Origin of the sequence: Microbacterium paulum, assembly GCF_015707995.1 — a bacterium.
Lineage (GTDB): Bacteria > Actinomycetota > Actinomycetes > Actinomycetales > Microbacteriaceae > Microbacterium > Microbacterium paulum.
On sequence record NZ_JAAGRY010000018.1, the window covers coordinates 1 to 50,322 of the forward strand.

At 68.6% G+C, this 50,322-nt stretch carries 47 protein-coding genes, 3 tRNA genes and 3 pseudogenes; 41 read left to right on the forward strand and 12 right to left on the reverse strand.

What is annotated here, in order from left to right; translation table 11 throughout:
* The first annotated feature begins 65 nt into the window (after positions 1 to 65).
* Positions 66 to 1,574, forward strand: coding sequence for an amidohydrolase (locus G3N18_RS06050; RefSeq protein ID WP_196383426.1), 1,509 nt, complete (start codon positions 66 to 68; stop codon positions 1,572 to 1,574).
* An 82-nt stretch (positions 1,575 to 1,656) separates the two neighbouring features.
* Here the strand turns inward: G3N18_RS06050 and G3N18_RS06055 are convergent, their stop codons facing one another.
* The gene (locus G3N18_RS06055) at positions 1,657 to 2,142 is read right to left on the reverse strand and encodes a Dps family protein (protein WP_196383427.1); all 486 of its coding nucleotides are present in this window, start codon (positions 2,140 to 2,142) and stop codon (positions 1,657 to 1,659) included.
* Between the two features lie 145 nt (positions 2,143 to 2,287).
* Between G3N18_RS06055 and G3N18_RS06060 the strand changes: the two genes are divergently transcribed.
* Entirely contained in the window at positions 2,288 to 2,827 is a 540-nt protein-coding gene (locus G3N18_RS06060; protein ID WP_196383428.1) for a gamma carbonic anhydrase family protein, read from the forward strand.
* Positions 2,828 to 2,859: 32 nt separating this feature from the next.
* On the opposite strand, the gene G3N18_RS06065 is transcribed toward G3N18_RS06060, so the two are convergent.
* Positions 2,860 to 2,933: transfer RNA gene (locus tag G3N18_RS06065), tRNA-Gly, on the reverse strand.
* A gap of 117 nt (positions 2,934 to 3,050) precedes the next feature.
* On the opposite strand from G3N18_RS06065, the gene G3N18_RS06070 reads away from it, so the two are divergent.
* The 5 genes from G3N18_RS06070 (at position 3,051) to clpX (ending at position 7,522) form a co-directional block, all read left to right on the forward strand.
* A tRNA-Pro gene (locus G3N18_RS06070) sits at positions 3,051 to 3,127 on the forward strand.
* 73 nt (positions 3,128 to 3,200) lie between these two features.
* On the forward strand, positions 3,201 to 4,664 hold the full coding sequence (gene tig, locus G3N18_RS06075) for a trigger factor (RefSeq protein WP_196383429.1): 1,464 nt from the start codon (positions 3,201 to 3,203) through the stop codon (positions 4,662 to 4,664).
* A gap of 163 nt (positions 4,665 to 4,827) precedes the next feature.
* The gene (locus G3N18_RS06080; RefSeq protein WP_196383430.1) at positions 4,828 to 5,424 is read left to right on the forward strand and encodes an ATP-dependent Clp protease proteolytic subunit; all 597 of its coding nucleotides are present in this window, start codon (positions 4,828 to 4,830) and stop codon (positions 5,422 to 5,424) included.
* 18 nt (positions 5,425 to 5,442) lie between these two features.
* Positions 5,443 to 6,090 (forward strand): ATP-dependent Clp protease proteolytic subunit, encoded by a 648-nt coding sequence (locus G3N18_RS06085; protein ID WP_196383431.1) that lies wholly within the window; start codon positions 5,443 to 5,445, stop codon positions 6,088 to 6,090.
* A gap of 163 nt (positions 6,091 to 6,253) precedes the next feature.
* Positions 6,254 to 7,522, forward strand: a complete 1,269-nt coding sequence (clpX, locus tag G3N18_RS06090) for an ATP-dependent Clp protease ATP-binding subunit ClpX (RefSeq protein WP_196383432.1) — start codon at positions 6,254 to 6,256, stop codon at positions 7,520 to 7,522.
* A gap of 114 nt (positions 7,523 to 7,636) precedes the next feature.
* Here the strand turns inward: clpX and G3N18_RS06095 are convergent, their stop codons facing one another.
* Positions 7,637 to 9,685: a M3 family metallopeptidase gene (locus G3N18_RS06095; protein ID WP_196383433.1), complete on the reverse strand. Its 2,049-nt coding sequence runs from the start codon at positions 9,683 to 9,685 to the stop codon at positions 7,637 to 7,639.
* An 85-nt stretch (positions 9,686 to 9,770) separates the two neighbouring features.
* Between G3N18_RS06095 and G3N18_RS06100 the strand changes: the two genes are divergently transcribed.
* Together G3N18_RS06100 and G3N18_RS06105 are read left to right on the forward strand one after the other, a co-directional pair.
* The gene (locus tag G3N18_RS06100) at positions 9,771 to 10,388 is read left to right on the forward strand and encodes an ArsR/SmtB family transcription factor (RefSeq protein WP_196383434.1); all 618 of its coding nucleotides are present in this window, start codon (positions 9,771 to 9,773) and stop codon (positions 10,386 to 10,388) included.
* Positions 10,388 to 10,615: a hypothetical protein gene (locus G3N18_RS06105; protein WP_196383435.1), complete on the forward strand. Its 228-nt coding sequence runs from the start codon at positions 10,388 to 10,390 to the stop codon at positions 10,613 to 10,615. The genes G3N18_RS06100 and G3N18_RS06105 overlap by 1 nt, the downstream gene beginning before the upstream one ends.
* A gap of 7 nt (positions 10,616 to 10,622) precedes the next feature.
* Here the strand turns inward: G3N18_RS06105 and G3N18_RS06110 are convergent, their stop codons facing one another.
* The 4 genes from G3N18_RS06110 to G3N18_RS06125 form a co-directional block, all read right to left on the reverse strand.
* Complete coding sequence (locus tag G3N18_RS06110; RefSeq protein WP_141379987.1) at positions 10,623 to 10,871, reverse strand: hypothetical protein; 249 nt, start codon at positions 10,869 to 10,871, stop codon at positions 10,623 to 10,625.
* 1 nt (position 10,872) lies between these two features.
* Complete coding sequence (gene valS / locus G3N18_RS06115) at positions 10,873 to 13,470, reverse strand: valine--tRNA ligase (protein WP_196383436.1); 2,598 nt, start codon at positions 13,468 to 13,470, stop codon at positions 10,873 to 10,875.
* 389 nt (positions 13,471 to 13,859) lie between these two features.
* On the reverse strand, positions 13,860 to 14,420 hold the full coding sequence (locus G3N18_RS06120) for a GNAT family N-acetyltransferase (protein ID WP_196383437.1): 561 nt from the start codon (positions 14,418 to 14,420) through the stop codon (positions 13,860 to 13,862).
* Complete coding sequence (locus tag G3N18_RS06125) at positions 14,417 to 15,040, reverse strand: hypothetical protein (protein ID WP_338038320.1); 624 nt, start codon at positions 15,038 to 15,040, stop codon at positions 14,417 to 14,419. The genes G3N18_RS06120 and G3N18_RS06125 overlap by 4 nt, the downstream gene beginning before the upstream one ends.
* Before the next feature lie 302 nt (positions 15,041 to 15,342).
* On the opposite strand from G3N18_RS06125, the gene ileS reads away from it, so the two are divergent.
* From ileS to ndk, 4 genes are read left to right on the forward strand one after another with little or no spacing between them, the layout of a single operon-like run.
* Positions 15,343 to 18,768, forward strand: coding sequence for an isoleucine--tRNA ligase (ileS, locus tag G3N18_RS06130; protein WP_196383439.1), 3,426 nt, complete (start codon positions 15,343 to 15,345; stop codon positions 18,766 to 18,768).
* A complete protein-coding gene (locus G3N18_RS06135; protein ID WP_196383440.1) occupies positions 18,765 to 20,117 on the forward strand; it encodes a glutamate ligase domain-containing protein in 1,353 nt (450 codons plus the stop codon). Before ileS ends, G3N18_RS06135 begins: the two co-directional genes overlap by 4 nt.
* A complete protein-coding gene (locus tag G3N18_RS06140; RefSeq protein WP_196383441.1) occupies positions 20,105 to 20,533 on the forward strand; it encodes a DUF4233 domain-containing protein in 429 nt (142 codons plus the stop codon). Before G3N18_RS06135 ends, G3N18_RS06140 begins: the two co-directional genes overlap by 13 nt.
* Position 20,534: 1 nt before the next feature.
* Positions 20,535 to 20,948 carry a nucleoside-diphosphate kinase gene (gene ndk / locus G3N18_RS06145; protein WP_196383442.1) on the forward strand — a complete coding sequence of 138 codons (414 nt, stop codon included), beginning with the start codon at positions 20,535 to 20,537 and terminating at the stop codon, positions 20,946 to 20,948.
* 3 nt (positions 20,949 to 20,951) lie between these two features.
* Here the strand turns inward: ndk and G3N18_RS06150 are convergent, their stop codons facing one another.
* Complete coding sequence (locus G3N18_RS06150; protein WP_196383443.1) at positions 20,952 to 21,557, reverse strand: vitamin K epoxide reductase family protein; 606 nt, start codon at positions 21,555 to 21,557, stop codon at positions 20,952 to 20,954.
* A gap of 294 nt (positions 21,558 to 21,851) precedes the next feature.
* On the opposite strand from G3N18_RS06150, the gene G3N18_RS06155 reads away from it, so the two are divergent.
* Complete coding sequence (locus tag G3N18_RS06155) at positions 21,852 to 24,239, forward strand: Rne/Rng family ribonuclease (protein WP_196383444.1); 2,388 nt, start codon at positions 21,852 to 21,854, stop codon at positions 24,237 to 24,239.
* A gap of 24 nt (positions 24,240 to 24,263) precedes the next feature.
* Here the strand turns inward: G3N18_RS06155 and G3N18_RS06160 are convergent, their stop codons facing one another.
* Complete coding sequence (locus G3N18_RS06160; protein WP_196383445.1) at positions 24,264 to 24,539, reverse strand: DUF4031 domain-containing protein; 276 nt, start codon at positions 24,537 to 24,539, stop codon at positions 24,264 to 24,266.
* Between the two features lie 251 nt (positions 24,540 to 24,790).
* Here G3N18_RS06160 and rplU point away from each other — a divergent pair, with 251 nt between their 5' ends.
* The 25 genes and pseudogenes from rplU (at position 24,791) to G3N18_RS06280 (ending at position 45,183) form a co-directional block, all read left to right on the forward strand.
* The gene (rplU, locus tag G3N18_RS06165; RefSeq protein WP_170214204.1) at positions 24,791 to 25,099 is read left to right on the forward strand and encodes a 50S ribosomal protein L21; all 309 of its coding nucleotides are present in this window, start codon (positions 24,791 to 24,793) and stop codon (positions 25,097 to 25,099) included.
* An 18-nt stretch (positions 25,100 to 25,117) separates the two neighbouring features.
* Positions 25,118 to 25,375 carry a 50S ribosomal protein L27 gene (gene rpmA, locus G3N18_RS06170; protein ID WP_141379975.1) on the forward strand — a complete coding sequence of 86 codons (258 nt, stop codon included), beginning with the start codon at positions 25,118 to 25,120 and terminating at the stop codon, positions 25,373 to 25,375.
* A 93-nt stretch (positions 25,376 to 25,468) separates the two neighbouring features.
* On the forward strand, positions 25,469 to 26,983 hold the full coding sequence (obgE, locus tag G3N18_RS06175) for a GTPase ObgE (protein WP_196383446.1): 1,515 nt from the start codon (positions 25,469 to 25,471) through the stop codon (positions 26,981 to 26,983).
* Complete coding sequence (gene proB, locus G3N18_RS06180; protein WP_196383447.1) at positions 26,980 to 27,801, forward strand: glutamate 5-kinase; 822 nt, start codon at positions 26,980 to 26,982, stop codon at positions 27,799 to 27,801. Before obgE ends, proB begins: the two co-directional genes overlap by 4 nt.
* A 31-nt stretch (positions 27,802 to 27,832) precedes the next feature.
* Positions 27,833 to 29,092: a glutamate-5-semialdehyde dehydrogenase gene (locus G3N18_RS06185; protein ID WP_196383448.1), complete on the forward strand. Its 1,260-nt coding sequence runs from the start codon at positions 27,833 to 27,835 to the stop codon at positions 29,090 to 29,092.
* Positions 29,093 to 29,132: 40 nt separating this feature from the next.
* Positions 29,133 to 29,360 carry a hypothetical protein gene (locus G3N18_RS06190; protein WP_196383449.1) on the forward strand — a complete coding sequence of 76 codons (228 nt, stop codon included), beginning with the start codon at positions 29,133 to 29,135 and terminating at the stop codon, positions 29,358 to 29,360.
* A 10-nt stretch (positions 29,361 to 29,370) separates the two neighbouring features.
* A complete protein-coding gene (nadD, locus tag G3N18_RS06195) occupies positions 29,371 to 29,997 on the forward strand; it encodes a nicotinate-nucleotide adenylyltransferase (protein ID WP_196383450.1) in 627 nt (208 codons plus the stop codon).
* On the forward strand, positions 29,994 to 31,226 hold the full coding sequence (locus G3N18_RS06200) for a hypothetical protein (protein WP_196383451.1): 1,233 nt from the start codon (positions 29,994 to 29,996) through the stop codon (positions 31,224 to 31,226). The genes nadD and G3N18_RS06200 overlap by 4 nt, the downstream gene beginning before the upstream one ends.
* Positions 31,223 to 31,609, forward strand: coding sequence for a ribosome silencing factor (gene rsfS / locus G3N18_RS06205; RefSeq protein WP_196383452.1), 387 nt, complete (start codon positions 31,223 to 31,225; stop codon positions 31,607 to 31,609). The genes G3N18_RS06200 and rsfS overlap by 4 nt, the downstream gene beginning before the upstream one ends.
* A 77-nt stretch (positions 31,610 to 31,686) precedes the next feature.
* Positions 31,687 to 31,762: transfer RNA gene (locus G3N18_RS06210), tRNA-Ala, on the forward strand.
* A gap of 133 nt (positions 31,763 to 31,895) precedes the next feature.
* A complete protein-coding gene (locus G3N18_RS06215) occupies positions 31,896 to 32,096 on the forward strand; it encodes a helix-turn-helix domain-containing protein (RefSeq protein ID WP_206693015.1) in 201 nt (66 codons plus the stop codon).
* Between the two features lie 71 nt (positions 32,097 to 32,167).
* Positions 32,168 to 32,581: pseudogene (locus G3N18_RS16575) on the forward strand (tyrosine-type recombinase/integrase); the annotation flags it as partial.
* Positions 32,582 to 33,206: 625 nt separating this feature from the next.
* Positions 33,207 to 33,497, forward strand: coding sequence for a DDE-type integrase/transposase/recombinase (locus tag G3N18_RS06225; protein WP_338038326.1), 291 nt, complete (start codon positions 33,207 to 33,209; stop codon positions 33,495 to 33,497).
* 15 nt (positions 33,498 to 33,512) lie between these two features.
* Positions 33,513 to 33,737: pseudogene (locus G3N18_RS16580) on the forward strand (hypothetical protein); the annotation flags it as partial.
* A 586-nt stretch (positions 33,738 to 34,323) separates the two neighbouring features.
* Entirely contained in the window at positions 34,324 to 36,189 is a 1,866-nt protein-coding gene (gene dnaK / locus G3N18_RS06230) for a molecular chaperone DnaK (protein WP_196383456.1), read from the forward strand.
* A gap of 18 nt (positions 36,190 to 36,207) precedes the next feature.
* On the forward strand, positions 36,208 to 36,747 hold the full coding sequence (locus tag G3N18_RS06235) for a nucleotide exchange factor GrpE (RefSeq protein ID WP_196383457.1): 540 nt from the start codon (positions 36,208 to 36,210) through the stop codon (positions 36,745 to 36,747).
* A gap of 3 nt (positions 36,748 to 36,750) precedes the next feature.
* On the forward strand, positions 36,751 to 37,638 hold the full coding sequence (locus G3N18_RS06240; RefSeq protein WP_196383458.1) for a DnaJ C-terminal domain-containing protein: 888 nt from the start codon (positions 36,751 to 36,753) through the stop codon (positions 37,636 to 37,638).
* Positions 37,635 to 37,946: a chaperone modulator CbpM gene (locus G3N18_RS06245; protein WP_196383459.1), complete on the forward strand. Its 312-nt coding sequence runs from the start codon at positions 37,635 to 37,637 to the stop codon at positions 37,944 to 37,946. Before G3N18_RS06240 ends, G3N18_RS06245 begins: the two co-directional genes overlap by 4 nt.
* Positions 37,937 to 40,564 (forward strand): ATP-dependent chaperone ClpB, encoded by a 2,628-nt coding sequence (gene clpB, locus G3N18_RS06250; protein ID WP_196383460.1) that lies wholly within the window; start codon positions 37,937 to 37,939, stop codon positions 40,562 to 40,564. Before G3N18_RS06245 ends, clpB begins: the two co-directional genes overlap by 10 nt.
* Complete coding sequence (gene trxA / locus G3N18_RS06255) at positions 40,561 to 41,013, forward strand: thioredoxin (RefSeq protein ID WP_196383461.1); 453 nt, start codon at positions 40,561 to 40,563, stop codon at positions 41,011 to 41,013. The genes clpB and trxA overlap by 4 nt, the downstream gene beginning before the upstream one ends.
* The gene (locus G3N18_RS16585) at positions 41,010 to 41,270 is read left to right on the forward strand and encodes a UBP-type zinc finger domain-containing protein (protein WP_196383462.1); all 261 of its coding nucleotides are present in this window, start codon (positions 41,010 to 41,012) and stop codon (positions 41,268 to 41,270) included. Before trxA ends, G3N18_RS16585 begins: the two co-directional genes overlap by 4 nt.
* The gene (locus tag G3N18_RS06265; protein WP_196383463.1) at positions 41,267 to 42,979 is read left to right on the forward strand and encodes an FAD-dependent oxidoreductase; all 1,713 of its coding nucleotides are present in this window, start codon (positions 41,267 to 41,269) and stop codon (positions 42,977 to 42,979) included. The genes G3N18_RS16585 and G3N18_RS06265 overlap by 4 nt, the downstream gene beginning before the upstream one ends.
* On the forward strand, positions 42,976 to 43,878 hold the full coding sequence (locus G3N18_RS06270) for an alpha/beta fold hydrolase (protein WP_206693016.1): 903 nt from the start codon (positions 42,976 to 42,978) through the stop codon (positions 43,876 to 43,878). Before G3N18_RS06265 ends, G3N18_RS06270 begins: the two co-directional genes overlap by 4 nt.
* 146 nt (positions 43,879 to 44,024) lie before the next feature.
* Positions 44,025 to 44,474 (forward strand): Hsp20/alpha crystallin family protein, encoded by a 450-nt coding sequence (locus G3N18_RS06275; RefSeq protein ID WP_196383464.1) that lies wholly within the window; start codon positions 44,025 to 44,027, stop codon positions 44,472 to 44,474.
* A gap of 181 nt (positions 44,475 to 44,655) precedes the next feature.
* A complete protein-coding gene (locus G3N18_RS06280) occupies positions 44,656 to 45,183 on the forward strand; it encodes a YflT domain-containing protein (RefSeq protein ID WP_196383465.1) in 528 nt (175 codons plus the stop codon).
* Positions 45,184 to 45,449: 266 nt separating this feature from the next.
* On the opposite strand, the pseudogene G3N18_RS06285 reads toward G3N18_RS06280, so the two are convergent.
* From G3N18_RS06285 to G3N18_RS06295, 3 genes and pseudogenes are all read right to left on the reverse strand, one after another.
* Positions 45,450 to 46,127 (reverse strand): annotated as a pseudogene (locus tag G3N18_RS06285) (IS3 family transposase); the annotation flags it as partial.
* Position 46,128: 1 nt separating this feature from the next.
* Complete coding sequence (locus G3N18_RS06290; RefSeq protein ID WP_196383467.1) at positions 46,129 to 47,199, reverse strand: IS256 family transposase; 1,071 nt, start codon at positions 47,197 to 47,199, stop codon at positions 46,129 to 46,131.
* 453 nt (positions 47,200 to 47,652) lie between these two features.
* The gene (locus tag G3N18_RS06295; protein WP_027020518.1) at positions 47,653 to 47,964 is read right to left on the reverse strand and encodes a putative quinol monooxygenase; all 312 of its coding nucleotides are present in this window, start codon (positions 47,962 to 47,964) and stop codon (positions 47,653 to 47,655) included.
* Positions 47,965 to 48,072: 108 nt separating this feature from the next.
* On the opposite strand from G3N18_RS06295, the gene G3N18_RS06300 reads away from it, so the two are divergent.
* Both G3N18_RS06300 and G3N18_RS16590 read left to right on the forward strand, forming a co-directional pair.
* Positions 48,073 to 49,014, forward strand: a complete 942-nt coding sequence (locus G3N18_RS06300) for a GlxA family transcriptional regulator (RefSeq protein WP_196383468.1) — start codon at positions 48,073 to 48,075, stop codon at positions 49,012 to 49,014.
* A gap of 469 nt (positions 49,015 to 49,483) precedes the next feature.
* The gene (locus G3N18_RS16590) at positions 49,484 to 50,278 is read left to right on the forward strand and encodes an IS3 family transposase (protein WP_196383469.1); all 795 of its coding nucleotides are present in this window, start codon (positions 49,484 to 49,486) and stop codon (positions 50,276 to 50,278) included.
* Positions 50,279 to 50,322 lie beyond the last annotated feature (44 nt).

A 50,322-nucleotide genomic window follows, 5' to 3' on the forward strand; every position in this document is an offset into this window, starting at 1 on the left:
GCGGCGCCTCTGCGCTCGACCGCGGCGGGGGCCGGCGCGACACCGCACGGCGAGCGAGGCGAGCGATGATCCGACGCGACGCGCACCGCGGGGAAAGGCCGTCGGTCATCGCAGGTGCGCGGCTGACCGGAGTGGACAGGCTCGACCCGTTCGGCGACGACCTGGTCGACGTGCACCTCGCGGGCGGTCGCATCGTCGACCTCGCCCCCGCCGGCGCCCTGCCGCACCGCGGGCCGGTCGTCGACGCGCAGGGCGGTTGGGTCATCCCCGGGCTCTGGGACCACCACGTGCACACCGTGCAATGGGCCCTCGTCGCACAGCGCCAGCCGTTGCACGAGGCCCGCTCTGCCGCCGAGGCCGCCGCGATCATGGGCGCCGCGCGCGTGCTGGGCGACGGCCGCAGAGTCGGCACGGGCTTCCGTGACGCGCTGTGGGCGGACGCCCCGACCCTCGCCCTGCTCGACGAGCGCACCGGCGACGTGCCCACCTATCTCATCAACGCCGACGTGCACAGCGTGTGGTTGAACTCGGCCGCCTTCGCCCGCGAGGGGTATCCGATCGACGCCAGCGGCCTCGTGCGCGAAGAGCCCGCCTTCGAGATCTCGCGTCGGCTGAACGCGGCCGACCCGATCCTGGGCGACCGTCTCGTCTCCGACGCGCTCGACGCGGCCGCGGCCCGCGGGATCGTCGGGGTCGTCGATCTCGACATGGCGTGGAACGCGGATGCCTGGGCGCGCCGCCTCGCGGCGGGGTTCGACACCACCCGCATCCGCTTCGGCGTCTACCCCGCGCAGCTCGACCGCGCCCTCGCCGAAGGGCTCGCGACCGGCGATGCGCTCGACCCCGATGGCCTCGTGCGGGTGGGATCGCTCAAAGTGATCACCGACGGCTCGCTCGGCACCCGCACCGCGGCGTGCTCGCACGCCTATCCCGGCGACCCGCACAACCACGGGGTGCTGACGGTGGCGCCCGACGCGCTCGTCGACATGATGACCCGTGCGACCGGGGGAGGCCTCTCGTGTGCCGTGCACGCGATCGGCGACCTCGCCAACTCGCACGCCCTCGACGCGTTCGCCCTCACCGGGGCGACCGGCACGATCGAGCACGCGCAACTCGTCGCGCACGCCGATATCCCCCGCTTCGCACGGCTCGGCGTGAGCGCGAGCGTGCAGCCCGAGCACGCGATCGACGACCGCGACATGACAGACAGCATCTGGGCGGGGCAGACCGCCCTCGCCTATCCGCTCCGCGCCCTCGCCGAGGCGGGTGCGAACCTGCTCTTCGGTTCGGATGCCCCCGTCGCCCCCCTCGACCCGTGGGCGGCGCTCGCCGCGGCCGTGCACCGTACGCGAGACGGCCGCGAGCCGTGGCATCCGGCTCAGGCCGTCGATGCCGCGACGGCGCTCGCCGCATCGACCGCGGCAGGTTCGCTCGCGCGCGCAACCCTCATGCCCGGCGACACCGCCGACCTCGTGGTCGTCGACCGCGATCCGCTCACCGCCGACGAACCGGCCCTGCGCGCCACCGAAGTGCAGGCGACTCTCTTGGCCGGGCGCCTCACGCACGCGCGCTGATCCCGCATCGCGCCGGAACGACGGATGCCCCGGGCGTGAGCCCGGGGCATCCGTTCCGTCAGCGACGAGACGTCGCTCGCGTTCAGGCGGCGAGATGCGCCGAGAGGAACCAGCGGTCCTTCTCGAGGCCGCGCTTGATCTCGATCGCCACGTCCTGGCTCGACAGGTCGGTCTCGTCGAGGCCGTCGATCGCGGCCTGCACGTCGGCGATGATCGTGTCCATGTCGGTGACGATCGCCACGATCTCGTCCTGCCACTGGGCGAAGCCGGCCGGCACCGCGGTGGGCGCGATCTTCTCGGCGATCGCCGTGGTGCGCGCGTCGATCGGCAGGCCGAGGGCGACGATGCGCTCGGCGGCGAGGTCGGCGAAGGCCTGCGCGTTCGCGACGACCTGGTCGAGCAGCTCGTGCACCGAGATGAAGTTCGCGCCGCGCACGTTCCAGTGCGCCTGCTTGCCGTTGGTGGCCAGGGCCTGCAGGCCCAGCACCACCGGGGTGAGGAACTGCGCCGTGCTCGACGCCGCCTCGGGTCCGGTCGCGGTCATCGAAATGGTCTGCGTCTTGCTCATGATTCAGGCCTCCAGTCGTCGGGGGTTCCCCCACATCACGTGTAACGCTACTCAGCGCGGAGCATTCCGCAAGCAAGACAAGGCTCGGCTTACGGTGCGTCGGCTCGCTCCGGAACAGGCTGCCGGCGGGGCTATCGTCGAAGCCATGACGATCGCCGATGACGCCTCGATCCTGTCCCTTCCCACCGGCACGCCGCGCCTGCACGAAAGCGCGTTCGTCGCCTCGGGCGCGCGCCTGATCGGCGACGTGACCCTCGCCGAAGGTGCGAGCGTCTGGTACAACGCGGTGGTCCGCGGCGACAGCGCCCCGATCACCCTCGGCGTGGGCAGCAATCTGCAGGACAACGTCTCGGTGCACGTCGATGCCGGCTCGCCCGTCGTGATCGGCGAGAACGTGTCGATCGGTCACAACGCCGTCGTGCACGGCTGCACGATCGGCGACGGATCGCTCATCGGTATGGGCAGCGTCGTGCTCTCGGGCGCGGTGATCGGCGCCGGATGCCTCGTCGCCGGCGGCGCCGTCGTGCTCGGCGGCACGATCGTGCCCGACGGCTCGCTCGTCGCGGGGGTGCCCGCGAAGGTGCGGCGCGAGCTCACGGACGAGGAGCGGGCGGACATCCTGCGCAACGCCGAGATCTACCGCGCGCACTCGGCGACGCACGCCCAGGCATCCGACGTGCGCTGAGCCGCGGAGCGGAGATTCCCCGAAAAGGGAGGTGGAGGGGCTGACGAGAATCGAACTCGCATCATCTGTTTGGAAGACAGAGGCTTTACCACTAAGCTACAGCCCCGCATCCGGCTCGCGAGCCGGACGGGATGCCGCCGAACACGGCATCCCGAAGAGTCTACAAGGTCGCGTCGGCTAGACTGACCACGGCCGTGATTCGGCGCTCGCTTGCGTGCGCGCCCGGGGCGTAGCTCAGCTTGGTAGAGCGCCCGCTTTGGGAGCGGGAGGCCGCAGGTTCAAATCCTGTCGCCCCGACCACCGGCCCCACAGACCCAGACCCCAGACCCCGGACGCGCCTCGGCGCGGCCGAACCAGAGGAGAACGAACAGGCATGGTCACCACCACCGTCGAGAAGCTCAGCCCGACCCGGGTGAAGCTGCACATCTCGGTCACCCCCGATGAGCTCAAGCCCGCGATCGCGCACGCGTACGAGCACATCGCGCAGGACATCCAAATCCCCGGCTTCCGCAAGGGCAAGGTGCCCGCCCCGATCATCGACCAGCGTGTCGGCCGTGGCGCCGTCATCGAGCACGCCGTCAGCGAGGGCCTCGACGGCTTCTTCCGCGAGGCCGTCACCGCGAACGAGGTGCGCACCGTCGGGCGCCCCGCCGCCGAGGTCATCGAGTGGCCGAACGAGAAGGACTTCTCCGGCGACCTCAAGGTCGAGGTCGAGGTCGACGTCCGTCCCGAGTTCGACCTGCCCGAGCTGAAGGACGTCACCGTCGAGATCGAGCCCGTCGCGACCGACGACGCGGCCATCGACGCCGAGCTCGACCGTCTGCGCGGCCGCTTCGGCACGCTCGTGACCGTCGACCGCCCCGCGAAGACGGGCGACTTCGTCGAGCTGAACCTCGTCGCCACGATCGACGGCACCGAGATCGACCGCGCCGAGGGCGTGTCGTACGAGGTCGGCTCGGGCGAGCTGCTGCAGGGCATCGACGAGGCCATCGACTCGCTCACCGCCGGTGAAGACACGACCTTCCGCTCGACCCTCGTCGGCGGCGACCACGCCGGTGACGAGGCCGAGGTCTCGGTGAGCGTCACCGCCGTCAAGGAGCGCGAGCTGCCCGACGCCGACGACGACTTCGCCCAGATGGCGAGCGAGTTCGACACGATCGCCGAGCTGCGCGACAGCCTCGCCGAGCGCCTCGCCGAGCAGTCGGTCTACGTGCAGGGCGCCGCCGCGCGCGACAAGCTCGTCGACGCGCTGATCGCCGCCGTCGAGATCCCGGTGCCGGCCCAGCTCGTCGAAGACGAGGTGCACGCGCACCTCGAGGGCGAGGGCCGCCTGGAAGACGACGTGCACCGCGCCGAGGTCACCGAGGCCAGCGAGAAGCAGTTCCGCACCCAGATGATCCTCGACAAGCTCGCCGAGGCGCACGACGTGCAGGTCTCGCAGGACGAGCTGACCCAATACCTCATCCAGTCGGCCGCGCAGTACGGCATGGCCCCGCAAGAGTTCGTCGACGCGCTTCAGCAGCAGAATCAGCTGCCCGCGCTCGTCGGTGAGGTCGCCCGCAACAAGGCCCTCGCGATCGCCCTCGGCAAGGTCACGGTCGTCGACACCGACGGCAAGCCGGTCGACCTGACGGGCTTCATCGCCCCCGAAGACGAGGCCGCGCTCGAAGAAGAGGTCATCGAAGAGGCGCAGGAGATCGCCGACGCCGCTGCCGACGCCGAAGACGCCGAGGCCGCCGCGACGGAGGCTCCCGCGAAGAAGGCTCCCGCCAAGAAGCCCGCCGCCAAGAAGCCGGCGGCGAAGAAGGCTCCCGCCAAGAAGGCCGACGCGGAGTAATCACCCGGACAGAACCGTTCGGATCGAAGGGTCGGATGCCTCGGCATCCGGCCCTTCGTCGTTCGGGCGACACGGCGCTCCGCCGACGGCGAACACGGGCGGACCGGTCGCCGGGCGTCGGTAGATTCGATGACGTAAGGAAACCCGCACATCAGGAGTGTCCATGGCTGAACCACTGCTCGCCACCAGCGTCTTCGACAGGCTGTTGAAAGACCGCATCATCTGGCTCGGGTCGGAGGTGCGCGACGATAACGCGAACGAGATCTGCGCGAAGATCCTTCTGCTGGCCGCCGAAGACTCCGAGAAAGACATCTACCTCTACGTCAACTCGCCCGGCGGCTCGATCACGGCCGGCATGGCGATCTACGACACCATGCAGTTCGTGCCGAACGACATCGTCACCGTCGGAATCGGCATGGCCGCCTCGATGGGCCAGCTGCTGCTCACCGCCGGCACCAAGGGCAAGCGCTACATCACCCCGAACGCGCGCGTGCTGCTGCACCAGCCGCACGGCGGCTTCGGCGGCACCTCGAGCGACATCCAGACCCAAGCGCAGCTGATCGTGTCGATGAAGAACCGTCTCGCCGAGATCACCGCGGCGCAGACCGGCAAGACGGTCGAGCAGATCAACGCCGACGGCGACCGCGACCGCTGGTTCACCGCGCAGGAGGCGCTGGACTACGGCTTCGTCGATCACATCCGCGAATCGGCCGCCGACGTCGTCGGTGGCGGCGGCACCGACACCACGACCGCGAACTGACCCGAAGGAGCAGAACGAATGAACACCCCCACCTTCGGCATGCCGCAGAGCCGCTACATCCTCCCGCAGTTCGAGGAGCGCACGGCCTACGGCTACAAGCGCCAAGACCCGTACAACAAGCTCTTCGAAGACCGCGTGATCTTCCTGGGCGTGCAGGTCGACGACGCGTCGGCCGACGATGTCATGGCCCAGCTGCTCGTGCTCGAGTCGCAAGACCCCGACCGCGACATCATCATGTACATCAACTCGCCCGGTGGCTCGTTCACCGCGATGACGGCGATCTACGACACCATGCAGTACGTGTCGCCGCAGATCCAGACGGTCGTGCTCGGGCAGGCCGCCTCGGCGGCATCCGTGCTGCTGGCCGCGGGCGCACCCGGCAAGCGCCTGGCGCTGCCGAACGCGCGTATCCTCATCCACCAGCCCGCCGTCGGTGAGTCCGGGCACGGCCAGGCCTCCGACATCGAGATCCAGGCGGCCGAGATCCTGCGCATGCGCACGTGGCTCGAAGAGACCATGGCGCGGCACACCAACCGCACGCAGGAGCAGGTCAACAAAGACATCGACCGCGACAAGATCCTCTCGGCCGCCGAGGCGCTCGAGTACGGGATCGTCGACCAGGTGCTCACGTCGCGCAAGCGTCTGCCTGCCGCGATCACCTCGTGACCCGCGACTGAGCGACAGACGAGCCCCGCCGTGCACCGGAACCCGCGTTCCGACGGCGGGGCTTCGTCGTCTCCTCCACAAGCGGTGACTCAATCCGCCGATGTGTCGGCGGGCTCGGTTAGGCTCGGAGTGCATTCTGAGTGGTTCCTGAAGGAGGAGCGTCATGGCTCGTATCGGTGAGAGCGCCGACCTGTTCAAATGCTCCTTCTGCGGCAAGAGCCAGAAGCAGGTGCAGCAGCTGATCGCCGGCCCCGGCGTCTACATCTGCGACGAGTGCGTCGAGCTCTGCAACGAGATCATCGAAGAGCGCATGGCCGAATCGGGCGAAGGCGCCGTCGCCGACTTCGATCTGCCGAAGCCCCGTGAGATCTACGCGTTCCTCGAGGAATACGTGGTGGGTCAGGATGCCGCGAAGAAGGCCCTCGCCGTCGCCGTCTACAACCACTACAAGCGCGTGCGCGCGCACGGCACCCTGCAGCCCGCCGAGCAGCGCGCCGACGAGGTCGAGATCGCCAAGAGCAACATCCTGCTGCTCGGGCCCACCGGGTGCGGCAAGACCTACCTCGCGCAGACGCTCGCCAAGCGCCTCAACGTGCCGTTCGCGGTCGCCGACGCCACCGCCCTCACCGAGGCGGGGTACGTCGGTGAAGACGTCGAGAACATCCTGTTGAAGCTGTTGCAGGCCGCCGACTTCGATGTGAAGCGCGCCGAGACCGGCATCATCTACATCGACGAGGTCGACAAGATCGCCCGCAAGGCCGAGAACCCCTCGATCACCCGCGACGTGTCGGGTGAGGGCGTGCAGCAGGCGCTGCTGAAGATCCTCGAGGGCACCGTCGCCTCGGTGCCGCCGCAGGGCGGCCGCAAGCACCCGCACCAGGAGTTCATCCAGATCGACACGACGAACGTGCTGTTCATCGTGGCGGGGGCCTTCGCGGGGCTCGAAGACATCATCTCGTCGCGCGTCGGCAAGCACGGCGTCGGGTTCGGGGCGCCGCTGCAGGAGAAGGGCAAGGAGCTCGACCTGTTCAGCGAGGTCGAGCCCGAAGACCTGCACAAGTTCGGCCTGATCCCCGAGTTCATCGGTCGCCTGCCCGTCGTGACCTCGGTCGCCCCCCTCGACCAGGAGGCGCTGATCGAGATCCTCACCGGACCCAAGAACGCGTTCGTCAAGCAGTATCAGCGCATGTTCGAGCTCGACGGCGCTGAACTCGAGTTCGAAGACGAGGCGCTCCGCGCGATCGCCGACCTGGCCGTCGCCCGCAAGACCGGCGCCCGGGGCCTCCGCGCGATCCTCGAAGACGTGCTCGGCCCGATCATGTTCGACATCCCGTCGACCGAAGACGTCGCCAAGGTCATCGTGACCCCCGCCGCCGTCACCGAAGGTGCGCCTCCGACGCTCGTCCTGGAGCGCAAGCGCAAGAGCGCGTGAGCCCACGCCCGGCGACGGCGCGGAGTCCGCGGAGCTCGCCGTAGGTCGGTGGCCACGGCGGCCGCCCACACCGCCTGCACGTCGCCGGCGCGGGCACGCCGAAGGGGTGAGGCGTCACGCCAGGCCGCGGCGGGCGAGCAGGGGTGCGATCTCGGCATCCCGCCCGCGGAAGTCGCGGTACGCCTCGAGCGGATCCTTCGAGCCACCGATGCCCAGCAGCCGCTGGCGGAAGCGGTCGCCGTTCGCACGCGCGAGCCCGCCGTTCTCGGTGAACCACTCGTCGGTGTCGGCGTCGAGCACCTCGCTCCAGATGTACGAGTAGTACCCGGCGCTGTAACCGCCCGAGAACACGTGCGCGAAGTACGTCGACGAGTAGCGCGTCGGCACGAGTGGATTGTCGAGGCCGATGTCGGCGAGGGCGGATGCCTCGAAGTCCGCGACATCCGTCACCGCCGCCGCCTCCTCGGCGCCCAGCGAGTGCCAGGCCTGGTCGATCCACGCCGCGGCGAGGTACTCGCTCGTCGCGAAGCCCTGGTTGAAAGCCTCCGACGCGTGCAGCTTCTCGGTGACCTCGGCCGGCAGCGGCTCGTCGGTGTCGATGTGGCGGGCGTACGACGCGAGCACCTCGGGCCATAGGATCCACATCTCGTTGACCTGGCTCGGGAACTCGACGAAGTCGCGGAAGACGTTCGTGCCCGCGAAGTGCGGGTAGGTCACCGTCGCGAACAGTCCGTGCAGCGCGTGGCCGAACTCGTGGAACAGGGTCGTCACCTCGTCGAGCGTGAGGAGCGTCGGCTGCCCCTCGGCCGGCCGCGGCACGTTGAGGTTGTTGACGACGACCGGTGACGTGCCGCGCAGGGCCGATTGCGAGACGATCGAGTTCATCCACGCGCCGCCCCGCTTGGTGTCGCGCGTGTACAGGTCGAGCAGGTAGAGCCCGAGCGGCGAGCCGTCGGCTTCGCGCACTTCGAACACCCGCACGTCGGGGTGGTAGCCGGGGAGGTCGTCCCGCTCGGTGAACGTGATGCCGTAGAGCTCCGTCGCCGCGCGGAACACACCGTCCTGCAGCACACGCTCGGCCTCGAACCAGGGGCGCAGGGCCGTGCGGTCGAGGTCGTACTCCGCCGCGCGGACGCGCTCGGTGTAGTACGCCCAGTCATGCGCGTCGATCGGGAAGGGTTCGTCCTCGGCATCCACGATCGCCTGCAGCGCCGCCGCCTCGGCGCGGGCGTTTCGGGCAGCCGGTACGGCGAGGCGCCGCAGCAGATCGTGCACGGCCCCCGGCGACCCGGCGGTCTCGTCGCTCGTGACGTAGGCGGCGTGGCTCGGGTAGCCGAGCAGTGCCGCTCGCTCGGCGCGCAGTCGCACGATCTCGCGCAGCACGTCACGGTTGTCGTGCTCGTTGCCGCGCGAACCCCGGCTGCGCGAGGCTTCGAGCAGCCGCCGACGGCTCTCGCGATCGGTCAGGCCCGACAGATACGGATGCCCCGTGAACAGCGTGAGCGTCACGACGTAGCGACCGGGGAGCCCCCGGTCGGCGGCGTTCTGCGCGGCGGCCGACAGCTCGCCGTCCGTGAGGCCGTCGAGCTCGACGGCGTCGTCGAAGACCACCGCAAGGTCGTTCGTGTCGGCGAGGAGGTTCTTCTCGAAGGTGGTGGTGAGCACCGAGAGTCGCTGGTTCAGCTCGGTCAGTCGTTCCTTCTCGGCGTCGTCGAGCCCCGCACCGGCGTGCGTCATCTCGCGGTAGTGCCGTTCGACGAGGTAGCGCTGCTCCGCGTCGAGGTCGAGCTCGTCGAGGCGCTCGTGCAGGGTCGCGATGCGCCAGTACAGGGCGCTGTCGAGCTGGACGGCGTCGTTGTGTGCGGCCATCAGCGGAGCGAGAGTCTCCTCGATCTGCTGGATGTCGGCGGTCGCATCGGCCGAGGAGACGGTGTAGAAGGTGCGCGCCACGCGCCCGAGCAGGTCGCCCGAGCGCTCCAGCGCGACGACGGTGTTCTCGAACGTGGGCATCGAGCGAACGCGCGTGACGGCGTCGATCTCGCGACGGTGCTCCGCGAACGCCTCCTCGAAAGCGGGCAGGTAGTGCTCCGGTGCGATCTCCCGGTAGTCGGGAAGTCCGTAGGGGAGAGTGGCGGGGGACAGCAGGGGATTCGCATCGGCCATGCGGCCAGCCTAGAGGCATCCTTGCAAACGACTAGTTGCAAACAATCAATTGCAAAGAAGCCTTTGCATTGCTACCGTGAAAGCCATGGCAGCAAACGAGCAGACCGAACCGGTGGACGAGGCACAGAACCGCCTGCTCGACGCGGGCGCGCTGAAGGCGCTGGCCCACCCCCTGCGTGTGCGGATCTTCGACATCCTCAGCCAGTACGGGCCGCAGACCGCGAGCTCGCTCGCCGACCAGCTGGGGGAGTCGAGCGGCGCCACGAGCTACCACCTGCGTGCCCTCGCGAAGCACGACCTCATCCGCGAGGTGGACGGACGCGGAACGGCCCGCGAGCGCTGGTGGGAGCGACCGAAGGGGTCGGTGACGATCTCGACTCCCGAGGCGGTCCGCACCCCGTCGGGCCTCGCCGCGTCGCAGATCGTCGTGACCGAGACCTACCGGCAGCGCCACGATCAGCTGATGCGGTTCCTCGCACAGTCGTGGAGCTCCGACGACGGGCTCGAAGAGGCCGCGGAACTGTCCACGGCCAACGCACGCCTCACACGCGAGCAGTTCGAAGACGTCAGAGACCGCATCGCCGCGATCATCACCGAGGCGGTGCGCACGCACCGCGACCAGGAGGGCGACGACGTGCGCCCGTACCTCATCCGACTGGACATGTTCCCGATCGACGGCCCACGAGTGAGAGAAGGCAGCTGATGGCACTCATCGAGAGCACGCGTGCGCGTCTGCATCCGACGCCGGCGGAGCGGCTCGCACTCGCCCTGGCGACCTGGATCTCGGTCGGCGTCGCCGAGCGGATGGCCCGTCGGGCGCAGCGCCTGACCGACGCGTGCACCGCGAGCGACGCGGCGGCACTCGAGGACGTCGCCGCCACCCATCGCGACCGGGAGCACGCCCGCGCCTACCTGCTCGGCATCCGCTGAGGCGCGGTCAGCCGAACTCGTCCTCGTCGTCGTGGCGCACGACGACCGCCCCCGTTGCTGTCTGCTCGACGACCATTCCGGTGTCGAGCTCGGCGATGGGGCGCCCTTCGAGGAAGGTCAGCGTCCACCGCGGGCGCGGCTGACCGAGGTCGTCGGTCGGCAGCGCGCGGTCGACGGCGGCGATCTGCGGGCGGAGACTCGCGGGCACGGCCGCGGGCGGCTCGTCGCCGCTCGTCCACCGCGTGCCGAGCTGCATGTCAGGCCTCCGTCTCGACGGGCGCGAGCTCGACGGTGTCGACGGCGAACGCCTCGGCTCCGCCGACGATCTCAAGGCTCTCGATCCGTCCGACGGCCTTGAGGTCGCCCTCGGCGAGCGTGAGGGCCGCGGCCGTGGCATCCGGTGCGCGCAGCACGAGACGTGCCACGGGCGTCTTCTGGGAGGCCTTCGCCTCGGTCTTCGCGCGACGGATGCCGATGAGCGCCTCGCTCGCCGCCTTCAGCACCGCGGGGTCGCCCTCGATGCCGAGCGGCGTGGGCCACGCCGACGTGTGGATCGAGCCGTCTTCGAACCACGACCAGGCTTCTTCGGTCGCGAAGGCGAGGACGGGGGCGAGCAGACGCAGCAGCGACGACAGCGCGAGGCGCAGCGCGAGTGCGGCGGATGCCTGGCCGACGTCGCCCTGGTTGTAGGCGCGCTCCTTGACGAGTTCGAGGTAGTCGTCGCAGAACGTCCAGAAGAACGCCTCGGTGATCTCCAGGGCGCGCGCGTGGTCGTAGTTCTCGAACGCCGCCGTCGCGTCGCGGATCACCTGATCGAGCGTCGCGAGCATCGCGGCATCCAGCGCGTGGGTGACCTGCGCGCCCTCCGACACCGGGAACGACAGCACGAACTTCGCTGCGTTGAGCACCTTGATCGCGAGCCGCCGGCCGATCTTCACCTGCGTCGGGTTCTGCGGGTCGAACGCGGCGTCGGAGCCGAACCGGCTCGATGCGGACCAGTAGCGCACGGCGTCCGTGCCGTGCTGCTCGAGGATGTCGGCGGGCGTGACGACGTTGCCCTTCGACTTCGACATCTTCTTGCGGTCGGGGTCGAGGATGTAGCCCGAGATCGCCGCGTTCGTCCACGGCGCGCGGTCGTCTTCGAGCGCGGAGCGCACCATCGTGGAGAACAGCCAGGTGCGGATGATCTCCTGGCCCTGCGGACGGAGATCGAACGGCGCCACCAGATTCCACAGCTCGTCGTCGCGCTGCCAGCCGCCGGCCAGTTGCGGGGTCAGGGACGAGGTCGCCCACGTGTCGAAGATGTCCTTCTCGCCCTCGAAGCCGCCGGCCACGCCGCGCTGGCTCTCGGCGAAGCCCGGCGGGACGTCGATGGTGGGATCCACCGGCAGCGTCGCGGAGTCGGGCACGATGACGCCGTCAACGATGCGCTCACCGTTCTCGTCGAGCGGGTACCACACCGGGATAGGCACGCCGAAGAAGCGCTGACGGGAGATCAGCCAGTCGCCGGTCAGGCCGTTCGTCCAGTTCTCGTAGCGCACGCGCATGAAGTCGGGATGCCAGTCCATCTCCCGGCCGAGCGCGATCAGCTTCTCGCGGAACGCTTCGTCGCGCGCGCCGTTTCGGAGATACCACTGACGCGTCGAGACGATCTCGAGGGCACGGTCGCCCTTCTCGTAGAACTTCACGGGGTGGTTGAACGGCTTCGACACCTCGAGCAGCTCGCCGGACGCGTCCAGCAGCTCCACCATCTTCTTCTTCGCGCTGAAGACGGTGAGGCCGGCGATCTCGGCGTAGGCCGCTCGCGCGGCATCCGTCGTGAGCGCCTCGGGCGCGTCGGGGAGCACGCGGCCGTCCTTCCCGAGGATCGTGCGGTTCGGCAGGTCGAGCTCGCGCCACCAGACGATGTCGGTCACGTCGCCGAAGGTGCAGACCATCGCGATGCCCGACCCCTTGTCCTGCTGCGCGAGAGGGTGCGCGAGCACCGGCACCTCGACGTCGAAGATCGGTGTGCGCACGGTCGTGCCGAAGTACGGCTGGTAGCGCTCGTCGCCGGGGTTCGCGACGAGCGCGACGCACGCGGCGAGGAGCTCGGGGCGGGTCGTCTCGATGTGGATGTCGCCCGAGCCGTCGCTCTTGTGGAAGGCGAGGCGGTGGTAGCTCGCCTGCTGCTCGCGGTCTTCGAGCTCTGCCTGGGCGATCGCCGAGCGGAAGTCGATGTCCCAGAGCGTCGGCGCCATGGCCTGGTACGCCTCGCCGCGCTCGAGGTTCCGCAGGAACGCGAGCTGGCTCGTGCGGATCGTCTCGTCGGAGATCGTCCGGTACGTCTGCGTCCAGTCGACGGAGAGGCCGAGCTGACGGAAGAGCGCTTCGAACTGCTTCTCGTCCTCGAGCGTGAGCTCCTCGCACAGCTCGATGAAGTTGCGCCGGCTGATGGGCACCTGGTCGGCGGGCTTGAGGCTCTTCGCGTCGCCGTGGAAGGGCGGCGTGAAGTCGGGGTCGTAGGGCAGCGACGTGTCGCAGCGCACGCCGTAGTAGTTCTGCACGCGACGCTCGGTCGGCAGGCCGTTGTCGTCCCAGCCCATCGGGTAGAACACGGTCGTGCCGCGCATGCGCTCGAAGCGGGCCTTGACGTCGGTGTGCGTATAGCTGAATACGTGCCCGATGTGCAGCGACCCGGAGGCCGTCGGCGGGGGAGTGTCGACGGAGAAGACACCCGCGCGACCCTGCGCCTGCGTGGCCGCCTTGGCGGCGTCACGGTCGAACAGGTACGTGCCCTGCGCCGCCCACGCGGCATCCCACTTCTGCTCGAGGCCTTCCAGGGCGGGCTTGTTGGGAATCTGTGCGTCGGCCATGGCTGTCTCCTCGAGCGATATGTGCGGCACTGTGTGAGCGTGCCTGAGTGTGGTTTGTCCGGCCATTCTACGCGGGTCGGATGCTGCGGAGATGACGGCTGGCGCGGAGGCGGGTGCCGGGAGAGTCGGATGCTGAGGAGATGACAGATGCTGAGGAGCGATTCCGGGCATCCGTTCCTCAGGAACCGGCAGGCTCCTCAGGAACCTCCCGGGTGACGGGCCGGGCTCTGGGGCCATCGCCTCCTCCCCAGATGCCCGATCCGGTGGACTGTCCACCGATGCGCCTGGGCGTGCGTCGAATCCTTCATCCCGACGCGGCTGTCCTGGCTGCGGCTCCCGATGCTGAGGAGATGACGGATGCTGAGCAGTGATTCCGGGGCATCCGGTCCTCAGGAACCCGCAGGCTCCTCAGGAACCGATCGCCGCCCCCGCGACCACGCCTCGCGCGACACCGCGAAGGCGAGGTGCGGCATGTCGACGCCGCGGTAGTGGGTCGTGAAGGTGCGCCGCACGGTCATGCCGAGCCGGATGGCGACGTTCATGGATGCCACGTTGGTCGAGCGCACCTTGGCGTACAGCTCGTCGATCGGCAGCTCACGGAAGGCCCAGTCGCGGCACGCGCTCGCCGCCTCGACGGCGTACCCCCGGTGCCAGTGGGCGCGCGCGAACAGGTAACCCACCTCGATCACCTCGTCCTCATCGATCCGCTGGCGGGTGATGCCGCACTGCCCGATCATCTCGCCCGTCTCGCGCAGCACGACGGCCCACAGCCCGAAGCCGTCGTCGGCGTACCGCACCTGCATCCGCCGCAGCCAGGCGAACGACTCCGCGTCGTCGAACGCGCCCTCGTACGCGATCATCGCCACGGGATCGTGCAGGATCGCCCGGAGCGCCGGCAGATCGGCATCCGTCATCTCGCGGAGGTCCAGTCGCCCGGTGGAGAGGATCACCCGGTCACCCCGATGCCCAGCGCCTCGGCGAACGCGACCGCGTGCAGTTCGGCCTGGCGCGGCTCGAGCCACGCGCCGGAGAGCGCGCGCACGTCGGTGAACGACACCGCCTCGAGGCCGCGCAGGTCGAGGTCGTCCGCCCGCACACCGCGCGTGTCGACCTCGTCGACCCGGGTGTTCTCGAAGCGGACGCGATCGAGGCGCGCCTCGGGAACGTCCAGCGTGCCGATCTCGCAGTCCACGACGAGCGCATCGACGATCGTCGCCGACGGCAGCGACAGGTAGTCGATGCGGAGCCCGCGCAGCACCACGGCGTCCCACGCTGCGCGGAGGCCGTCGAGGGTCCCGATGCGACCGCCCGCGATCTCGACGCTCCGCCACGCGCCGTCCCGGCAGACGAGCTCGGCGGCACGCACACCGGTGATCGCGACGTCGACGAGGGTCGCCCCGGTGAGATCGAGGCGCGTCACGGATGCCTCGTCGAGCCGCGACTCGGCGATGCGCCCGTGCGCGTCACTCACCACGTCGCCCGTCGCGCGCAGCCGCACTCCGATCAGGTCGGCGCGGGGCGCGAGATCGGCGTCGCCGTCGAACCGAGCGGGCAGGTCGGGCGCCGTCACGCGCGGAGCGTGCGGGCCGCGCGGGGTCCGGCGCCCGCCGGTGGACCGAGGGGAGGGCATGCCCGCCAGCCTACGTCGCCGGTATGCTGGGGGGACCAGCATCGATCCGGCCATCACCGGGGAGCTCGCGGAAGAACGCATCGGCCCGTCCGACGCCACTAGAACCGCGCGGGGCAGGCCCGTCACAGCCGCAGGAGAGAGGCCCTCGTCGGATCGGGGAGGGCAAGCGGGGTGGTACCGCGGCCCGTGCGACAGCACGGATCGTCCTCGCAGGAAGCATCAGACGCACCTGCTGGAGAGACATGACCTACCCGCGCACCTCCGCCTTCGGACCGGCCGCCGACGCCACGCCCGACACCATCTCGCCGAGCCCGCGCTTCCCCGAGATCGAGCGCGACGTGCTGGCCTTCTGGCAGCGCGACGACACCTTCCGGGCATCGATCGCGCAGCGCGAGGGCGCCTACGAGTGGGTCTTCTACGACGGCCCACCGTTCGCCAACGGGCTTCCGCACTACGGGCATCTGCTGACCGGCTATGCGAAGGACCTCTTCCCGCGGTTCCAGACGATGCGCGGCAAGAAGGTCGACCGCGTCTTCGGGTGGGACACGCACGGCCTGCCCGCCGAGCTCGAAGCGATGAAGCAGCTCGGCATCACCGAGAAGAGCGAGATCGAGCAGATGGGCATCGGCGCCTTCAACGCGAAGGCGAAGGAGTCGGTTCTCGAATACACCCAGCAGTGGGAGGACTACGTCACCCGCCAGGCGCGCTGGGTCGACTTCGAGCGCGGGTACAAGACGCTCGACACCGGCTACATGGAGTCGGTGCTGTGGGCCTTCAAGAACCTGTGGGACAATGGCCTCGCCTACGAGGGCTACCGCGTGCTGCCGTACTGCTGGCGCGACGAGACCCCCCTGTCGAACCACGAGCTGCGCATGGACGACGACGTCTACAAGATGCGCCAAGACCCGTCGGTGACGGTCACCTTCCCGCTCGTGGGCGTGAAGGCCGAGGCGCTCGGGCTCACCGGCGTGCGCGCGCTCGCGTGGACGACGACCCCGTGGACCCTTCCGACGAACCTCGCGCTCGCCGTCGGCCCCGAGATCGAATACGTCGTCGTGCCCGGCGGGCCGCTCGGTGCCGCGGACGTTCCGGCCGGTGACGACGCCGAAGGTGCCGCCGCGCACCGCTACCTGCTGGCTCGCGACCTGCTCCCGAACCACACGAAAGACCTCGGCTACGAGAGCGCGGACGACATCGCCCAGGCCGTCGAGCGCACGATCCTCGGCGCCGAGCTCGAAGACGTGCACTACGACCGGCTGTTCGACTATTACGCGGATGCCGAGGTGTGGGGCACCGGCACGGCATGGCGCATCCTCGTCGACGACTACGTGACGACGACCGACGGCACGGGCATCGTGCACCAGGCGCCCGCCTACGGTGAAGACGACCAGCGGGTCACCGAGGCCGCCGGCATCCCGCTCATCATGAGCCTCGACGACGGCGGCACCTTCTTGCCGCAGGTGACCGACGTCGCCGGTCAGTTGTGGATGGATGCCAACCGGCCGCTCATCCGGCTGCTCAAGGCCGACGGGCGGCTTCTGCGCGAGGCATCCTATGAGCACTCCTACCCGCACTGCTGGCGGTGCCGGAACCCCCTCATCTACAAGGCGGTCTCGAGCTGGTTCGTGCGGGTGACGGCGATCAAAGACCGCCTGCTCGAGCTGAACGAGCAGATCACGTGGGCGCCCGAGAACGTCAAGCACGGGCAGTTCGGCAAGTGGCTCGAGGGTGCGCGCGACTGGTCGATCAGCCGCAACCGCTTCTGGGGCTCACCGATCCCGGTGTGGAAGAGCGACGACCCCGAGTACCCGCGGGTGGATGCCTACGGCTCGCTCGCCGAGCTCGAGGCCGACTTCGGCCGCCTGCCCCGGAACGAGGCCGGCGAGGTCGACCTGCACCGCCCGTACATCGACGACCTGACCCGCCCGAACCCCGACGACCCCACGGGGCGCTCGACGATGCGGCGCATCGAAGACGTCTTCGACGTGTGGTTCGACTCGGGCTCGATGCCCTACGCGCAGGTGCACTACCCGTTCGAGAACCGTGAGTGGTTCGACGAGCACGCTCCGGCCGACTTCATCGTCGAGTACATCGGGCAGACCCGCGGCTGGTTCTACGTCATGCACGTGCTCTCGGGGGCCCTGTTCGACCGCCCCGCGTTCACGGGCGTCGCCTGCCACGGCATCGTGCTCGGCAGCGACGGGCTGAAGATGTCGAAGTCGCTGCGCAACTACCCCGACGTGAGCGAGGTGTTCGACCGCGACGGGTCGGACGCCATGCGCTGGTTCCTGATGGCCTCGTCGGTGCTGCGCGGCGGCAACCTGATCGTGACCGAGGAGGGGATCCGCGCGGGCGTGCGCGAGTTCCTGCTGCCGCTGTGGAACGCGTGGTATTTCTTCGCCACCTACGCCAATGCGGCGGGCGGAGAAGGCGGTTCGGGCTACGAGGCGCAGTGGCGCACCGATTCGACCGACGTGCTCGACCGCTACATCCTCGCGCTCACCGGCGACCTCGTCAGAGACGTCGCCGCCGACCTCGAGGCGCTCGACTCGACGACGGCTGCCGCGCGTCTGCGCGAGTTCGCCGAGGTGCTCACCAACTGGTACATCCGCCGTTCGCGCGACCGGTTCTGGGTGGGCGTCTCCGACGACCCGGCTTCGACCGAGGCGTTCGACACGCTCTACACCGTGCTCGAGACCCTCACGCGGGTCGCGGCCCCCCTCATCCCGCTCGTCTCCGAGCGCGTCTGGCAGGGGCTCACGGGCGGTCGCAGCGTGCACCTGACCGACTGGCCCGACGCGGGGGCGTTCCCCGCGGCATCCGACATCCGCTCCGCGATGGACACGGTGCGCGAGGTCTCGAGCGTCGCCAACGGTCTGCGCAAGAAGGAGGGCAAGCGTGTGCGCCTGCCGCTGCCGAAGCTCACGATCATCGCCCACGAGGCGGCGCAGCTGGCGAGCTTCGACGAGATCGTGCGCGACGAGCTCAACGTGAAGGCCGTCGAGCTGGTCGAGTTCACGCCGAGCTCGTACGACGAGTACGGCGTCGCCGAGCGGCTCGTCGTGAACGCCCGCGTCGCCGGCCCGCGCCTGGGCAAGCAGATCCAGAAGGTCATCCAGGCGGCGAAGGCCGGTTCGTGGCGGTTCGAAGACGGCCGCGGCTTCGTCGTCGACACGGCCGACGGCGAGATCGACCTGCTGCCGGGCGAGGCGTCGACCGACACCGACGCGTCGGGCCGGCCCGAGGGCGAAGCGCTCGGCATCCTCTCCCTGCACGAGGGGTCGGGCTTCGTGCTCCTCGACACGACGACCACGCCCGAGCTCGAGGCCGAGGGTCTCGCGCGCGACGTGATCCGCGCGGTGCAGGACACCCGCAAGGCCGCCGGGTTCGACGTGAGCGACCGCATCCGCCTGCAGCTGCTGTTCTCGTCTGACGACGACGCGGCGGCCGTCGCCTCGGCGTTCACGACGGCGGACGTCGCGGGAGAGACCCTCGCGCTCGATTACGCCGTCGTCGCACCCGACGGTTCGCCGCTTCTCGCGGAGGGGTCGGTGCTCGCGTCGGCCGACACGATCGACGCCGAGCACACCGCCGTCGTGACGGCGGGCACCTATGCCAACCGCGGCGACATCACGGTCGCCGTCACGCGGATCGGAGGCACGCAGTGAGCGATCGTACGAGAGCGGATGCCGTGTATGCGGCCCTGCTCACCCGGCAGGGGGAGCAGTGGGTGCAGCCACGCGTGGAACGCACCCGCCGGGTGCTCGAGCTGCTCGGCGACCCGCAGTCGACCTACCGTGTGATACACGTCACAGGGACGAACGGCAAGACCTCGACGGCGCGGATCGCCGAGTCGATCATCCGCGCCCACGGGCTGCGCACGGGCCTGTTTACGAGCCCGCACCTCGAGCGGTTCACCGAGCGGATCATGATCGACGGCGAGCCGATCGACGACGGGCTCGTCGCGGATGCCTGGGACGAGGTCGAGCCCTTCATCGACCTCGTCGACGCGGAGCTCGCCGCGGCGGGCGACGCGCCGCTGACCTTCTTCGAGCTGCTGACCGTGCTCGCCTTCGTCGCCTTCGCCGACGCCCCCGTCGACGTCGCGGTGGTCGAGGTCGGCATGGGCGGCTCCTGGGACTCGACCAACACCGCGGACGGTGACGTGGCCGTGTTCGCCCCCATCGATCTCGACCACGCCGACAGGCTCGGAGACACGATCGCCGAGATCGCGACGGTCAAGTCAGGCATCGTCAAGCCCGGAGCCGCCGTCGTGTCGGCCGAGCAGACGCCGGAGGCCCTCGCCGTGCTGTCGGCGGCCGCGAAGACGCAGGGCGCCGCGCTCGCCGTGGAGGGCGATGCCTTCGGCCTCATCGCACAGAGCCTCGCCGTCGGCGGTCAGCAGATCAGCGTGAGGGGGATAGCCGGCACCTACGACGAGCTGTACCTGCCGCTCTACGGGGCCCACCAGGGCCACAACGCCGCTCTCGCGATCGCCGCCGTCGAGTCGCTCATCGGGGGAGCGGAGCAGGCGCTCGCGCCCGACATCGTCGCCGACGGGCTCGCCCAGGTGACCTCACCCGGCCGGCTGCAGCTGGTCGGCGTCGCGCCGACCGTGCTCGTCGACAGCGCGCACAACCCGCACGGCGCCCGCGCGCTCGTCGCGGCGCTCGGCGACTCGTTCGATTTCGACGAGTGGGGCATCGTGCTCGGCGCGTTCGGCGACAAAGACATCGCGGGCATCGTCTCGACGATCGTCCCCGCGGCCACGCACGTGTTCGCGACGGCGCCCGACTCGGACCGCGCGGCCGACCCCGACACCCTCGCCGACCTCGTCGAGGCGGCCGGGGCACAGGTCACCGTGCACCGCGACCTGGCAGAGGCCGCCGAGGCCGCGCGCGAGTGGGCCTCGGCATCCGAGCGCCGCGCCGTCGTGATCGCCGGCAGCGTCGTGCTCGCCGGTGAAGCCGTCCAGCTGGCCGCGGCAGAGGATTGGAAAGACGGATGGCAGGCGTGAGCGCGGATGCCTCGGGTCAGGCGCGCACGCCTCGCACGCCTCGTGTGCGGCGCCAGCGCGGCGCGCGCGAGTCACTGGCATCCATCGTGCTCGGCTTCGAGTCGATCATCGTCTTCCTCGGCGGACTGGTGCTGTACGGGCTGAAAGCGCTGCCCGCGGGGATCGAGCCCTGGTGGGGGATCGTGATCGGCGCCGTGCTCGCCGTGGCGCTCATCGCGACGTCGGGGCTCGTCCGCTACGACTGGGGCATCGCCCTCGGCTGGTTCTGGCAGGTGCTCATCATCGCCGGCGGCCTCCTCGAACCCGCCCTCGTGGTCGTGGGCGTCATTTTCGGCGCGATGTATGCGTATGCGACGATCAAGGGCGGAGCTCTCGACCGCCGCAACGCGGCGCGAGCCGCAACGAACGGAGACTGACATGCCCACCGAAGAGACCCTCGTTCTGGTCAAGCCCGACGGCGTCGCGCGCGGCCTCACCGGCGCGATCCTCGCCCGCATCGAGGCGAAGGGCTACTCGCTCGTCGACATCAAGCTCGTCGAGCCCGACCGCGACGTCCTCGAGCGCCACTACGCCGAGCACGCCGGCAAGCCGTTCTACGAGCCGCTCGTCGAGTTCATGCTCTCCGGCCCGTCGGTCGCGATCCGCCTCGCCGGCAACCGCGTCATCGAGGGCTTCCGCTCGCTCGCCGGCACCACCGACCCGACGACCGCGGCGCCCGGCACCATCCGTGGCGACTTCGGTCGCGACTGGGGCGTCAAGGTGCAGCAGAACCTCGTGCACGGCTCGGACAGCCCCGAGTCGGCTGCGCGCGAACTCGCGATCTGGTTCTGAGGCTCAGAACAGCGCGCCGAGCACGTCGAGGCGCAGCTGAGCGATCAGCGCCACGACGGCGTACGTGACGAACGCCATGAGCGGCACCCACGCGGCGAGGGCGTTACCCGCGGCCTTCACGCGCGGCGACGACGAGACGACGCTCGAGCGCAAGAGCTGCACCCACACCGCGTAGAACGTCGGGATCGTGACGACCCACGTCACCATGCACCAGGGGCAGAGCGTTCCGAGCGAGAAGATGCTCTGGCCGATCAGCCACAGCACGAACGCGAAGGCGAACGTGACGCCGGCCGCGAAGGCCAGCCAGAACCAACGCGCGAACCGGGCGCCGGCGAGGATCGCCATGCCGACCACGATCGGCGCGACCCAGCCGGTGAGCCCGAGGATCGGGTTCGGAAAGCCGAACACGCTGCCCTGCCACGAGTCGAGGTTCTTCGTGCACTGCACGAGCGGGCTGAAGTCGCACGACGCGGGGCCCGAGCCGGGGTTCGCGAGGGCGTGGAACTTCTCGGTCGTCAGGGCGAACGCGGCGAACCAGCCGATCGCCCCGGCGATCACGAGCCACACGGCGAGAACGGTCGGACGGCTGTCGATGGTGCGCGGCGGCATGCCGTGATTATCGCACCGCGATTCTCCGACATCGCCGCAGATGACCTGCTCGGGCGCGGGTTCGCGCATTCCCGACGCGAAAGTGCGATAATGATGGCCGACGCCTCCGCGGCCGCGCCGCGCACCGGGCGTCACCGATGACTTCGGGCGATGAACGCCCAGCGCAGTACGAGCCCCGCCGGAGAGCGGGTGAGGCTGCAGACCGTATGAGTTCGCGGTACCTCCGGACCGGAGCGGTACCGCCAGATTCGCTCGGGACGGCCCGCGGAGCCGCCCGCAAGGAGTTAGCCAGAGATGGCCGATGAGCACAATGACACCACCGAGCCCGCCCACTTCGACCCGGAGCAGCTGCCGCTGACCCCGGAGCCCGAGGTCGTCGAAGCCGCCGCCGACGCGGCTGTCGCCGCCGAGGCGATTGCCGACGTAGAGGCCGAAGTCATCGCCGAGGTGGTCGCGGAGAGCGCCGACGTCGTGGATGCCGAGGCGGTCGCCGTCGCCGTCCCCGAGAGCATCGAGGCTGAGGCCTCGCAGCCCGCTCCGGCAGGGCCCACGCCCGCCGAGCCCGAGCCCGCCGCTCCGGTGACGGCCGTCTCGCTGGGCCTCCTGCCCGCGGAGTTCGTGTCGCAGGTGTCGACGCAGCTGATGTTCTACGCGCCCGAGATCGTGGCTCTCCCCGCCAGCCCCGGGCGGGGCGGCGACGCGAACCGTGACGATTTCGGCGACCAGGGGCCCGAGAGCGGCTCGAGCGCGCGACGCCGCAACCGTCGCCGCGGCGGCGGCCAGGCATCCGACGCCGACGACGCTCAGGGCTCGCCCGAGCGTGGAGAGCGCCCCAGCCGTCAGCCGCGCCAGCGCGCCGTCGAGCTCATCACCGAGCCCCAGCGCATCAAGGGGTCCACGCGCCTCGAAGCGAAGAAGCAGCGCCGCCGCGACGGCCGCGAGGCCGGGCGCCGCCGCACCGTCGTGACCGAGGCCGAGTTCCTCGCGCGCCGCGAGGCCGTCGACCGCGACATGATCGTGCGCTCGAAGAACGGGCGCATCCAGATCGCGGTGCTCGAAGACAACGTGCTCGTCGAGCACTACGTCGCCCGCAGCCAGGAATCCTCGCTCATCGGCAACGTCTACCTCGGTCGCGTGCAGAACGTGCTGCCCTCGATGGAAGCCGCCTTCGTCGATATCGGTCGCGGCCGCAACGCCGTGCTCTACTCGGGCGAGGTCGATTGGGACGCCGTCGAGACCGGCAACCAGCCGCGCCGCATCGAACTGGCGCTGAAGTCGGGTGACCGCGTGCTCGTCCAGGTCACGAAAGACCCGGTCGGCCACAAGGGTGCGCGCCTGACGAGCCAGATCTCGCTGCCCGGCCGCTACCTCGTGTACGTGCCCGGCGGTGCCATGAACGGCATCTCCCGCAAGCTCCCCGACACGGAGCGGGCGCGCCTCAAGCGCATCCTCAAAGAGGTGCTGCCCGAGTCGAGCGGCGTCATCGTGCGCACGGCCGCCGAGGGCGCCACCGAAGACCAGCTCACGCGCGACGTTCAGCGCCTCACGAGCCAGTGGGAGCACATCTCCAACCAGCTCGAGAAGATCCAGGCGCCCGCGCTGCTGCACGCCGAGCCCGACCTGCTGGTGAAGATCGTGCGCGATGTCTTCAACGAGGACTTCTCGAAGATGCTCATCCAGGGCGAAGACGCGTACCAGACGATCACCGCGTACCTCGCCGGCGTCGCCCCCGACCTGCTCGAGCGCATCGAGAAGTACGACGACGAGCAAGACCCGTTCGACCGGTTCCGCGTCAGCGAGCAGATCGAGAAGGCCCTCGACCGCAAGGTGTGGCTGCCCTCGGGTGGATCGCTCGTCATCGACCGCACCGAGGCGATGACGGTCGTCGACGTCAACACGGGCAAGTTCGTCGGTACCGGCGGCAACCTCGAAGAGACCGTTACCAAGAACAACCTCGAGGCGGCTGAAGAGATCGTCCGCCAGCTGCGCCTGCGCGACATCGGCGGCATCATCGTCGTCGACTTCATCGACATGGTGCTCGAATCGAACCGCGATCTCGTGCTGCGCCGGCTCATCGAGTGCTTGAGCCGCGACCGCACCAAGCACCAGGTCGCCGAGGTCACCTCGCTCGGTCTCGTGCAGATGACCCGCAAGAAGCTGGGCCTGGGGCTGCTCGAAACCTTCAGCGAGCCGTGCGAGGTGTGCGCCGGCCGCGGCGTGATCGTGCATCACGACCCCGTCGTCAAGCACCGCAGCGCCGCGCCGGCGAGCGGTTCGCCGAGCGGTCGCCGGCCGCGCCAGTCGACGCCTCCCGCGTCCAACGGCAACGGCGGCACCCACGTCATCACCGAGAGCGCCAAATCGGCCCTCGCCGCGATCGCCGCCTCGACCATCCACCCCGCCTCCGACGAGGCGACCGCGGCCGTCGTCGAGCTCGAGGCGGCCGTGGAGCGGCCCAAGAAGGCGCGCAAGAAGCGCGAGCCCCGCGCCGCGGCGCAGAGCGAGCGGACGGATGCCTCGGCGCCGCCCCGCACCGAGAAGGACCTGCTGCTCGACTCGGTGCTCAGTGCCCTTCCTGAGCCCAAGGCGCCCGGTCAGGGTCGCGGGCGCCGGCGGGTGACCACCGCAGCGCTCAGCGGCACCCCGGTCGCCGCGACGCCCGAGCAGCCCCGCGAAGACTGACCTCGCGTGCAGCGCCGCGCCCGGTCAGCGACCGGCGCGGCGCTCTCGCGCGGTGACGCGCAGGCCCGACGCGATCAGGCGCCGTACGAGCTCGTGCCCGCTGACGTGCTCGGCACCGCCGGCGATCAGCCGGGGGAGCGCGTCGGCCGGCACGTCGTAATGGTCGCGGTCGAACGCGCGCGGTGGAAGGCCGTGCGCGGCGGCGAAGGCGTGCAGCTCGTCGAGGTCGCTGTCGCTGACCAGGTGGGCCCACAGCCGCTCGTGGGCGGGCCAGCGCGCGTCGTCGATCAGAATGGCCACCGCTCCATCGTAGGCACCCGCGACACGCCGGGGCCGCGCTTTCGCGCTCCTTTTGCCCGTGGGCGCGGCATCCGGTAAAGTAGTCCCTTGGTGCGCCCTGTCGCAGGCCCCTCCCTGCGACTCCAGCCCTCTTGCCGGCCCGTCCGGCGGGCATCCGCACCGTGACTTTCCCTCAGATCGCCACTGCCACGCAGAGACGATCCGCAAGGACAATTCGGAGCCGTGGGCTCCACAGAAGAAACAGGTGTGAAGTGGTTTACGCAGTTGTGCGCGCCGGCGGCCGGCAGGAAAAGGTCGAGGTCGGCACGATCGTCGTCCTCGACCGTCAGAAGGCGAAGGCCGGCGAGAAGCTCGAGCTTCCCGCGGTGCTGTTCGTCGACGGCGACACCGTGACGACCGACGCCGACAAGCTCGCGAAGGTGACCGTCACCGCCGAGGTCCTCGGCGAGGAGCGCGGTCCCAAGATCGTGATCCAGAAGTTCAAGAACAAGACCGGCTACAAGAAGCGCCAGGGGCACCGTCAGGACCTCACGCGCGTCAAGATCACCGGCATCAAGTAAGCCAGGGGAGAAGACGAGATGGCACACAAAAAGGGCGCAAGCTCTACCCGTAACGGTCGCGACTCCAACGCCCAGCGCCTCGGCGTGAAGCGCTTCGGCGGCCAGCAGGTGCTCGCCGGCGAGATCATCGTCCGCCAGCGCGGCACGCACTTCCACCCGGGCGCCAACGTCGGCCGCGGTGGCGACGACACGCTGTTCGCCCTCTCGGCCGGCGCGGTCGAGTTCGGCACCAAGGGCGGCCGCAAGGTCGTCAACATCGTGGCGGGCGCGGAGTAACCTCCGACAGGCTTCGGTGCCGGGCACTCCGGTACTTTCGGCGGGGAGCGGGCTCAGGCTCGCTCCCCGCCATTTTTCGATAAGGAGAACGACATGGTGACGTTCGTCGACCGGGTCACGCTGCACCTGCGTGCCGGCAAGGGCGGCAACGGCTGCGTGTCGGTCCGTCGCGAGAAGTTCAAGCCGCTCGCCGGCCCCGACGGCGGCAACGGCGGTCACGGCGGCGACGTCGTGCTCGTCGCCGACCCGCAGGTCACGACGCTGCTGTCGTACCACCACTCGCCGCACCGCCACGCCGGCAACGGCGGGTTCGGCATGGGCGACAACCGTTCGGGCTACAACGGCGAGAGCCTCGAACTGCCCGTCCCCGTCGGAACGGTCGTGAAAGACGCCGACGGCGAGACCCTCGTCGACCTCATCGAGCCCGGCATGCGCTTCGTCGCAGCTCCCGGCGGTCAGGGCGGGCTCGGCAACGCGGCGCTGTCGAACCCCAAGCGCAAGGCGCCCGGGTTCGCGCTGCTCGGCACGCCCGGGTGGGAGGGCGATGTCTTCCTCGAGCTGAAGACCGTCGCCGACGTCGCCCTCGTCGGTTTTCCGTCGGCGGGCAAGTCGAGCCTCATCGCCGCCGTCTCGGCGGCGCGGCCGAAGATCGCCGACTACCCGTTCACGACCCTGCACCCGAACCTCGGGGTCGTGCAGGCCGGAGACATACGTTTCACCGTCGCCGATGTGCCCGGCCTCATCGAGGGTGCGAGCGAGGGCAAGGGGCTGGGCCTGGAGTTCTTGCGCCATGTCGAGCGCTGCACGGCGCTCGTGCACGTGCTCGACTGCGCGACCCTCGAGCCGGGTCGCGACCCCCTGAGCGATCTCGACGTCATCCTCGACGAGCTCGGTGCCTACCCGGTGCCCGAGGGGCAGACGCCGCTCCTCGAGCGCCCGCAACTGGTCGCGCTGAACAAGGTCGACGTGCCCGAGGCGAAAGACCTCGCCGATCTCGTGCGGCCCGAGCTCGAGGCGCGCGGCTACCGCGTGTTCGAGATCTCGACGGTCAGCCACGAGGGACTGCGCCCGCTCTCGTTCGCCCTGGCCGACGTCATCGCGCGCCACCGCGTAGAGCTCGCCGCAGCTCCCGCCCCCGAGCGGGTCGTGATCCGCCCCAAGGGCGCCGAGCGCGAGTTCGAGATCCGCGTCGAGGGCGGCACGTACGGCAACTTGTACCGCATCCTCGGCACGAAGCCCGTGCGCTGGGTGCAGCAGACCGACTTCCAGAACGAAGAGGCCGTCGGCTTCCTCGCCGACCGGCTCGAGAAGCTCGGCATCGAAGACGAGCTCTTCCGTGCGGGCGCCGAAGCCGGATCGACCGTCGTGATCGGTGAGGGTGACGGGGTCGTGTTCGACTGGCATCCGTCGCTGTCCTCTGCCGCCGAGCTCATGACCGCGCCCCGCGGCACTGACCCGCGTCTCGACCTCAACCCGCGCCGCACGACGTCGCAGCGCCGCGAGCGGTACCACGAGCGCATGGATGCCAAGGCCGAAGCCCGCGCCGAGCTCGAGAGCGAGCGCATCGCCGGCGGCACGTTCGACGGGGTGGAGGACGACGAGTCGTGAGCGTCGAGGTGCGAGCGCAGCTGCCCGGTGCGCGCCGTGTCGTGGTCAAGGTGGGCTCGTCGTCGATCAGCGGCGAGAACGCCGGGAAGATCCAGCTGATCGTCGACGCCCTCGCAGAAGCGCACGGGCGCGGCACCGAGGTGGTGCTCGTGTCGTCGGGTGCCATCGCGACGGGCATGCCCTACCTCGCCCTCGATGAACGCCCGGTCGACCTCGCGACGCAGCAGGCGGCTGCGGCGGTCGGCCAGAACGTGCTCATCTACCGCTACCAAGACGCCCTCCGCCCGTTCGCGATCGTCGCCGGGCAGGTGCTGCTGACGGCGGGAGACCTCGAGAATGCGACGCACCGCTCGAACGCGCGCCGTGCGATGGAGCGGTTGCTGGGCCTGCGGATTCTGCCGATCGTCAACGAGAACGACACCGTCGCGACCCACGAGATCCGCTTCGGCGACAACGACCGGCTCGCCGCGCTCGTCGCGGCACTCATCGGCGCCGATGCCCTCGTGCTCCTGAGTGACATCGCGTGCCTCTACACACGGCCGCCGAGCGAACCGGGCGCCGAGCCGATCGACACCGTCGCCTTCGGCGACGATCTCGCGGGCTTCGAGTTCGGCTCGGGCGTCGTCAACAGCGTCGGCACCGGGGGAGCGGCCACCAAGGTGTCTGCGGCGCGCCTGGCGGCCGAGTCGGGCGTCGGAGTGCTCGTCACGAGCGCGGACCTCGTCGCCGAAGCCCTCGCGGGCGCCCCGATCGGCACGTGGTTCGCGCCCGATCCGGCCGCGCCGCCCGCGCCGCACACCGGCGCGGTCCGCACCTGAGCCCGGCGCGCCCCCTCGCTAGACTGACGCCATGACGATCACGGCGACGACCGCGCAAGAGCGCATGGCGCGGGCGAAAGAGGCTGCGCGCAGCGTGGGGCTGCTGAGCGACGCCGAGAAGGCGCGTGCGCTCGGCGCGATCGCGGATGCCGTCGACGCGGCCACCGCCGAGATCGTCGCGGCGAACGCCGAAGACCTCGCCCGCGGGCGCGAATCGGGTCTCTCCGACGGTCTGCTCGACCGGCTGAGGCTCGACGACGCGCGGGTGCGCGCCCTGGCATCCGCGGTGCGCGACGTCGCCCTGCTGCCCGACCCCGTCGGACGCGTGCTCGACGAGCGCACGCTCGCGAACGGCGTAGCGCTGCAGAAGGTGTCGGTGCCGTTCGGCGTCGTGGGCTCGATCTACGAGGCGCGACCGAACGTGACCGTCGACATCGCGGCGCTCGCGTTGCGCTCGGGCAACACTGTGGTGCTCCGCGGCGGTACGGCGGCGCAATCGTCGAACGCGGCGCTCGTTGCGGTGATGCGGGGGGCGCTCGCCTCGGTCGGCGTCGATCCCGAGGCCATCCAGACCGTCGACGACTTCGGCCGCGAGGGCGCGAACGCCCTCATGCAGGCGCGCGGTCTCGTCGACGTGCTCGTGCCGCGCGGCAGCGCACAGCTGATCGAGACGGTCGTCACCCAGTCATCCGTGCCCGTCATCGAAACCGGGGCGGGCGTCGTGCACATCGTGCTCGACGCCTCGGCGCCGCTCGAGTGGGCCGAGCAGATCGTCGTGAACGCCAAGGCGCAGCGCCCGAGCGTCTGCAACGCGGTCGAGACCGTGCTCGTGGTGCGCAGCGCCGCCGAGCGCCTTGTTCCCCCGGTGGCCGCGGCTCTCGAAGAGGCCGGTGTCACGATCCACGGCGATGACGAGGTGCGCGCGCTCGTCGCGGGTGCCGTGCCGGTGACCGACGACGACTGGGCCACCGAGCACATGAGCCTCGACCTGTCGATGCGGGTCGTCGACGATCTCGACGACGCCCTCGCGCACATTCGGCGCTACTCGACGCACCACACCGAGTCGATCATCACCGCCGACGACGCCAACGCGGAACGCTTTCTCGCCGAGGTCGACTCGGCCGTCGTCATGGCCAACGCGTCGACCCGTTTCACGGACGGAGGCGAGTTCGGCTTCGGCGCCGAGGTCGGCATCTCGACCCAGAAACTGCACGCGCGCGGCCCGATGGGGCTTCCCGAACTGACCAGCACGAAGTGGCTCGCCCGCGGCGCGGGGCAGATCCGCGCGTGAAGCGCCTAAACTTGACTCACCCGAAACGAACGGAGTCCGCATGACCCTCGCCACGATCCTCGCCCTCGCCGGAGAGGCCGCCGAGCACCACGGCAACGTGCAGGCGCAGACGTTCATCTACGGCGCGATCGCGTTCATGGTTTTTCTGGCGCTGGGCCTCGTGACCATGTCGTACCGCAACGTGGCCAACCGCCACGCCCACAAGGCCGAGGCCTACGCCAAGGCGCACCCCGTAGACCAGGCGCAGGTGGGCCACGGCCACCACTGAGGCCGACTCCATGGTTTCTGCGCGCGCCGACGATTCGGTTGCTCCCGCGCCCCGCGCCCCTCGGATCGGGGTCATGGGTGGCACGTTCGACCCGATCCATCACGGCCACCTCGTGGCCGCGAGCGAGGTGGCGCAGTCGTTCGACCTCGATGAAGTGGTCTTCGTGCCCACGGGCATGCCGTGGCAGAAGCAGAAGGTCACCGAGGGCGAGCACCGCTACCTCATGACCGTGATCGCGACGGCGTCGAACCCGCGCTTCACGGTGAGTCGCGTCGACATCGACCGCGATGGACCCACCTACACGATCGACACGCTGCGCGACCTCAAAGCCGCCCGGCCCGACGCCGAGCTGTTCTTCATCACAGGCGCCGACGCCATCGCGCAGATCCTCGGCTGGCGCGATCACGACGAGCTGTGGCAGCTGGCGCACTTCGTCGCCGTGTCGCGGCCGGGGCACGTGCTGAGCACCGAAGGCCTGCCCAGCGAAGACGTCAGCCAGCTCGAAGTGCCGGCTCTGGCCATTTCGTCGACAGACTGCCGAGCGCGGGTGCGTTCGGGAAACCCGGTGTGGTACCTCGTTCCCGACGGCGTCGTCCAATACATTGCGAAGCACCACCTTTACCGGAGCGAGGCATGAGCACACCCGAAACGCCTGAATCGCCCCAGCTGACGCGCCGTCAGCTCCGCGAACTGCGAAATACCGCGTCGAACCCGATCATCACGCCCGAAGAGGCCGAAGCCGCGGCTGCTGCGGCGGCCACGGCGGCGCCGGTCGCCGCGCCGCTGCCGCGTGCGGCCGAGCCGGTCGTGGTGGCCGAGGAACCGCCCGCCGCCGAAGACGTCGACCTCGAGTCGCGCGCACTCACCCGGCGCGCCGCGCGGCAGCAGGAGCGCCTGCGCACGGCATCCGTGCCCGTCAGCGACGGGGAGACCGACGAGACGGCGGGGGAGGCCTCGGTCGACGGGGCTGCCGCCGTCGAGGACGAGCAGGCGACAGTGGATGCCTCCGCGGAGGCCACGGGCGACGGCGCTGCCGCCGTCGAGGACGAGGTCGCTGTCGACGATGAGACGCCCGCCGACGAGCCCGCCGATGACGAGGTCGTGGCGGAGGTCGTCGAACTCGAGGTCGTGGACGTCGAGCCGGTCGCCGCCGATGTCGAGGCGGACGAATCGACCGATGACGCCGCCGCCGACGTGGACGCGCCGGTTCCGGACGTGGATTCGGACGACGCCACCGAGGCTGCCGAGGCTCTCGCCGATGCGCAGACCGAGTCGCCCGACGTCGAGACCCTGCTCGCCGGCGACACCGACGAGGCCGAAGCCGAGACGGAAGAGGTCGAGGACGGCGACGAGGAGCGTCGGGCCGTCGTGGCGCCGACCTTCGGATCGGGCCTGCTCGCCGGTGACGGCGTGGAGATCGAACTCCCGGCATCCTTCGACCAGCTGCTCACTCGTGGCAGTGCGGCGACCGGCTCGCTCGCCGCCTCGAACGCGCTCATCCTGTCGCAGACGCCCGACACCGGATCGTTCTCGGCGCCGGTTGCGGCGACCGGCGAGGTGCTCATCACGGGCACGTTCAACCTGCCCGAGTCGTTCGGATCGACCGGCACCTCGCACGGGTCCTCGGATGGCAAGGAGATCGACGCCGTGCTCGTCGACGGCGAGCTGCCGGCGTCGTCGTCGCCGACGCCGATCGCCGCGAGCTCGGCGATCAGCACGATCAAGAGCGCCGACGACATCATCAAACCGCCGGCACCCGAGAAGGGCGGCAAGCTCATGCTGGCCCTCGTGATCACCGCCGGTGCCCTGGCGCTCGCCCTCACCGGCGCGCTCATCATCGCCCTCGTCACGGGGGTGTTCCGATGACCGCGAGTGCGCGCACGCGCGAACTGGTCGAGATCGCCGCGGCCGCCGCAGACGGTAAGGGCGCCGAAGACCTCGTCGCCTTCGATGTCTCCGAGCCGCTGCCGCTCGTCGACGCGTTCCTCCTCGCCACCGGCAACAGCGAGCGCAACGTCGCCGCGATCGCCGACGCGGTCGAAGAGGCGATGCTCGAGCAGGGCGTCAAACGGCTGCGCCGCGAAGGCAAGAACGAGGCGCGGTGGATCCTCATCGACTTCGGCGACCTCGTCGTGCACGTCTTCCACGAGCAGGAGCGCGTGTTCTACGGTCTCGAGCGCCTGTGGAAGGACTGCCCGGTGCTCCCGACGGGCGTCACCGCGGGACTCCCCGCCGACGCGCCCGAGTGACGCCGCCGGTTCGTGCCACCCCGCGGGATGTAGTAGCATCGAAGGGTTGCCGCGACAGTGGTGACAACCCAGAGAATGGGCCTGTGGCGCAGCTGGTAGCGCACCTGCATGGCATGCAGGGGGTCAGGGGTTCGAGTCCCCTCAGGTCCACCAAAACTCCCGGTAAAGCACCGAAACTTCACTCCCCGAACAGGGAGTTTGAATGTTTGGTAGTCGCTTACTGGACACTTCGCCGAGTAGCCGCAGGGCGTTTTCGAGCCTTCTAGAGCTATCTGGGAGGTACGCGGTGACGCCCGCGCACCTGGCTGAGCTTGCCGCCGAACTGAAGGTCTCCGTCCAGACGATCTACGACCTCCGCAGCAAGGGGCGTGGGCCGCATGGGTTCCGTGTCGGCACCCAGCTGAGGTTTCGCAAGAGCGAGATCGATGCGTGGGTCGAGCGCATGGAACAGGCTGATGAGCAGCGTCATGCCGGCGGCGCAGCATGAACGGCGGACGGCCACGCACACTGATCGGCTCCTACGGGACTATCAGCGTCACCAGGCGCGGCACCTCCTAGGTGGCTCTCGCGCGCATCCGCGACGCCGACGGCCGCCTGCGCAGAGTCACCGGTGCTGCACGCACCGAATCGGCGGCTCGAGCGCGTCTGAAGGAGCGCCTGCTTGACCGACCCGGGTTTGGAGCCGGCGGGCTCCTCGACCTCAGTAGCTCCTTCCGAGATCTCGCAGACCTCTGGCTCGAGGATCTGGAGCTGCGCGAGTTGTCGGACGGGACGAAGAAGAACTATCGCGACGATCTCCGGCTCCGAGTGAGGCCACAGTTCGAGCACTTCTCGCTCGGCGAGATCACCACGGGCCGCGTGGAGTGGTTCCTCAGATCTGAAAGCGCAGCGTCGTTCTCTCGCGCGCACCACTCGCGAACTGTCCTAAACCAGCTTTTCGCGTTTGCGCTCCGACATGATGCGATCCCGCGGAATCCCGTGCAGGGGACGAGTCCGTTGCGGAGGCCGAAAGGCGAGCGCCAGGCGCTGAACGTCGAGCAGATCAGTGCAATCCGCGACGCCGCCAGTCGCTGGCGGACCGGTCCCGACATCAAGGGACCCAAGCCCGACGGTCAGGTGCGCGACATCATCGAAGTGCTCCTCGGCACCGCGCTGCGCATCGGAGAGTGCGTGGCTCTTCGGGTATGCGATGTCGACGACGGACCCAGCGGGATGACGATCTCCGTGACAGGAACGGTCGTCCTGCGCACCGGTAGCGGCGCGGTGAGGCAAGACCACCCCAAGACCGAGCACTCCATCCGCCGCATTGCCGTACCCGACTTCGCAGCCGCCGTGTTGCGCGCACGGCTCGCCGGCATCCCGACCAGCGACTCGCGACGGACTATCTTCGCCAATCGCGCGGGCAAGCCTCCCGTAGCGTGTCGAGCAACGGATTGGCCGCGCCCACCGCTTCGGTCAGCAGTTCGACGTCGTCGTTGTGAACTTCTCGAACAAGGGCAATCTCGCGGAGAAGCGGCAGTTCCGCGCAGACGCGCCGAATCGGCTCTGTGACATCACGCAACACCGCGCGAGAGACGGATGGGTCTGCTGCGCCGCCGTGATCGACGCCTATTCGCGCCGTATCGTCGGCTGGTCGATCAGCGATCGCATCACCGCGGAGATCGTCGTCGACGCGCTTGAGATGGCCCGGTGGCGGCGCCGTCCCGAGCCCGGAACCGTGGTCCACGCCGACAGAGGAGCGCAATACACCAGCTGGCTCTTCGGACACAGGCTCCACCAGGCAGGCCTGCTCGGATCGATGGGCAGAGTCGCGTCCAGCGTTGACAACGCGCTCATCGAGAGCTTCTGGTCGACCATGCAACGCGAACTCCTGGACCGCGACGTCTGAGACAGTCGGGCGCAGCTCGCGTCGGCGATGTTCGAGTGGATCGAGGCGTTCTACAACCCCACCCGCCGGCACACCGCGCTCGGCAACCTCAGCCCCGCCGACTACGAAACACTTCACACCCGCCGCAACCGCGGCATGATCAACACACAAGAACCGTCCGGGAAACCGGGTCAGGCTCCGTTCGTCAGGCAAATGACTTGCGAAATGTCTTCGTGCGGTCCATGCTGGCGTCAAAGCTAGTTTCGTTCGCGCATCTGCTTGGAACATATCGTCCAGGTGGGGTCTACACCTCCGACCGCCGAACAAACACTGGCAGTGGAGTTATAGCGACTCAGCGTAAATGTGGAGGTGGTGAGATGGTGACCTCATGTGCGGACCTGCGCGTCGCTCAGCAGATGGATCCGCGCTCGATGTCGGTCGATCTGTCCCGAGAGGGCGACGAGTACGTTCCTGGGGCGAACCTGCCAGGCATCGCCTCGGAGTCCATCGAGCTGGGTGGGCGGCCGGCCGCTCACCGTCCGCGCGGTGAGCGGCCCAGTCCGCGACCGCCGGCGCGAAGTGGTTCACCGCCGAACGGCCCCCACGGGCAATTCATGCGGCTACTGGGACTGGCGCCCGGCATCGGCAGCGACAGCGTCACCGCCAGTTGCGACCTGGGCGTCCTGCGAGTGGTGATGCCCATCGAGCAGCCCGCCGTCCGGAAAGATCCCCCTGAAGCAGCCTGTTTCCTGACTCTGGGCACTCAGCCCTGCGCCTGCGCCGATCCTGGCGCGCTCTTTGACGACCCCTGCAACGTGTCTCACGTGACAAGAAAGGAACAACCATCATGGCCAAGGCAGTAGGAATCGATCTGGGGACCACGAACTCCGTTATCGCCGTCTGGGAGGCCGGCGAGGAGAAGGTCATCCCGAACGTGGAGGGAGCCCGCACTACCCCGTCGGTGGTCGCTTTCACCGAGGACGGTGAACGGCTGGTGGGGCAGCTTGCCCGCCGGCAGAGCATCCTCAACCCGAAGGGCACCATCTCGTCCGCCAAGCGGTTCATCGGCCGGTCCTTCGACGAGGTCAAGGAGGAAGCCAACGCCGTCGGCTTCGACGTCGTGGAAGGGCCCAACGGCGAAGCACGGTTCAACATCCGCGGCAAGCTGTATGCCCCGGAGGAGATCAGCGCCATGGTGCTGCGCAAGCTCGTCGACGACGCCAGCAAGTTCCTCGGTGAGAAGGTGACCGAGGCTGTCATCACCGTTCCCGCCTACTTCAACGACGCCCAACGCACCGCGACCAAGGACGCCGGACGCATCGCCGGGCTCGAGGTGCTGCGCATCATCAACGAGCCCACCGCCGCCGCACTGGCGTACGGGATGGACAAGAAGAACCACGAGACCATCCTGGTGTTCGACCTCGGTGGCGGCACGTTCGATGTCAGCCTCCTCGACGTGGGCGACGGGGTCGTCGAAGTGCGATCCACCGCCGGTGACACCCATCTGGGCGGCGACGACTTCGACCGCCGGCTGGTGGACTATTTTGCCGACGAGTTCAAGAAAGAGAACGGCATCGACCTGCGCAACGACCCGCAGGCGCTGCAGCGACTGTTCGAGGCGGCCGAGAAGGCGAAGGTCGAGCTCAGCTCGGTGTCCCAGACCCAGGTCAGCCTGCCCTTCATCACCGCCGACGCCAGCGGACCCAAGCACCTCACCATGACCGTGACGCGGTCCAAGTTCGAAGACCTCACCGCTGACCTCGTTGAGCGGTGCCTCGGTCCGGTGCGTCAGGCGATGGCCGACGCGAAGGTCAGCGAGAACGATATCGACGAGGTCATCCTCGTGGGCGGTTCCACCCGCATCCCCGCGGTCCAAGCGCTCGTCAAGCGGCTCACCGGCGGCAAGGAGCCGAACATGACGGTGAACCCCGATGAGGTGGTCGCTGTGGGCGCCGCCATCCAAGCTGCGGTCCTCAAGGGCGACGTCGACGACGTGCTGCTACTGGATGTCACCCCGCTGTCGCTGGGTGTGGAGACCCGCGGTGGCGTGATGACGAAGATCATCGAACGCAACACCACCATCCCCGCCCGACGCAGCGAGGTGTTCTCCACGGCCGAAGACAACCAGCCGTCGGTGGAGATCGTCGTCTTGCAGGGCGAGCGGGAGAACGCCGCCGACAACCGAGTGCTGGGCCGTTTCCAGCTCACCGGCATCCGCCCCGCTCCTCGCGGTGAAGCACAGGTCGAGGTCACTTTCGACATCGACGCGAACGGCATCCTGCACGTGACGGCAAAGGACAAGGACACCGGAACCGAGCAGGGCATCACCATCAGCGACACCTCGAACCTGGACCAGGGCGAGATCGACCGGATGATCAAGGAAGCCGAGCAGCACCGTGCTGACGACCAGGCGCTGCGCCAGGCCGTGGACGCCCGCAACGAGCTGGACTCCGCCGCCTACCAGGTCGAGCGGGTACTGCGTGAGCTCGGCGACGCTGCACCGGAGCACGAGCGTGCCCGCGCGGAGCTGCTCATCACGCAGGCCCGCGAGGCAGTGCAGAACAACGTCGGCGAGCAGGAAGCGAAAGAGCGCACCGGCGAGCTGCTGCAGGTTGCGCAGTCCCTTGCAGCGGCCCGCGCGAACGCCAGCGACGCTGAGCAGCCCGCTCAGGACGACGAAGACGACGTCGTCGACGCCGAATTCGACAAGTAGCACGGAGGGAGGATCGCGATGGTCGAGGAGCAGAACGAGGACACGCGGGCAGTGGACCTGCTGAACGACGACCTCACCGACGTGTCCCCCGAGGAGATCCGCGCCGCGCAATCAGCGGTCGCCGCCCAGTTGGAGACGGCCGAGGACCGGTGGCGCCGGGCGGCGGCGGACTACGACAACCTCCGCAAACGGATGGCGCGCGAGATCGAGACCGTCCGCGAGCAGGAGCGGCGGCACACCGCCGAAGCCTTCTTGCCCGTCGTCGACGGGCTGGACCGGGCGCTCAGCTTCGGGGTGGACCTTGACGAGGGCGTTCTGGGTGGCATGCAGGCCGTCCGGGCGCAGGCCGCTGATGCGTTGCGCGCACTCGGGTACCCCGAGATTCTCATCGACGGTGCGGAGTTCGACCCGCAGCTGCACGAGGCGGTCTCGGTCGTCGAGGATGCCAGCGCCCCGTCGCGCAGCATCCTCGCCGTCACTCGCGCCGGGTTCGGAACGCCTGAGCGGATGCTGCGACCGGCTGCGGTCGTGGTCACCCGCAGGCCGGATGAGGAGTAGGAGATGGCGGAGGATCTCTACAGCGTGCTGGGGGTCTCCCGGTCGGCGGATCAGAAGGAGATCCGCCGCGCCTACCGGGAGAAGGCCCGCAAGTTCCACCCGGACGTCAACAAGACCCCGGGGGCGGAGGATACCTTCAAACGGATCAGTGAAGCCCACGATGTGCTGTCCGACCCGGAAACCCGCTCACAGTACGACCGGTTCGGTGAGAACTTCCGGCAGTACGCCGCCGCGGACGCGGCTCGCTCCTCCGAGCAGCCGCGCCGCAGCGGCGGCACCCGATACACGTGGAGCGGGGGCGGCGCGCAGAGCGTGAACTGGGAGGACCTCTTCGGGGGCGGCTTCGGTGGTTTCGGTCGCGGCGCCGACCACACAGCGGAGCTGGAGATCACCGTCGAGGAGGCCTACCGGGGCGGGCGGCGCACCGTGCAGGTCGCGTCCCCGTACGGCGGCGCGCAGGAGTACACCATCGATATCCCAGCGGGCGCTGTCGACGGGCAGCGGCTGCGGATCGCGGGCGCAGGCGGAGCGGGCGCCGACGGGCAGGACGGGGACCTGCTGGTCACGCTGCGCGTGAAGGACAGTAAGCGGTACCGGCTCAGCGGCGCGGACATCGAAACGGACCTTCCCATCTCACCGTGGGAGGCGGCGCTGGGCGCGGATGTCAGCGTGCCCACCCCCGGCGGCCCGGTCACCGTGCACGTTCCACCCGGCTCGTCCACTGGCAGGCGACTCCGCCTGCGCGGGCAGGGGATGCCCCGCAGAGGACAGCCGGGAGACCTGTATGCGCGGGTGAAGGTCGTCGTTCCGCGCACTCTCAGCAAGAAAGAGAAGGAGCTGTTCGAACAGCTCCGCGACGTATCGTCGTTTGATCCGAGGAGAGGATCATGACCTCACATCACCTGCCCGTCCGTGTCGCCCGGGCCGACCTGGCGGCGACCGCGGTGGCCGCAGGTATCCACCCGGATACGCTGCGGAAGTTCGTCGAGCTGGGGCTGGTCACCGCCCACGTCGACACCAGCGGCCGGCTGTGGTTCGCCCGTACAGTCCCCGCCCGCGTGCACACCATCGTGCGTCTGCACTCCGATCTTGCCGTGAACTACGCCGGCATCGCTCTCGTGCTCGACCTGCTCGCCCGCATCGAGCAGCTCGAGCACGACCGGACCATCCGACTTGAAGGAAACACCTCATGGACATGAACTCACTCACTCAGAAGTCGCAGGAAGCGCTCACCTCAGCCCAGAGGATCGCGGTCCTTGCCGGTCAGATCGAAACGGACGAGGAGCATCTCCTGCTCGCACTGCTGCAGCAGGAGGAGGGGCTGGTTCCCCGACTGCTGCAGACAGCGGGTGCTGACGTGGAAGCGGTACTCGCCGACGTCGAAGCGGAGATCGCCCGCAAGCCCAGCGTCTCCGGGTCATCCCCGCAGACCGGTCAGGTGTACCTCAGCCGCAGCCTCACCTCCACCCTGGAACGGGCGGAGCGGGAGGCAAAGCGGCTGAAAGACTCCTATATCTCCGTGGAGCATCTCGTTCTGGCCCTCGCCGACGACTCCTCCAACCGTCCAGCGTCCCGCGTGCTGCGCGGGCACGGTGTCACCCGGGAGAGCTTCCTCAGCGCGCTCACCAAGATCCGCGGCAACCAGCACGTCAACTCCGCCACCCCCGAGCAGACGTACGAGGCGTTGGCGAAGTACGGCCGTGACCTGGTCGCTGACGCCCGATTGGGCAAGCTTGACCCGGTCATCGGGCGTGATGCGGAGATCCGCCGGGTCATCCAGATCCTCTCCCGCAAGACCAAGAACAACCCCGTCCTCATCGGCGAGCCCGGTGTCGGAAAGACCGCCATCGTGGAGGGCCTTGCCCAGCGGATCTTGCGTGAGGACGTGCCCGAGGGCCTTCGCGACAAGACTGTGTTCTCGCTGGACCTGTCTGCCCTGGTCGCCGGCGCGAAGTACAGGGGCGAGTTCGAGGAGCGAATGAAGGCAGTCCTGGCGGAGGTGAAAGCAGCGGAGGGACGCATCCTGCTGTTCATCGACGAACTGCACACCCTGGTGGGGGCGGGAGCCAGCGAAGGGGCGATGGACGCCGGCAACATGCTCAAGCCGATGCTCGCCCGCGGGGAGCTGCACCTCATCGGTGCCACCACCCTCGTTGAGTACCGCAAGCACATCGAGAAGGACGCTGCCCTGGAACGCCGGTTCCAGACGGTGATGGTCGAAGAACCCGACGTGGAGGACGCGATCTCGATCCTCCGCGGCCTGCGCGAACGGCTGGAGATCTTCCACGGTGTCCGCATCCAGGACAGCGCATTGGTCGCTGCCGCCGTGCTGTCCCACCGGTACATCCCCGACCGATTCCTGCCCGACAAGGCCATCGACCTCATCGACGAAGCCTGTGCGCGACTGCGAACCGAGATCGACTCAATGCCCGCTGAGCTCGACGAGCTGACCCGGCGGGTGACCCGCCTGGAGATCGAGGAAGCGGCGCTGTCGAAGGAAACGGACCCTGCCAGCAAGAAACGGCTGGAGGAGTTGCGCCGGGAACTGACCGACCTGAAGGCGGAGGCGGACGCCAAGCGCGCCCAGTGGGAGGCGGAGCGTCAAGCGATCCGCAAGGTCCAGGAGCTGCGCGCTGAGCTGGAGCGGCTGCGGCGGGAGGCAGAGGAGGCTGAGCGCTCCTACGACCTCAACCGTGCCGCTGAACTGCGGTACGGGGCTATCGCTGACCTGGAACGACGCCTGCAGGCCGAGGAGGAGCGTCTCACCTCCAAGCAAGGCGGGCAGCGGCTGCTGCGGGAGGTGGTCACCGAGGAGGAGATCGCCGAGATCGTCGCAGCGTGGACGGGGATCCCCGTGGCCCGGCTGAAGGAAGGTGAACGCAACAAGATCCTCACCCTGGAAGCCACCCTCAAGGAGCGGGTGGTCGGTCAGGATGAGGCCATCACGCTCGTCAGCGACGCGATTATCCGTGCCCGATCCGGCATCCGCGACCCGCGCCGACCCATCGGCTCGTTCATCTTCCTCGGCCCCACCGGAGTGGGAAAGACGGAACTGGCCAAAGCGCTCGCGCAAGCACTGTTCGACAGCGAGTCGGCGATGGTCCGGCTGGACATGAGCGAATACCAGGAACGTCACACCGTCAGCCGGCTCATCGGTGCACCTCCCGGGTATGTCGGGTACGACGAGGGAGGGCAGCTGACCGAGGCGGTGCGCCGCCACCCGTACAGCGTGGTCCTTTTCGACGAGATCGAGAAAGCGCACCCGGACGTGTTCAACACGCTGCTGCAGGTCCTCGACGACGGCCGCATCACCGACAGTCAGGGACGCACCGTCGACTTCCGCAACACCATCATCATCATGACCTCCAACATCGGTGCCCATCACCTGTTGGGCTCCGATGGCGGCGCGATCCCCGAGGACGTGCGAAACCGTGTGCTCGGTGAGTTGCGCGCCCACTTCCGTCCCGAGTTCCTCAATAGGGTGGACGACATCGTGGTGTTCTCGCCACTGGGTCGCGAACAGATCCAGGACATTGTGGAGTTGCAGTTCACCGACCTGCGCTCCCGGCTGGCCGAGCGTCAGATCCGCATCGAGCTGACGCCCGCGGCACGCCAGTTCATCGCCGACCGCGGCTACGACCCCGTGTACGGTGCGCGTCCGCTGCGACGCTACATCAGCCATGAGATCGAGACCCGGCTGGGTCGTGCGCTGCTGAGCGGGCAGGTGATGGACGGGTCGACGGTCACGCTGGACGTGCAGGACGGCGACCTCGTCTTCATCATCGCAGCGCCCGCCGAAGAGGAGGACGCGCCGTGAGCGCGATTGTGACCTGCCCCAACTGCGGGAAGAAGAACCGTGTCCCCGCCGCCGCGTCGGGGTACCCGCGCTGCGGCGTCTGCAAGAGCGCCTTGCCGTGGATCGTCAATGCGGGCGATGCGGACTTCGCCGAGGTGGTCGAGCAGGCCCCGCAAGTGGTGCTCGTGGACTTGTGGGCGACCTGGTGCGGACCGTGCCGGATGGTCAGCCCTGCCCTCGAGAAGGTCGCCACGGAACGTGCCGGCAAGCTCAAGCTGGTGAAAGTGGACGTGGACGCCGCCCCGGAGACGGCCCGCAAGTTCTCCGTCCAGGCGGTGCCGACCCTGCTCATCCTCAACCGAGGGAACGTGCTCTCCCGCCAATCTGGAGCCGCCCCGCCGGACGTGCTGCTGCGCTGGGTCGACGAGGCGCTGCAGAAGAAGGCTGACTCGGCCAGCGGTGCCCCATGACATACGTCGACCCACACGTCCCGCTCATCCGCGCGGTCCGTCCCCGGACACCCGGGTCATGTGAGGACTGCGTGGCGGCCGGCACGCCCTGGCTGCACCTGCGGATGTGCCGCACCTGCGGGAAGGTCGGGTGCTGCGACTCCTCCCCGATGCGGCACGCCCGCACGCATGCGTTCACGGCGGGGCACCCCATCGTGCGGTCGCTGGAGCTGGGGGAGAACTGGAGTTGGTGCTACGTGGACGAAGCGTACCTATGAGTGACGCGCTCCCCGCCAACCTCCGCCAGGTCGCTCAGGCCGAGACGCCTGACACCATCGGCGCCTTCCCGCGGCTCAGCGACGAGCAGATCGCGGTGCTGCTCGCACGAGGGCAGCGCCGCACACTCACCGACGGGGAGGTTCTCATCCGCCCCGGCGAGCACCCGTCCTCCCTGTATGTCGTCCTGGAAGGGCACCTGCTCACGGCGGACACCGAACCTGCGGCGGATCCGCGTCACTCCGATGAGCCGTTGGCGGTCGGGGTGCACGGCCGCGGCCGGTTCGTGGGGGATGTCGGGTTGCTGGAAGGACAGCCGTCTTTCGTATTCGTCTCCGCCTTCGGCGCCGCCGAGGTGGTGGAGGTGCCCGTCGACGAGATGGAGGCCATCGTCACGTCGGATCCGCTGTTGGGTGAGATCATCCTGCGGGCCTACCTCATCCGCCGCTCCCTGGCCATCGGGGAGGGAGCGGGCTTGCGGATCGTCGGCTCCTGCTTCTCCCCGCAGACCCGGGATCTGCTGGACTTCGTCGCACGAAACCGGCTGCCCCACCGGCTGGTGGACCTGGATGAGGACGAGAAAGCGGAGCGGCTGGTCCGCCAGTTCGGCGCCACCGTCGCCGACTTCCCGCTGGTGATCCTCGGCGGCTCACGCACTGTCCTGGGTGCCACCCCGGCACGGCTTGCCGAAGAGTTGGGGCTGCGCCCGCCCGCCCCGCCGGCCACCTGCGATGTGGTGGTCGTCGGCGCTGGGCCGGCTGGTCTTGCCGCGGCGGTGTACGCAGCCTCCGATGGGTTGTCGGTCTACCTGTGCGACGCGGTCGCCACCGGCGGGCAGGCGGGAACATCAGCGAAGATCGAGAACTATCTGGGGTTTCCTGCCGGAATCTCCGGCTTTGAGCTCGCCGACCGCAGCCTCCTGCAAGTGCGCAAGTTCGGTGCCACGTTGGACATCCCGACCAAGGTCCAGGAGGTCGTAGAGGATGAGGACCGCTTCCGGGTGACCTTCGAAGATGGCAGGGAGGTCACCTCAGATGTGGTGGTCCTTGCCACCGGAGTGCGATACCGCTCGCTTCCCGCCGCGGGGCTGGACCGGTTCCAGGCCACGAACGTGTTCTACGCGGCAACAGCGCAGGAAGCGCGGATGTGCGTAGACACACCTGTCGCTGTTGTCGGTGGCGGTAACTCCGCTGGCCAGGCCGCGCTGTTCCTTGCCCGCACGTCCCCCCGTGTGCACCTTGTGGTGCGCGCCGCGGACCTGGGAGCGGGAATGTCCAGATACCTGGTGGACCAGATCCAACATCACCCCCGTATCAACGTGCTGCTGTCCTCGGAGGTCGTGGAAGCACACGGCGGCAATCGTTTGGAAGCGGTCACAGTCCGTCACGGTGACGTGTTGGAGAAGCTCCGCGTGGGGCACGTGTTCGTCTTCGTCGGCGCCGCTCCTGCGACGACGGGATTGAAGGTCGATGTGGCACGCGATCCTGACGGGTACATCCTCACCGGCGTGGAGGCGGAGCTGGCCGGCGCGCGGACGGACGGAAGCCCTCGCTTCTCTTTGGAGACCACCATCCCCGGAGTCTTCGCTATCGGCGATGTGCGGCACGGGTCTGTGAAGCGAATGACCTCGGCTGTGGGTGAGGGCGCCAGTGTGGTCCGGCAGATCTACGAGTACCTGAACGAGGGTCGTCACAGTCGGGTGTGGGCATGAGCTCCGACATCCAGGGACACCTGACGCCGCACGCCGCCCCGAACCCGGCAGCCGTGGGAGAACCCGCGGATCCTCCGGTGGCCCGTGCGGGCGTAGCGGGCGAGATCCGCTCGAGGTTGCGTCGGATGAGGTGGTTTCGCCGCATGCCGGTGCTGCATATCGCCGAGGAACGCGGCGAGGGCCCGACGGTGCTGCTGCTGCACGGTATCGCGTCCTCGTCGGTGACGTTTCACCACGTGATCCCGCTGCTCGAGCGCACCCACCGGTGCATCGCCATCGATCTGCTCGGCTTCGGCGAGTCGCCGGCGCCGGAGTGGGCCGATTACACCCTGGCCGACCATGTCGCCGCTATCGAGCGGACGGTCGCGTCGCTGCGGCTGCGCGAGCCGTTCACTGTGGTCGGGCATTCCATGGGCGCCCTCATCGGCGCCCGGTACGCCGCCCGGCGGCAAAAGCGAGTCGCGAAGCTCGTGATGGTCAGCCCACCTATCTATCTGGCACCCCATGAAATCGGGGACGTCATCGAGCGGGCCCGGATGGACTTCTACCTGCGGCTCTACGAGTTCCTCCGCACGAACCGGGAGTTCACCCTCCGGCACGCTGCGCTGGTACAGCGGCTGCTGCCCATCCCCAAAGCTGTAGATATCACTGAACGCAACTGGGAGCCATTCGTCAAGTCGTTGCAGCACTCCATCGAGTCACAGACCACGCTCAGCGACATCGCCCATGTCAAAGCCCCCATCGACGTCATCATGGGCGACCTCGACGAGTTCCGCTCCGAAGCCGTGCTGCGCATCGTGGAGCGGATGAGGGGGGTCACCGTCCGGCGTGTGCGGGCGACGAACCACCTCATCGGCAAGCGCCTCGCGCGAGTCGTCGCCGAGGCGGTGACAGCATGACGATTTCGCCCAAGACAGCAGATTCTTAGTACGAGAAACAACCAGATGAAAGGGTCAAAAACGATGGCGCTCTCGTGTGGAGAGTGCTAATTTCAAGGTATCGGGATAGACCCGAGGACCCGCATACGGAAAGGAAACGATTCATCATGGCAACGTCATTCGATCCTTTGAGCGAACTCGACCGCCTCGCGTCCGGCCTGCTTCAGTCCCGTCCGGGACCGCGTGTGATGCCGGTCGACCTGTACCGGGAAGCTGACCGTTACATTCTCACCGCCGACCTGCCCGGGGTCGAACCGGAGTCGATAGACATCGACGTCGACGGTCAGTTGCTGACGATCCGCGCCCAGCGCACTGCACCCCGCACCGAGGGAGTCAAGTGGCTCATTCAGGAGCGACCGGCGGGTACCTACCTCCGCCAGTTCAGCATCGGTGAGGGTGTGGACTCGGCGAACATCTCCGCCTCGTACGACAACGGCGTGCTCAGCCTGGTCATCCCGGTCAGCCAGAAAGCCAAGCCGCGCAAGATTCATGTCCTGAGTCAGCACTCGGCTCAGGAGCAACGCCCGGCCGGAGACCCATCGACGAGCCAAAGTTAGCTTCTCGTTCGCGGCACGCGCCGAAAGCAAAACAAGGGCGACCTCGCCCTGATGCCGAACGGTGCAACACCCGGCCTTGCAAGACCCGAAGACGGGCGTGCACCCAGCCTTCTGGTCGTAGCACGGTGGTTCATCCAGTTTTCACTAAAGTTCATCCAGTTTTCACTAAAGGAGTAAGTCCATGACAAGCCCCGAGGCCCCTCGCAACAACCCTCCGGAACAGGACGCTAGTGAGTTCTCGTCCACCAATGACCCCCGCTGGAAACAAACGATCGCGCGGTTCTCTGACTACGCCAGTGCGCAGGCAGCGGTTGACCGTCTTGCCGACGCCGGCTTCCCTGTGGAACGAGTGGCGATCGTGGGGCTCGACGTTCGTGTTGTCGAGCATGTACTCGGTCGCTTGACAGGAGGAAAGGCTGCGCTCAGAGGCGCAGCCGCTGGAGCATGGTTCGGTCTTCTGCTAGGCCTGCTGTTCGGGCTGTTCGCCCCCGGATTCGGTTGGCTGGCCATCGTGATCATCTCAGTCGCCTCCGGCGCGGTTTGGGGTGCTTTGCTTTACTTCGTTGGATACCTGGCTACGGGCGGCCAACGGGACTTCGAATCACAGAAGACCCTCGAGGCGGCCCACTACGAGGTCCAAGTGGAAGCACCATACGCTGCGGAGGCCGCTCGTCTCCTCGCGGACCGGACCGCCCACCCCGGAGACTGAATGGCGTTCTCCGCCAGTCTCCGTTTCGATGGCGTCGCGAGTGCACTACACGAAGAGGTCCATCGAGAGTCAAGCAGTATCGGTTCTGTTGTGCTCCACGGATTCCGCCATGCTCGTGGAAACTGACCCGTTGTCCGGAGAACTAGGCGAATGGGAAGCCGACGACGCGTCGGTACCGGTCGAGGAGAAGGCCGCGGGCGTGAGGAACGAACTGGTGACAGTTTCGGTTTAGGCCGCGAGTGTGAGCGGCTCGGCTAGCTTGGCTTCGATTCCATGGCCGCGTTGTCCCCTGCGGCGCCGCCACGGCCCATCGATCCGACCATGTCGTGACGGCGTAACTCGCGGGCCATGGCGCGGCTGCGGAACTGGCTACCCCTATCGGCGTGCAGGATGCAGCCGGCGACCTCACCGCGGCGGGCGACGGCGTTTCGGACGGCGTCGACGGCGAGCTTCGCGGTCATCCGATCCGAGATCGAGTAGCCAACGATCCGGTTCGAGAACACGTCCTTGATCGCGCAGCAATAGAGCTTGCCTTCGCTCGTCCAATGCTCCGTGATGTCCGTGAGCCAGAGTCGGTTCGGCGCGTCCGCGTGGAACACCCGCTGCACGTGATCGTCGAACACCGGCGGGCCGGCTTTCTTGCCCTTCCCGCGCCGCCGGCGCTGCGAGGACGAGAGAATCCCGGCCTGCGAACACAGCTTCCACGCCGTGCGCCTGCTCATCCGCCACCCCGCTCGGCGGGCTTCGTCGGCGAGGGATCGGTAGCCGAACGTCGGGTCGTCGTGGTGCGCGTCGTGGAGCGCGTTGATCCGATACGCGCGCAGCAGGTCCGCGTCACGATCGGATTGTTGCGCCACCGGTAGTAGGGCTGTCTTGCGAGCTTCAGGACCCGGCACGACACCGTCAGGGTGTGTCAGATTAACGGTGGATCTGGCCTGGCGCATTTCAGTTGATTCGGCCTTCGAAGGTGATCGCGAAGGCGTTGAGTGCGGGCTTCCACCTCGTCACCCAGCGTGCCCGACCCCTGCCAGTGGGGTCAAGCGACCGAGTCACGAGGTAGAGGCACTTCAACGCGGCGGCGTCGTTCGGGAAGTGCCCACGCGCCCTGACCGCGCGGCGGTAGCGGGCGTTGAGGGACTCGATCGCGTTGGTGCTGCAGATGATGCGGCGGATCTCGACGTCGTAGTCCAGGAACGGGATGAACTCCGTCCAGGCGTTCTCCCAGAGCTTGCGGATCGCGGGATACATCGTGCACCACTTCTCGGCGAACTCCTCGAACCTCGCCTTCGCGGCGGCTTCGGTCGGCGCGGTGTAGACAGGGCGCAGGTCACGGGCGATCTGGTCCCAGTACTTGCGCGACGCGAAGCGGAACGTGTTGCGGATCAGGTGGATAATGCACGTCTGCACGACCGCGAGCTCCCACGTCGTGGTGATCGACTCCGGCAAGCCCTTCAGCCCGTCGCAGACCACGATGCACACGTCCTCGACACCGCGGTTCTTGATCTCGGTGAGCACGCCCAGCCAGAACTTCGCGCCCTCGCCGCCATCGCCGGCCCAGATCCCGAGGATGTCGCGCTCCCCGGCCGTGGTGACGCCGACGGCGACGTAGAACGGCTTGTTGCGCAGCCCGCGCGCGGTCAGCGACAGGACAATCTCGTCGATCCCGTCCAACCGCCGCTGCCGCTTGCGCACGATCTTCGGCTGGAACGACCCGTCACGATCTCTCGGCACGTCGATCTCGACGGCACCGACCTCGGTGAGCACGGTCTTGGACCGGGTCCGTTTGCGCGCGTTCTCGCCGTTCGATGATGCGTGCTTCTCATAGCCGAGATGCTCGGTCATCTCCGCCTCGAGCGCGGTCTCGAGCACGGTCTTCGTCAGCCCGCCCAGCAGGCCTCCCGGCCCCACGAGGCCGACGCCCTGCTCCTTCGCCTGCGCAAGCAGCTGCTCGGCGATCTGTTGCTGACCGATGATCTCTCCCGTCACAGGATCGATCATCTCGATGGTCTGGCTCATAGCCCTTCCTTTCGGTCAGGCCAGTCCCAGATCCACCGTTTTGCTGACAGTCCCGAGAGAGCCGTGTAGCGACGACCGCTGGAACCCGCCGAGCAGAACCGAGGAATTTCAGTGAGCGCCGTCAAGTGGGCGCATCAAGCGATAGACGCAAAGCCGACGTGATTAGGTCGTCGGTTCGATTCCGACAGGCGGCTCCGGCGAACAGCCCCTGACCTGCGGAAACGCAGGTCAGGGGCGGTTCGGTTCGGGTGGTCGCGCGATGCGCTGGCCTCACGGCTCTGCCCGACACCGACATCGCTCTCCTCTGCGACGGACCCCTCGCCGGCTGAGCGCTCGCGGCCGGCATCCTGTCCGTGTGCCGATAGGCCTCGCACCGCTGGGCAACGCAGCGTGGCGTTGCGTCGCGACCTGGCGACGGCTCGGCGGGGCGCGATCGTCTCGTGCGTTGGCGGACTACGGGAGCTTGGACGCGAGGACGTCGGCCGCCAGGATCTCGGGTGCTGCGCTGAGGAGGTGCTGGTTGGCCATCAGGGCTGCGACGATGGCGCCGTTGGCGTGGGCGTCGCGAGCGGCCTCGTCGGGGAATGCATCGAAGATCCAGAAGGTGTCGGCGTGGGTCCTGACCGCGAACCAGACAATCGTTCCTACTTCTTCGTTGGCGAGTGCGACAGCGCCGGCGAGCAGATCGGCGAGCGCGTCGTGCTGTCCATCGGCCGCGACGATCTTGGCGACGAAGGCATACGGAAGTGATGCGGGTGTGGACATGAGGGACTCTCCTAGGTGTCGAGGTTTCTTGGTGAAGCGAGTTCAGCCTATGACGAGCGAGGACCGGTGGGTAGTGGCGTATACGGCAGTATTGCTATTGTTTACGTCATGCGTATCGGACTGATCGCGATCGACGGCTGCTTCGGTTCGGCTATCGCGTCGATCATCGACATCGTGCGGGTGGCCGACGGTGCGCGCGGCGATGTCGACCCGCGGATCGACCCGATCGAACTCGCCATCCTCGGACCGAAACGGCGAGTGACCACGACGGCATCGATGACCCTGTCGGTGGACCACCCGCTGTCGGAGTCCGGAGAGTTCGACGTGGTCGTCGTCCCTGCGCTTGGAACCCTTACGGCCGCCGCTACCAACGACGTCCTCCAGAGCCGAGATGCTCGTTCGGTCATCGCCTCGCTCGGGCGCCTCGACGAGGCGACCACCCGGATCGCCGCGGCGTGCACCGGCGTGTTCGCTGTCGCCGAGACCGGACGGATGCATCATCGGCGGGCGACGACCAGCTGGTTCCTGGGGCCGGAGTTCCTGAAGCGCTATCCGACCGTCGCCCTCGATCTCGACACCATGGTCGTGGTCGACGGGAACCTCGTCACCGCCGGCGCCGCGTTCGCCCACATCGACCTCGCGCTCTCACTCGTGCGATCGATCAGCCCCGACCTGGCCCAACATGTCGCCAAGCTCCTCATCATCGACGAGCGCCCGTCGCAGGCGGCCTTCGTCGCTTACGAACATCTCCGGCACGAGGACCCGATCATCGTCGAGTTCGAACGCTTCGTGCGCGCCCGCCTGGGCGAACCGTTCAACGTCGCCTTCGTCGCGCAGTCACTTGGCACCAGCCGGCGCACCCTCGAACGACGAGTCCGTTCGGCGCTCAACCTCACTCCGCTCGGCTTCGTCCAACGGCTTCGCATCGAACGAGCTCGGCACCTCTCAGCAACCACGGACCTCACCTCCGCCGAGATCGCGCTACGGGTCGGCTACGCGAACGCCGAGACTCTGCGCTCCCTCCTGCGTAGGGAGCGACGCCGTTCCTGACCTATCGCCATGCCTGTAGCCGGTGTGCTAGTGCTCGACTGGAACCACCTCTCAGCACGTCGCGTCGACGCTCCCGCGTCGCCCCTGAACGACCCACTCGACACGCCCGCAGCACAGGCCATGGGAGCCTGCCCCGCTTTCCCGGACACCAACTTTGAGGCGATGATCGTCTCGGAAGGAGTCCGTGAGATGCCTGCTGCCCGACCGCCGGAGTTCCGGCGTCGAGCCCTGGCCTGGTTGCCCAGGGAAACCCCGTCGGCCAGACCGCGCGTGAACTCGGGATCAGCGAGTCCTGTCTTCGGAACTGGATGAATCGTGATGCGGTCGATTCCGGCCGCAAGCCGGGTCTGACGACCGAGGAGCACAAGGAGCTCGTCGAGCTGAGGCGCCGGTTGCGGGTGCTGGAGATGGAGAACGAGATCCTCAAGCGCGCGTCGGCGCACTTCGCCAGGGAGAACGTCCTCCCAAAATGGGGTTCCGGCTGGTCCAGGAGCTCGCCGCTGACGGTGTGCCTGTCGCGGTGGCCTGCCGGTTCCTTGGGGTCTCCACCTCGGGATACCACGAACGGCGGGAGCGGATGCCATCACCGCGGTCCGTCGCCGACGCGGAGTTGACGATCACGATTCGTCGCATCCACTCAGACTCCCGCGAGATCTATGGCGCCCCGCGGGTGCTCGCAGAGCTGCGGCCGGGCCTCGGTGTTCAGGTGGGCCGCAAGCGCGTCGCGCGGCTCATGCGACTGGACGGACTGGTTGGCGTCTCGCATCGCCGCAAGCGGCGCGGCTGGAAGCCGGACACGGCCACGCACGAGGATCTCGTGAAACGGCAGTTCCGCGCCGACGCCCCGTACCGGCTCTGGTTCTGCGACATCACGCAACACCGGGCCAGGGACGGATGGGTCTACTGCGCTGCGGTGATCGACGCCTACTCCAGGCGCATCGTGGGCTGGTCGATCTCGGATCGCATCACCGCGGAGATCGTTGTCGACGCGCTCGAGATGGCCAGGTGGCGACGCCGGGTCAGGCTCCGGGGGTCAGGGGTTCGAGTCCCCTCAGGTCAACCATGGAGTGGATGTTCAAACCCGCGACATCAGCGGGCTTTACGTCCTCTCCCGCACGCAGCCTGGCCTCATAGGTCAGCGCTGCGGCATGGAGCGATGGATCGAGCAGCATGTCGAACGGCTCACCTGGGCTGGCTGGGTCTGCCCCGAGTCTTGTTGATAGTCGGGGTTTGGGGTGATCAGGCCGCTTCTGCGTCCTTGTAGATCATCTCAAACTCGGCGGGGGTGAGTTTGCCGAGGCCGCGCTG

Coding starts and splice junctions, on each gene's coding strand:
- G3N18_RS06185 (WP_196383448.1), top strand. CDS start 27,833: ATGACGATCACGGCGACGACCGCGCAAGAGCGCATGGCGCGGGCGAAA.
- G3N18_RS06235 (WP_196383457.1), top strand. CDS start 36,208: ATGGTCGAGGAGCAGAACGAGGACACGCGGGCAGTGGACCTGCTGAAC.
- ndk (WP_196383442.1), top strand. CDS start 20,535: ATGCCCACCGAAGAGACCCTCGTTCTGGTCAAGCCCGACGGCGTCGCG.
- ileS (WP_196383439.1), top strand. CDS start 15,343: ATGACCTACCCGCGCACCTCCGCCTTCGGACCGGCCGCCGACGCCACG.
- G3N18_RS06265 (WP_196383463.1), top strand. CDS start 41,267: ATGAGTGACGCGCTCCCCGCCAACCTCCGCCAGGTCGCTCAGGCCGAG.
- G3N18_RS06300 (WP_196383468.1), top strand. CDS start 48,073: ATGCGTATCGGACTGATCGCGATCGACGGCTGCTTCGGTTCGGCTATC.
- G3N18_RS06280 (WP_196383465.1), top strand. CDS start 44,656: ATGACAAGCCCCGAGGCCCCTCGCAACAACCCTCCGGAACAGGACGCT.
- G3N18_RS06275 (WP_196383464.1), top strand. CDS start 44,025: ATGGCAACGTCATTCGATCCTTTGAGCGAACTCGACCGCCTCGCGTCC.
- G3N18_RS06055 (WP_196383427.1), bottom strand. CDS start 2,142: ATGAGCAAGACGCAGACCATTTCGATGACCGCGACCGGACCCGAGGCG.
- rsfS (WP_196383452.1), top strand. CDS start 31,223: ATGACCGCGAGTGCGCGCACGCGCGAACTGGTCGAGATCGCCGCGGCC.
- clpX (WP_196383432.1), top strand. CDS start 6,254: ATGGCTCGTATCGGTGAGAGCGCCGACCTGTTCAAATGCTCCTTCTGC.
- G3N18_RS06155 (WP_196383444.1), top strand. CDS start 21,852: ATGGCCGATGAGCACAATGACACCACCGAGCCCGCCCACTTCGACCCG.
- G3N18_RS06140 (WP_196383441.1), top strand. CDS start 20,105: ATGGCAGGCGTGAGCGCGGATGCCTCGGGTCAGGCGCGCACGCCTCGC.
- G3N18_RS06150 (WP_196383443.1), bottom strand. CDS start 21,557: ATGCCGCCGCGCACCATCGACAGCCGTCCGACCGTTCTCGCCGTGTGG.
- rpmA (WP_141379975.1), top strand. CDS start 25,118: ATGGCACACAAAAAGGGCGCAAGCTCTACCCGTAACGGTCGCGACTCC.
- G3N18_RS06295 (WP_027020518.1), bottom strand. CDS start 47,964: ATGTCCACACCCGCATCACTTCCGTATGCCTTCGTCGCCAAGATCGTC.
- G3N18_RS16585 (WP_196383462.1), top strand. CDS start 41,010: ATGACATACGTCGACCCACACGTCCCGCTCATCCGCGCGGTCCGTCCC.
- G3N18_RS06085 (WP_196383431.1), top strand. CDS start 5,443: ATGAACACCCCCACCTTCGGCATGCCGCAGAGCCGCTACATCCTCCCG.
- tig (WP_196383429.1), top strand. CDS start 3,201: ATGGTCACCACCACCGTCGAGAAGCTCAGCCCGACCCGGGTGAAGCTG.
- clpB (WP_196383460.1), top strand. CDS start 37,937: ATGGACATGAACTCACTCACTCAGAAGTCGCAGGAAGCGCTCACCTCA.
- G3N18_RS06050 (WP_196383426.1), top strand. CDS start 66: ATGATCCGACGCGACGCGCACCGCGGGGAAAGGCCGTCGGTCATCGCA.
- G3N18_RS16590 (WP_196383469.1), top strand. CDS start 49,484: ATGGGGTTCCGGCTGGTCCAGGAGCTCGCCGCTGACGGTGTGCCTGTC.
- G3N18_RS06200 (WP_196383451.1), top strand. CDS start 29,994: ATGAGCACACCCGAAACGCCTGAATCGCCCCAGCTGACGCGCCGTCAG.
- G3N18_RS06190 (WP_196383449.1), top strand. CDS start 29,133: ATGACCCTCGCCACGATCCTCGCCCTCGCCGGAGAGGCCGCCGAGCAC.
- G3N18_RS06290 (WP_196383467.1), bottom strand. CDS start 47,199: ATGAGCCAGACCATCGAGATGATCGATCCTGTGACGGGAGAGATCATC.
- dnaK (WP_196383456.1), top strand. CDS start 34,324: ATGGCCAAGGCAGTAGGAATCGATCTGGGGACCACGAACTCCGTTATC.
- G3N18_RS06095 (WP_196383433.1), bottom strand. CDS start 9,685: ATGGCCGATGCGAATCCCCTGCTGTCCCCCGCCACTCTCCCCTACGGA.
- G3N18_RS06240 (WP_196383458.1), top strand. CDS start 36,751: ATGGCGGAGGATCTCTACAGCGTGCTGGGGGTCTCCCGGTCGGCGGAT.
- obgE (WP_196383446.1), top strand. CDS start 25,469: ATGGTGACGTTCGTCGACCGGGTCACGCTGCACCTGCGTGCCGGCAAG.
- G3N18_RS06060 (WP_196383428.1), top strand. CDS start 2,288: ATGACGATCGCCGATGACGCCTCGATCCTGTCCCTTCCCACCGGCACG.
- G3N18_RS06245 (WP_196383459.1), top strand. CDS start 37,635: ATGACCTCACATCACCTGCCCGTCCGTGTCGCCCGGGCCGACCTGGCG.
- nadD (WP_196383450.1), top strand. CDS start 29,371: ATGGTTTCTGCGCGCGCCGACGATTCGGTTGCTCCCGCGCCCCGCGCC.
- G3N18_RS06105 (WP_196383435.1), top strand. CDS start 10,388: ATGGCACTCATCGAGAGCACGCGTGCGCGTCTGCATCCGACGCCGGCG.
- G3N18_RS06100 (WP_196383434.1), top strand. CDS start 9,771: ATGGCAGCAAACGAGCAGACCGAACCGGTGGACGAGGCACAGAACCGC.
- valS (WP_196383436.1), bottom strand. CDS start 13,470: ATGGCCGACGCACAGATTCCCAACAAGCCCGCCCTGGAAGGCCTCGAG.
- G3N18_RS06080 (WP_196383430.1), top strand. CDS start 4,828: ATGGCTGAACCACTGCTCGCCACCAGCGTCTTCGACAGGCTGTTGAAA.
- G3N18_RS06270 (WP_206693016.1), top strand. CDS start 42,976: ATGAGCTCCGACATCCAGGGACACCTGACGCCGCACGCCGCCCCGAAC.
- G3N18_RS06110 (WP_141379987.1), bottom strand. CDS start 10,871: ATGCAGCTCGGCACGCGGTGGACGAGCGGCGACGAGCCGCCCGCGGCC.